The following is a 56,557-nucleotide window of genomic DNA, read 5'->3' as shown; positions in this document are numbered from 1 at the left end:
ACGATCCGATGACGGAGCACGTCGCGAGCCAGCGACTTGACGTCGTGAGGAGTGACGTACTCGCGGCGATCGAGCAGCGCGTGGGCGCGAGCGGCCCGCACCAGCGAGAGCGTCGCGCGAGGGCTCGCCCCCAGCTCGATCAGCGGGGCGAGCCCCAGGCCGTAAGCCTCGGGGTCGCGCGTGGCGCGGACGAGGTCCACGACGTACTCCTTGATCGCCGGGGCGACTTCGATCGAGGAGGTCAGCCTGCGGAGTCGGGCGACGTCGCCGGGGTTGAAGACCGGCGGTGGTCCGTCCTCTCGGGCTTCCGGATGGGAGGCCTCGACGACGCTCGGCAGGTCGAGCATCGTGAGTTCGGAGCCTCGATCAGGATAGCCGACCAGCACCTTGAGGAGGAATCGGTCGAGTTGGGCCTCGGGCAGGGGGTAGGTCCCCTCGTGCTCGATCGGGTTCTGCGTGGCGAGGACCCAGAAGGTCTCGGGGAGGAGGATCGTCTCGTCGCCGACGGTTACCTGCCCCTCCTGCATCGCTTCCAGCAGGGCGCTCTGGACCTTCGCGGGGGCCCGATTGATCTCGTCGGCGAGGAGGACGCTGGTGACGATGGGCCCCGGCCGGACGTCGAACGTGCCGGTCGACGGCCGATAAATCTGCGTCCCGGTGAGGTCGGCGGGGAGCAGGTCCGGGGTGAACTGGATCCGTCGAAACGGCAAGTCGAGGGCCTGCGCCATCGCGCGGACGACCCGCGTCTTGGCGAGACCGGGAACCCCCTCGACGAGGACGTGTCCCCCCGCCAGCAGAGCGACGATCAACTTTTCGATCAGGGGCCGCTGCCCGACGACCATCGTTTCGAGACGTCCGATCAGCAGCCCGAGGCCGTGATGGGCGTCTTCGAACGACGATCTTTCCGCGAGAATTTCGGCACTGGACATCGGGACGGGCACCGGCCGGGATCGGGACGATAAGGGCGAGTTACTTGGAGGCCCTACGCTTCTCCATCAATTTCCGAAGGATCTCGGTGGCCGCGTCGCTGGTGTCCTTGAACTGCTGGTTGGCCCCGCCGGCACCGGTGGCACCGCCGGACGTGGCCTTCGAGGCCTGTTGCTGGGCCTTCTTGGCGGCGTAGAAGGGATTCGACTCGTCGACGAATTCCTCGACCGCCTCGGACTCGGCGTCTTCCTCGCCAGCCTCTTCTTCCTCATCCTCCTCCTCGTCGAGGGTATCCATGAGGACTTCTTCTTCTTCCTCCTCGACTTCCTCCGCTTCCTCTTCTTCCTCTTCGGGAGACTCCTCGAGGGGGATCGGTGCAGGCTTGGCTGGGGCGGATGCGGCCTCCGCAGCGTCCTTGAACGCGGCGATGGTGATCGTATCCCCGCCGTAGACGGTGGTGGGGACGTCGGGGTTGCTCGCGGTGGCCTCGCCGACCAGCCAGGCGTCGATCTCTTCGTTGAGAACCTCTTCGGGAGCCGACTTCGCGGACTTGCCGGGTGTCTTGGCCGCCGGGGCGGGAGTGGGAGCAGGGGCCTGGGCTGCAGCCGGGGAGGTTTCCTGAGCCGCGGGGCTCGCCTTGGGGGCAGCCGGCTTGGCCTCGGCGACGGCGGCCGGGGCGTCCTGGATCGAAACGGCGAAGGTCAACGGGCCGACCTGGACGAGGTCGCGGTCCTTCAGGGGGCAGGGGCCCGCCGTCAAGGCCTTGCCATTGACGAGCGTGCCGTTGCGACTCCCGAGATCCGCGACGGCGACCACGCCCTGGATGATGGTGAACTCGGCGTGTTCGCGGCTGACCTGTTCGCTGTTGGGCCGGAGGTGGCAGGTCTCGCCTCGGCCGATCTTGAACTTCGAGCCGACCAGGGGTATCACCTTACCCTCAGGCTTGCCCCGGACGACGATGAGCTGAACTTTCATAGAACCGTCCCGACCTTCTCGGCCAAAAACGATTGGGGGGGCCAACGTCCACGCACGGTCGCACACCGTCAGAACCGATCATGACCAAAACCGCGTCCGAATGATACGCACGGCCGAGGCGGCCGCCGATTCGTGTCCGGGCCCGCGATATTCCCTCCGCCGATCGATCGTCACGCCGCACGACGATACCACGGACGTCCCGCTTGGAGGGCGGGCGGCCGTAAGGAGATCCTCGGATCGTCGTGGGGGAATCCACATGCCGCACGCCTGCCGGCGGATCGAGCCGCGAAGAGGTGTCGCCCGGGTCGATGGGCCGTAAGCCGGTTCGTCGACACGGTCCCGGCAACATTCTAACGGATTCTTTCGGAAGTCCAACCCCCAACGATTTCCGTCTCCCGCGGATTCCTCGCAGGACGGCCGCGATCCGGTCTTGCGGACGCAAGAGATCGAATCTCGGGTCTTCACCTCTTTTCGACCATGTGGCATGGTGGACGCCAGCGGAATCCGGATCGCGCAGCCCCCTGGCGATCGGGTAAGCTGTCCCTCCCGACTGGTCGTCCCGACCGGATTGATCCGAACGGAAGCCGACGGCGGCGCGAGAGCCTGGGACGTTTGCGGGGAGGCGATCGAGATGATCCGGCGTTGGTCGCAAGGGGACGCGGACGATCACATGGGAGAGGAGATCCTGGTGCGTACCGGCGATCGAGTCCGCCGCCATCCCTGGTGGCGCGCCCGCGCGCGATTGACCCTGGCATTGCTCGCTCGATTGGGCGTGCGCCCGCCCGCGCGCATCCTCGACGCCGGCTGCGGTTGGGGGGTTACTCTGGAGGCGCTTGAGCGGGGCGGCTACAACGCTGTCGGGCTCGACGTGTCGCCTCGCATCCTCGCGGCGCTCGACCGCCCGGACCGCACTCTGATCGAGGCCGATCTTAAGCAGCCCCTGCCGGCCGAGCCGGATCCCGGCGGATTCGACGCCGTCCTGGCGCTCGACGTCATCGAGCACCTCGACGACGATCGCGCGGCCGTCGACGCGCTCGGGAGCCTGGCTGCGCCGGGAACCGGACGGGTCGTCGTCAGCGTCCCCGCCCGTCCCGATCTCTTCTCGGAGTTCGACTCCGTCCAGGGGCATCGTCGCCGCTATCTTCCCGACCGGCTCCGGAGCGCGTTCGACGGCTCCGGGCTGGCGGTCGAGTCGATCTTCTGGTGGGGCGCCTGGATGACGCCGATCCTTCGACGACGGGTGGGTCGCAAGGAGGCAGGGGCCGAGGACTCGCCGGCCGAGGTCTATCTGCGTCACCTGCGGCTTCCCCCGTGGCCCGGGCCGCAGGCGCTCGATCTCGCGTACGCGCTGGAACACCCCTGGGCCTTGCGGGGGAAGCTCCGTACTGGGACTTCGTTGTTCGCCGTCGCGAGGCGGACCGGCTGAGACCGGTCTCGCCTCGCGACGCGCTGCGTTACTTGGCCTTCGAAGGCGAAGCGTCCAGGAGACGCTTCGCCCGATCGGCCGATCGGCTTCGCGAGGGATCGACGAGGGCCTTCCGAACGTCTTCGCTGAGGGCGTCGGCGCCGACCCGGCCGGCTTCCAGCGCATCGATGACGGCCTCGATTCGATCGCCGTCGCGGATCAGGGCCTGCATCGCGAACTCGCGGTTCCCGGGCGTCAGCCGGCCGAGGGCCTCCAGGAGCGGGGCGACGATCCGGGGAGACGGGATGTCGGCCAGGGCGCACACCGCCCCCTGGTGCAACTCGGGGTCGACCCCTTCGGCCAGATAGCGGACCAGATGGTCCCCGTGCTCGTCCCAGCCCTCGACGCCGAGCATGCGGAGCGCGTCGTATCGCGTCCCCTTGCGCACGGCGTCCTCGTCCGCCATCTGGACCGCCAGCGCGATCGAGCGGTCCCATCGCGCCTTCAGGGCCGGCTCGTCACGGAGGATCGCGTCGAACCGAGGGCCGGGGAGCGGCCCGGCCTGGCTGACGCCGTTGATGAGTCCGCCCCCCAGGACCACCGAGCGCCAGTCGGTGAGCTTGGCGGCGGCCTCGGCCGGGAGGGAGACGTCGAGGATCTTGCGAAGCTCGGCGTCGGCGTTACGACGACCCGCGGCGATCGCCACCTGCCAGATGGCGGGGATGCGGCGATACTGCTCGGCCTCGTCCGCCTGATCGAGGCCGTCAGCCATGGCGGCGATCAGTTCGGCCGACTGGTCGGCGAACCGGGCGATCAGGGCCTCACGCTCCGGGGCGGGGGTCTTGGGATCGAGGATCGCCCGGGAGGCGTCGGCGACCGACTCCGGCTTCGGGTCGGCTGTCGGTTCCGGCTTCGCATCAGCGACGGTCTCGACGTCGCCGGCCTCGCCGGGGGTCAGGATGATCGCGCGGATGTCGGCGAGCGCGCCGTGCAACGGTCCGTCGGGGCGAAGCTCGATCCGGTGGACGGCCTTGTGGAACACCTGGTTGGCGATCGACGCCTTACGGTAAGCCCCCCAACCTCCGGTGCTGGGGACCACGCCCCGGAACGTCTGCCTCCCCAACGAAAGGGTGTAGGCGTTGCCCGCGGAGGCGTCGTCGCAGGCCCATTCCAGGGCCACGTTGAACATCGCGCCATGGTCGACCTCGAACGTCCAGGCGGCGTGGTCGGTCGCGGCGTGCCAGTAGCCGAGGTTCTGATGTTCCGACTCGAAGACGAGGCTGGGGCCGTAGATCTCGGCGTTGGCGGCGGTCAGGCGGATCACGCCCTTGGGGCCCGCCTTGACGATCTCGGGCCGGTTGCCTTCCTGCGCCTTCGGATGCGTCGAGCCTCGGGCCAGGTACGCGATGAGGTCCGCGAGGTCGGCGGGCGTGAGGTCGTTCTCCAGGCCTTCGGGCATGAGCGAGCGGCCCGAGGAGGCGATCTCCTCCAGGTCGTCGCGGAGGACGACGTCCGTCAAGCCTTCCTGGCGCTTCAGCGTGATCGCGCTTGCGGTCTCGTTGGTGATCATCCCGGAGAGGCTGCGGCCGTCCTTGAGCGCGGCGTTGTAGCTGACGTAGCGGGCGTCGACCTCGCGATTCGGGTCGAGGATGGCGGTCAGCAGGGCCTCGGGAGAGACGTCCGTGAGCGCCGCCAGGTCGGGGCCGACTTCCACGCCGGCGTCGTTGAGCTTGTGGCAGATGGCGCAGGCCCGGGTGAACACGGCCTGGCCGCGAGCCTGGTCGCCGGGCTTCGTCCTCGCTGCGTCATAGGCGGCGAGGACATCTTGCCGGGCGCCGATCTTGAGCGATCCGAATGCGGCCTCCGCCCGTTTGCGGAGCGCCTCGGAGCCGAACTGCAAGAGCCGCTCGCGGTGCTGGGCGCCGATCTGCGAGGGGGGGACGCGTCCAGCCTCCATGCCGGCGAGGAGCGCCGTCACGGACTCCTCGCGGGCGATCAAGGCGTCGAGCGCGACGGACTGGGAGGCCGGGCCGAGCCGGCCCCAGCGGGCGATGACCGCGTCGGCCGAGTCGGCGTCGCCCAGCCGCGCCAGGCCGCGAAGGGCGGCGGCCTGGACGTCGCCGGACTCGGCGGGATCGAGGCGATCGGCGATCGCGGCCCGGTCGGCGTCGCGATCGTCGGCGTTCCGGCCCAGGAGCCGCAAGGCCGCGATCCGATCGGCTTCGGGAGCTTCGGCGTCCGCGACCATCGCTCGCGCGGCGACGATCAAGGGGAGGACGGCCGGATCGGCCGCCAACTTGTCGTCATGGGAGGCGTCCAGCAGTTCCGCGACTGCGCCTAGCCGCCAGCGGGCGGGCTTTTCGGCGCCGCCCGAGGCGATCAGGGCCAGGGCCGAGGCGATCGCCTCGCGGTCTTGCGCCCCGGCGATCGTCGCGATCAGGGGCTCGACGAGCGTGGGTGAGGGACCCTCCGGCCCCGCCTGGGCGATCAGGACTTCCAGAATCGCGCGAGCGTGCGGAGTTGCGGAGCTGAGCACCGCGGCGCGGAGCCAGGGGTCGCCGCCGTCGCGGACGGCGATCTCGCCCAGGGAGCGGCCGGCTTCGGGGGCGGACCATTCGCCCAGGCTGAGCGCCACCTGATAACGCACGCGGAGGTCCGGATCGTCGGCCAGCTTCAGGACGGCGGCCCCGATCTCGGCCACGGCGGCGAGACGGGTCTCCGCGATCCTGACGGCGCGTCCGCGCACGCCCGGATGCTCGTCGGCCAGGGCGGAGACGAGGACCTCGGCGTCGAGATCGCCGAGGACGTCGAGCGCCGCCAGGGCCTGGGCGCGCACCTCGGGAACCTGGCTGGAGCGAGCCAGCCCGGCCAGGACGGGCTTGGCGGCGTGGTCCTGACGATGATCGAGGAGGCGCTGGACCGTGTCGCGCACCGTGCCGTTCGGGGTGTCGAGGGCGGCGGCGAGGTCGGACGTCGACATCGCGTCCAGGTTCGCGACCGGCCGAAGAGGGCGGCCCTCGGGGACGAGGCGATAGATGCGGCCCTTGTCGGCCCCGGCCCGGACGTCGAGCGTCGCCAGCCGTTCGGGGCTGATCCAGCGCGGGTGTTCGATGACGAAGCGGTACATGTCGACGACCCAGAGCGCGCCGTCGGGCCCGGTGCGGACCTGCACGGGGCGGAACCAGGAATCGGTCGAGGCCAGGAACTCGTGGTCCTGCTCGTCCGCCGCGCGATGGCCGCCGTACGTCACCCCTTTCGGCTCCAGGACGACCCGCCGGACGAGGTTATGGACCGACTCGCACGCGAAGCCGTCGCCGAAGTACTCCTCGCCGAGCAGCGGGTCCCGATGGATCAGCGGGCTGCTGGCGCTGGTGACGCGGTTGGCGTTGTGGGGCTCGTTGTAGCGAGTCAGCGTGCGGCTGGCCGGGAAGAGCTTGCCGGGGTCGGCGTCGCCTTGCGGGATCACCAGGGGCGCGGGGGCGGGGACGCGGGGATTGCGGCGGATGTAATGCTCCGGGAGCGGATAATGCTGAAGGAGGACGCTGTTGTTGCCGCCGAACTGGTTGCCCCAATCGTCGTGGACTCGACCCTGCTGGGTCAGCCCGGCAGCCGGCTCGAAGACGCCCAGGTCGGGCTTGAAGCGGAAATCGCGACCGCCCAGGTCGATGTCGACGCCGTTGGCCCGGCCGTGGATCCGGCCGCCGATCAGCCCGTTGGCGCCGTAGACCCAGCCGTCCGCGTCGTAGGCGAGCCCGTTCACCCGCGCCTGGTAGTTCTCGGTCGCGAAGCCTTCGTAGAGCGTCTTGCGGACGTCGGCCTTGCCGTCGCCGTCGGTGTCCTCGGCGTAGATGATCTGGGGGGCGGCGCAGATCAAGACCCCTTTGCGCCAGCAGGTGACGCCGGTCGGGAAGGGGAGATCCTCGATGAAGGTGGTGGCGGTGTCGTATCGGCCGTCATGATCGCGGTCTTCGAGGACCTTGACGACGCCGCCGGGCTTGTACTTGCCGTCCATGCCGGAAGGGTAGTCGCGCATCTCGCAGACCCAGAGCTTGCCGTCGGCGCCGAAATCGACGGTGACGGGGCTCTCGATCAGCGGCTCGGCCGCGACCAACTCCATCTTCAGGCCGGGCCTGGTCCGAAAGGTCTGAAGGGCCTCCTCCGCGGTGAGCGGAGGAGGGTTCTCGTCGTCGACCTTGGCGGCCTCGGGCTCGTCGGCCGGGGCCGGGGGCTCGAAGCCCGGGCCGACGATGCGGTGGACGGCGTCGAGGATGATCTGTTCCAGGCCCGGCTTGAACTTTGTCGGGCGGGCGTAGTAGACCATCGCGCCGCCCCCTTCGTATCCGCCTTCCTTGAGGATCCGCTCGGAGGGGATGTAGCAGGGGGCGTCGTTCGCGTACGCGGTGACCCACGTCCGCGACGCGTCGAATTCCTTCTTGATCCGGAGGACGTAGTCGACGACGACCTCGCCGGGGAGGAAGATCATCAGGAGGTCGTCGCCGAACTTCCAGGCCTGCGCGGAGTAGGGGAGCGTCTCGGGGAGCTTCTCGCCCCGATCGAGCTTGGCGAGCTGGACCGACGCGTTGTAGCCCGGCGGGCCGCCGGCGGCGATCAGCTTCTGGAGATCCTCGCGGGTCGGCAGGACGTCGTAAGGTAGCTCGAACCGTTCCAGGGAGGCGGCGGGCGGGCCGTCGACGGGCTTCCATTCGCCCTTCATCAATCGCGCGACCTCGTCGGCCAGCGTGCGGCCGTGGGTCTCGGAGTCGGCCTGATTCCGCCGGGGGTTGGGATTCGAATCCGCGCCGCAGCCGACGACGGTGAGCGCGATGCAGCCGGGATTGTCGGCCTCGATGCCCCGCTGGGCCGCCCCGGCCCAGTCGCCGTCGACCAGATTGTCCGCGGGGTCGATGGTCGTGCAGTGGCAGGCGTAGTTGGTCACGACGGCCCGGACCTTCCCGTCGGCCGAGACGGCCCGCAGGACCGGCAGACTGTGGTCGACCGGCCCGCCGGGCGTCCTCCGATTGGCCGCGAAGCCGACCTCTCCCTGCGCCCACGAGAGCGTCGCGGGCTTGCGGTCGGCCAGGGCGTCGAGGCACACGCGTTCAAGCTTGTCGATGAAATCGCGCGTGTACGCGTCGACCCGAGCTTGCTGTTCGGCGGTGATCGGCTTGCCGAAGATGTTGGGGGCCACTCCGGCCAGCATGGGCGCGTAGTGCGTGTGCGACGCCCCCAGCGCCAGCCGCTCTCGGGGCAGGCCGACCCGGCGTTCGAGCCTTGCGGCGACCTCCCCCACGATCTCTTCGGAGACGCCCAGGCTGTCGACCGAGATCAGCACGACGGGCTTCTGCTCGTCGGAGCCGATCGCCAGGGCCTTGGCGAAGATGGGGTGCGAGACGCCGTTGGATTCGGCCGAGCGGGCGAGATAACCGTGGAGCCAGATAGGCCCGGTCGGGGAGACGTCGACGCGGGCGACTCCCACGTCCACTTCCTTGGCGCGGGCGTCCCCGGCCGTCGCGGCGACTGCCGCCAGGCCGAGCAGCAGGACGGCCGAGAATCGCCGTTTCATCGTCGGGTGTTCACTCATCGAGCCTTACCTTTCAATCCCTTCGGGACGTCGACCCTCGGGAAGTCCAACGTGTAGGTGTTGGGCGCCCCCGCCTTGACCTCGGCTTCGAGGGGCCCGCCGACGACCGACTTCGAGGGCTTCGTCTTGGGCTGGAGCGAGAAGTTGTTCAGCTTGTCTTCCTCGGGGCGGTCCACGGCTTCGGTGACCGTCACCTGATACTTGCCGGGCGTCGGGCCGTCGGCCCTGGGGATCTCGAAGGCGCCTCCCTCGACGCTCCCGCCGGCCTCGGCCTCGCCGCCCGAGGGGCGGAACAGGATCGACCCCTTGGCGAGCGGCTCGCCCTCGATCGTCACTTTACCCGATACGGGCTCGCGGGGCAGGTCGTCGCCCGTCGAGTCGCAGCCCGAGGTGGCCAGGAGCAGGGACGCGGCGAGCGCGCCCGCGCGGATTCGGAAGGTCGTCATGCGCATGGGGCTCCGGAAGGCCGGCCGCCGCGGCGACGGCCGGCTCGTCATGGGGGTGGGCCGGTTCAGATTCAGAGGGCGTCGGCGCTGACGATCTCTCCGCCTTGCGTGCTGCTGATCGCCGACCACGTGGGCAGGCTGATCGAGTCCTTCACGAACTTGACGCTGCCGTCGCACATGGCGACGTTCACGCCGCCGGAATGCCGGCTCCGGGCCGCCGTGTACCAGGTGACGTCGGCCGTCGTGCAGGGCGGGTTGACGCCCCCCCTGGGCGAGTTGCACAGCCCCGGCCAGATCACGTCGGGCGTGCGGCTGTTCGGGCCGGTCCACGCGGTGTACGTCCCCAGCGGCCCGCACCAGGAGAAGCCGCGGAGGTCGAGCTGGCCCCCCTGCGTCTGGCCCACGAGCAGCTCCGAAAGCATCATCGTATTGCTCAGCCCGTCGGTGATCGCGGCGAAGCTGTAGCAGGTGTTGGGGACGCCGGACTGCTCGCGCTCGCGGTAGCCGTCGATGTCGACGAACGGCGAGCCGATGCAGGTGAACGGGGCCCCCCGGAACGGCACGCCGTCGAGCGTCCGCTGCTGCATCATGGTGTTGCCGAAGTTGACCACGTAGTTGTGCGAGGTCACCAGCCTCGTGACGCCGTTGAGCGTGATGCCGATCCCGCTCAGCGAGCCGTTGGACCCGTCGCTGGGGCACATGAAGGCCGAGATCCGCGCGGAGGTCACCGTGATGTTGCAGGCCCCGTTGTAACGCAGGTCGAAATCGACGTAGCCGGGCAGGCCCGAGTTGTTTCCCTGGTAGTTCCAGGCGTTGAACGAGCTGACCTGTTCCATGTACGGCAGCAGGCACACCATCCAGCTCCCCCAGGCGTCCCCCTTCTTGCCGGGCGACAGGGTGTTGAGGGCGGATTGGTAGTTGTGCAGCGACAGGGCGATCTGCTTGAGGTTGTTCGTGCACTGGGAGCGGCGGGCCGCCTCCCGCGCCGACTGGACCGCGGGCAGCAGCAGGGCGATCAGGACCGCGATGATCGCGATCACCACCAGCAGCTCGATCAGCGTAAACCCGGAACGACGTTGCGACATGAGCTCTCCTCTGCTTCCAGGATCGACGAATGAGACGGCATGGGGGCGACGGCGGTCTGTGGAGAGGCGAACGGCCCGGCCGCGGGGCGGGTAGGTGAGGAGACCCGCCGAGGACCGCCCCCGGGGATACTTCGCGCAGGGTGTGACAGGTGTTTTCGGGGCGGGCCGCGATTCAGCCGGCCGGGCGTCGATCTTTCGCGGAGTCGGACGGTCGGGGAGGCTCGCCCAGGACGTCCTTGAGGCGCCGGAGGACTCGCGACTTGGCCTGGCGGACGGCGGCCGGGGAAACGCCCATCTCGTCGGCGATCAGGGCCGGTGGGTGGCCGTCGACCGTGGCCCGCCAGAAGGCGAGCCAGGTCCGTTCCTCGAACTCGCCGCGCACGCCCTCCAGGGCCTCGCGGTAGAGGGCGCCGACCAGGCCTCGCTCCTCTTCGTCGGGCGGGTCGCTCACGGGCGCGGGCAGGAGGAGGGTGCGGTCGTGGAAGTCGGCGCCGCCGACGCCTCGCGAGACCTCGCGCCGCCGGAGCGTGAGGACCTTATAGCGGGCGACACCGTGCAGCCAGCCCCGAAACGAGGCCCCCTCGCGATCGCGCCGGAACGAGTCGAGGCTCGACGCGACGGCCTGGAAGACCTCCTGTGTGACGTCGTCGACGTCCTCCGGGCGGATCCCCCAGCGTCGGCACCAGTGGCGGAGCAGCGGCGTATAGAGGGCGTAAAGGCGGCTCCAGGCGTCCCCGTCGCGCGTCTTCACCCGTTCCAGGAGCGTGAGGGACGTGGCGTCCGCCTGCACGGCCGACAGGTGCGCCGCGACGCGACCGGTGGCGGGTCGTTCCATCAAGAGACGTCCTCGGCGTGGCAGGCGCGTCCGCCTTTTCCGCAAAGCCGATGCGGATGGGGCAAAGACGCTTTTCCGTGATGAGTTCGTCGCGTTACGATACGGCGGCCGACCGGCCTCGCCATCGTAGAGGAGACCACGGTGGACCCGCAAGATTATTCCGATGCGTGCCCCGACGACGAGGTCCTCCGCGCCTTCCTGCTCGGAGACCTCGACGACGCCGACATCCTCGCCGTGGGTCGCCACCAGGAGTCGTGCGTCGCGTGCGAGTCGCGGGCGCGGGCGCTCGACGCCCACACCGACCCGATCGTCGACGAGCTTCTCCGGTCCGTATGCGAGGGGCCCGCGGCGTGCCGGCCGGCGATCGAGCCGAGCGACGCCGCCGGGACGGAGCTCCCCGAACTGCCCGATTACGAGATCGAGGGCGATCCCCTCGGCGTCGGCGGGACCGGGGTCGTCTACAAGGCACGCCATCTCCGGCTGGGCCGCGTCGTCGCCTTGAAGATGATCGCCCAACGACCGGACGTGGTCGCCCGCCTGCTGGAGATGGAGGCGAGGGCGGTCGCGCTCCTCCAGCATCCCAACATCGTGCAGATCTACGACATCGGCCGTCACCGCGGCCGTCCGTTCCTGGCCCTGGAGTTCATCGAGGGGGGACCTCTCGGAGCGAGCCTCCGCGCCGAGGGCCACGACCCCCGCCATGCGGCCGAGACGATCCGCGTCGTGGCCGAGGCCGTCCATCACGCCCACCGGCAGGGCGTCGTCCATTGCGACCTCAAGCCGGGCAACATCCTCATCGCACGCGACGGAGCGCCCAAAGTCGCCGACTTCGGGATGGCCAAGTGGATCGAGACCGACGGCTTTTGGGGGGCCGAGGGGGGCTGCCGAGGGACTCCTCGATACATGGCCCCGGAGCAGGCCGGGGGCGAAGGCCCGGTCGGCCCGGCGACCGACGTCTACAGCCTGGGCGTGATCCTCTATGAGATGCTCGCCGGCAGGGTCCCCCACCATGCGGACTCGGCCGTCGAGACGGCGCGTATGGTCCGCGAGGAGTCCCCGACGCCGCCGAGGACCATCCGGCCGGCGATCCCGCGCGACCTGGAATCGATCGTCCTGAAGTGCCTGCGGAAGGCCCCCTCGGAACGCTTCCTCGACGCCGCCGCCCTGGCCGGCGACCTGGAACGCTTCCTGCGCGGAGAGCCGATCCGGGCGCGTCCGGCGGGGATCCTCGAGCGGGCGTGGCGGCTGGTCGCGCGACGGCCGGTCGCCTGGCTGGGTGCGGCCGCCCTCGCGTTGGCCGTCTGGTTCACGACGAGGCCCGCCGCCGTCCGGTCCCCGACGAGGCCCGCCGCCGCGGTGCTCGCCCCGGACGTCCAGGAGGACGGCTCGCTCCGCCTGGGGGCGGCGGCGGCGTCGGTCGCGGGGGGCTCGCTGAAGTTCGAAAATTCCTTCGGCAACCTGGGCTTCTGGCACGGTCGGGAAGACCGGGCGTCCTGGACGTTCCACGTCCGGGAGGGGGCCGAATACCGACTGCTCCTCGACTACGCCAACCGGAACGGCGAGGCGGGGAACCGCTTCGAGGTCCGCGTCGACGGCCGCCGATTCCGGGGTGAGGCCCTGGGCACGGACGGCTGGTCGGACTACCAGATGTTCGCGGTCGGCGAGTTGCGGCTCGCCCCCGGTATCCATACCCTCGAAGTGGGCCCCGAGGAGCCCCTGCGCGGGGCCCTCTTCGACCTCCGCGCGGTCGTGCTCATGCCGACCGAGCCGTAGGCGGGGCTCATGTCGCGGCGGTCAACGCAGGGGCTTCCACGACCGTCGGGATCGTGTCGGAGTAGCGACCCTTCGGTGTCCGCGAAAGCCAGAACCAGTACGCGGCCGCCCCCAGCAGCAGGCCCAGGCTGATCGTCTGCGAGATCGTCAGGCCCAGGAAGAAGATCCCCTCGTCGTTGCGAAGGTACTCGATCAGCGTCCGGGTGATCGGGTAGGTGATCATGAGGATCCCCATCACCTCGCCGTCGCGGCGGCGCAGCGGGTAGTATGCGCTCAAGAGGATGAGCAGGACGAGGGCGTCCAGGGCGGAATAGATCTGGGTGGGATGGAGCGAGAGCGAATGGAGGGCGTCGGCGGGGATCAGCCCGAGCCGAACCTCCGTCTCCCACGGGGGCGAGCCCTGGGGGAACTGGACGCCGAACGGGGAGCGGCAGACGTCGCCGAAGCAGCAGCCGTTGAGGAAGCAGCCCAGGCGGCCGAACAACGTCCCCACCGCGATCGACGGCGCGAGGAGGTCGATGTAGGGACGCACCGGGAACCGGTTGATCCAGCGATACAGGAAGAACGCCGCGACCCCGCCGAAGATGCCGCCGTAATAGACGATCCCCCCCTTCCAGAACTGGAAGACGTCCAGGACGCCGTCGATCCCGCGGCCCCAGTACTGGATGCAGTAGAACAGGCGGGCCCCGATGAGGCCGCCGGCGAACAGCCAGAAGGCCATGTCCATGACCAGATCGGCGTCGAGCTTCTCGCGACGCGCGCGACGAACGGCCAGCCAGGTCGAGGAGGCGAAGGCCAGCACGAGCATCGCGCCGTAGCCGAAGACCTTGACGCCGCCGAAGATCGGGATCGTGAACAGGACCTGTCGCATGGCCTCTCGCGTCCTCCTGCGCCGGAATGGGCTCGGGTCGGTCGGTCAGATCGTGTCGGCCCAGTGGTCCGGGCCGCCCAGGGGCGAGGCGCAGGCTTCCCCCAGGGGCGGATAATCGATCCGCTCGACGATCCGGTTCTTGGAGTCGAGCGCCACGACCCTCGGCTGGTGGGCCCCGACCTCGGCGGCGTCGAGGTGGGCGAACGCCATGACGATCACCCGATCCCCCACGGCGCCGATTCGAGCCATCGCGCCGTTGAGCTCGATGACCCCGGAGCCGCGGGCGCCGGGCAGGACGTAGGTCTCGGCCCTGGCGCCGGTGGCCACGTTGCTGACGAGGATCGCCTCATACGGCAGCAGGCCCACGGCGTCCATCAGATCGGGGTCGATCGTGAGGCTGCCGTGGTAGTACAGGTCGCTCCGGGTGACCGTCGCGAGGTGGAGCTTGCTCCTCAGCACCTTGAGCTGCATGCGTGGTCGTCTCACTCCGTCAGCCGGGCGTTGTCGATGAGGCGGGTCTGGCCGAACCGGGCCGCCAGGAGGGCGACGGCGGGCCGTCCCGGTTCGATTCGGTCGAGCGTTTCAAGGGTCTCGGCGTCGACCACTTCGGCGTAATCGAGGATCGCCGCCTGCTCGGATTCTATCCGCGATCGAAGGATCTGTCGAACCCGGTTGGCGTCGGCCTCGCCCCGGGCGACCGCCTCGCAGGCCGCCTCGAGCGCCTGCGAAAGCGCGAGCGAGCCGCGTCGCTGCGCCGGATCGAGGTAGATGTTGCGGCTGCTGATCGCCAGGTTGTCGGCCTCGCGCACCGTGGGGTGGGTGACCACTTCGACCGGGAGGTGGAGGTCCGCCGCCATCCGGCGGAGCAGGGCCTGCTGCTGATAATCCTTCTGGCCGAAGATGGCGACGTCGGGTCGGATGATTTCGAAGAGGGCCAGCACGACCGTGGCGACGCCACGGAAGTGGGTGGGCCGGATCTCGCCTTCGAAGACGTGGGAGAGCCCGGGGACCTCCACGAACGTGGCGGCCTCCACGCCTCGGGGATACATCTCGGCGACCGTCGGCTTGAAGACGAGATCGACGCCGGCGGCCTCGCAGGCCCGGAGGTCGTCCTCCAGCATCCGGGGATAGCGGTCGTAATCCTCGCCGGGGCCGAACTGGGCGGGATTCACGAAGATGGAGACGGCCGTGAAATCGGCCAGGCGGCGGCATTCCTCCATCAGCGCGACGTGGCCCCGATGGAGCGCGCCCATGGTCGGCACGAGGCCGATCCGCCGGCCCTCGGCGCGGGCCTGTTCCACGGCCTGACGGGCGGACGGGATGGTGGTCGCGACCTGCATCGAATCACCCCTTGGACGGTCCCGCCCGATGTGGACACCTGGGATTGTTCAAGCAATCATCGGGAATCTGGAGGTCGGCCAGGATCTCCCCGCCGAGGATGGTGCGCGAGACGATCCGGGGCACGTCCGCGATCGTGACGTTTCCGTACCAGACCCCGAGCGGATAAATGACCACGACCGGCCCGTGCTCGCACTGGTCGAGGCAGCCCGCGTGGTTGGCCCGGGCGAGCGGGCCGAGGCCGGCGTTCTTCAGCTCGACCTTGAAGGCGTGTTTGAGAGCCTGATGGCCCTCGGGATCGCAGCATCCCCGCTTGTGGCCGGGCTCGCGGACGTTCCCGCAGATGAACACGTGATGCGTGAATACGGGCATGGCTCGCTCATGGATCTCGCCGCGACGCGGCGATCGGGGAGGGGGCGAGGCCGGCGCGGCCCTGAGGACCGGCCTCACGACGACATCATAGCAGATCGCCCCGAACCTGTCATTCCTCCGGGGCCGGATCGGCCGAATCGTCGGGCGCGGCCGGCGTTCGATCGCAGACTCACCCGCGTTTCGATATACTGTTCCTATCGAGCCGGTGGAAGATGTCCGGCCGACCTCTTCGCAACAATTCTCGCGGGGCTCCCCAGTGGCGTCGAGCTTCGATGCGCAAAATCGCGACTCCGAGCCCGGCCGCGACGGCGGAACGTCGGCCGGATCGGGCTGCGCCGCGACGGACGAGACGCTGCTGCGGCTCCACCACCGGATGCTCGACGCCGGCCCCCAGCCCTTCGCGACGCTCGACCTCGAGCGCCGGATCAACTACTCCAATGACGCCTTCTGCGAGCTGGTCGGCTACTCGCGGGAGGAGCTGATCGGGATGCCGATCATGGACCTCACCGACCCGGCGTTCCGCGAGGCGACGGCGCGGTCGCACGAGGAGATCCTGGCGCAGGGCCGCCAGGCGCGCGTCGTCAAGCGGTATCGCCACAAGGACGGCCGCCAGGTCCCCGTCGAGCTGCTCATCGACCTGACGCGGGACGACGACGGCCGCGTCATCGGCTTCTTCGCCTTCATCACCGAGATCGGCCTGCGGATCCAGGCCGAGGAGGCGCTCGTCGAGACCGAACGCCGGGTCCGGGCGATCTTCGACGGGATCCACGACGCCGTCTTCGTCCACGACCCGGCCGGCAGGATCATGGACGCCAACCCGGCGGCCTCGCGGCTCCTGGGGTACAGCCTCGACGAACTGGCGACGATGGACGTCGCCCGGATCGACGACGCCGACTTCGCGCGCGGCTTCCGGGACCGGCTCGCCCGCGTGCTCGAGGACGGCCAGCTCACCTGCGAGGGGGTCTACCGGACCAAGTCGGGACGGTCGATCCCGGTCGAGATCACGTCGTCGACGATCCGGTTCGACGAGCAGGTGGCCGTCCTGGCGGTGATCCGCGACATCACCGACCGGATCGCCCTGGACCGCACGCGGCGGCGTTTCGTCGAGGTCCAGATGAAGTCGGCCCAGGCCCTGGAGGCGAAGAATCGCGAGCTGTCCCAGTCCGAGGAGCGGTATCGACGCCTGACCGAAGGGAGCCTGGACGCGATCGTCGCCACCGACGGCGGGGGCCGGATCCTCCTGTTCAACCCGTCCGCCGAGACCGTCTTCGGCTACGAGTCGCGCGCCGTGCTGGGCCAACCCCTGGACCTCCTCATCCCGGCGCTCGGCCGCGGCGAGGAGTCGGCCGGCGGGGGGGGGTTCGACGCCGCCTCGATCGTCAACAAGACGGTGGAAGCGTCCGGCCGCCGCCGCGACGGGACCGTGTTCCCGATCGAGATCTCGTTCGGCTCGGTGGAGGCCGACGGCCGGATCGAATACGTCGCCTCGATCCGAGACCAGACCGAGCGCCAGCGGATGCGCGCCATGCTGGCGCACACCGACAAGCTCGCCTCGATCGGCCTGCTGAGCGCGGGGGTCGCGCACGAGATCAACAATCCGCTTTCCTACGTGGCCAACAACCTCGCCGTCCTCCAGCGCGACGTGAAGGGGATGATGGAGATGCTGATCGGGGCCGAGGAAGTCGTCGCCGCGCTGGCCGACCTCCGCCCCGAGGCGTCGGCCAGGCTGGCGGCGATCTCCGAGGAGATTGACTGGCCCTACATCCGCCAGAACCTGGAGCCGATGATCGACCGCACCCTCGACGGCGTCCGCCGCGTGGCCAACATCGTCCAGAAGATGCGCGGGCTGGCGCGGACCTCGCGTCCGAAGTGGGAGCGGGCCTCGGTCGAGGAACTCATCGACAGCGCCCTGGAAATGACCCGGGGGCGCCTCAAGCGCGACCGCATCGCCGTCACGGTCTCCAACGAGGGCGTCGATTGCGTCGACTGCGTCCCCTCGGACATCTCCCAGGTCCTGCTCAACCTCATGATCAACGCCCTCCAGGCCGTCGAGGCGGCGGGCCGCGGCGATGGGGGCCGGATCGAGATCTCGGCCCGGGTCCAGGAGGACTGGGTCGAGATCGCCGTCCGCGACAACGGCGAGGGGATCGCGCAGGAGGACCTGGGCCGCCTGTTCGACCCGTTCTTCACCACCAAGCCCGTGGGCGAGGGGACCGGCCTGGGGCTGGCCATCAGCCACGGCATCGTCGTCGGCCACGGCGGCCGGATCGAGGTCGACTCCGGGCCCGGAAAGGGGAGCCTGTTTCGCGTCCTGCTCCCCCGGACCGTGCCGGAAGGCCCTCCCCAGGCGCCCTGACGGGCCGGATGGGCCGAGGGGTTCGCACGCGTCCCGGAGATGGTAGAGTAGTTCGAGGCGAGCGGCGGACCCCGGGTTCGCGGCCCCTCGCGAATCGAGGCTCGACCGAGGAGGAGTAGGGCGGCCATGGCCAAGAGCAAGCACTGTCTCCTGATCGTCGACGACGAGCCCAACGTGTGCGACTCGGTGCATGACCTCCTGCGCCGCGAGTTTCGGGTCCTCAAGGCGCACAGCGCCGATGAAGGCTACCGGTTGATGCAGGAGGAAGAGGTCCACATCGTGATGTCGGACCAGCGGATGCCCCAGATCACCGGCGTGGAACTGCTCACCCGCCTGAAAGCTCGCTATCCTCAGGCGGTTCGGATGCTCTTCACCGGGTTCGCCGATCTGGAATCCGTGATCGCGGCCATCAACCAGGGCCACGTCTTCCAGTTCATCCGCAAGCCCTGGCAGCCCGAGGAGTTGCTGGAGGCCGTGCGCCAGGCCGCCGCCGAGTACGACCGGCTCGAGCAGTCGGCCAGGGAACGCGACCTGCTCCTGAACGAGATCGAGGGCCTCAAAGGCCGCGTCTCCTGCCTGGAGTCCCTCGTCGACCGACTGAAAGACCACGACGTCCCCGCGAGCGGCCCCTCGGGCGAGTGAAGCCCCTCGACTTCGCGGCTGGGCCCGGATCAGGGACTGCAATCGGCCGTCGAAGCTGTATGATGGAGAACTGGGAACCTTTGGGCGCGACCGCTCCGGGGGTCTCGTGATGATTCGGAATGGACCTGATCCCCACCCTCCGACCGCGGGCGGAGCGAAGCGGATGAAGCGGCGGCATACTCTCCTGATCGTCGACGACGAAGTGGACGTGCTGGAAAGCCTGCGTCATCAGTTCCACCGCGCCTATCGGGTGCTCACCGCCCCCAACGCCCGGGCCGCGCTCGAGTTGCTCCAGGACAACGAGGTCCATCTCCTGCTGTCCGACCAGCGGATGCCCGGCATGTCCGGCGACGCCCTCCTGGCCGAGGCCCGGCGGATCCAGCCCGACGCCGTCCGCATGCTGTTCACCGGCTACGCCGACATCCAGGCGGTGATCAACGCGGTGAACGAAGGCCACATCTTCCGCTACATCCTCAAGCCCTGGGACGCCGTCGAACTCGAAGGCGTCATCCGCCAGGCCGCCGAGAAATACGACCTCCTGGCCGAGCGCAAGGCCCTGATCTCCGAGCTTCAGGACGCCAACAGCCAGCTCGTCCGGGCCAATGAGGACCTGGCCCGGGCGGACCGCCTCAAGACGGCGTTCATCGAGGTCGCCAGCCACGAGTTCAACACCCCGATCACCCTGGTCCTGGGCCTGACCGACCTGCTCCGGCTCTCCTCCAGCGAACGCTCGGAAGAGGAGTCGGAGATCCTCCACCAGATCACCTCCAGCGGGCGTCAACTCGCCCGCCTGGTCACCAACATGCTCACCCTGCTCCGGGCCGACGACTTCCGCCGCACCCTCGAGCGCCGTCCCGTCGAGTTGGCGACCGTCGTCCAGGGGGTCGTCGACCAGGTCCGCCCGTTCATCCACGCCCGCCACCTCCACCTGAAACTGGAGGTCGCGGACGATCTCGGCCCGTTCGAGATCGACTGCGACAAGGTCGCCTCGGCGCTGGTGAACCTGATGACCAACGCGATCAAGTTCACCCCCGATCGCGGCGAGGTCGCCCTGACGGCTCGGCTCGACGGCCCCGAAATGGCCGTGATCGAGGTCGAGGACCACGGCGTCGGCATCGAGCCCGAGGCGTTCCGCCACCTCTTCGAACCCTTCTTCACCCAGCTCGACCCCAGTTGCCACTCCTCGGGCGACTTCGGATTCCAGAAGCGGGGCCTGGGGCTGGGCCTGAGCATCGCCAAACAATTCGTCGAGATGCACGGCGGCGGCGTCTCGGCCGAACGGCTGGAGGGGGGGGGCACGCGGATGACGATCCGGCTCCCCCGGAGCGAGGCGGTCGTCGACACGGCCCCGACGCCCGCCGACGACCGTCGCGAGCCCTCGCCATCGACCGAGGTCGAGCCGATCGCCGATCTCGGCCCACCCCCGGCCCGGCCCACCGTTTCGTGAGAACCCGATGCCCACAGCTCTCATCGTCGAAGACGAACCGGAAGCCAACAAGCTCTTGGGGATGCTCATCAAGCTGCGCGGCTATCGTTCGACCCCGGCCTTCACCGGCGGCGAGGCGCTCGAGCAACTGGGCCGCCAGGTGCCCGACATCCTCTTCCTCGACCTGATGCTCCCCGACGTCGACGGCTACGAGATCTGCCGGGCCGTCAAGTCCGCCAAGGCCACCTGCCTGATCCCGCTGGTCATCGTCTCCGCCCGCATCGCCCAGAGGAACCGGATCGACAGCTTCCACGCCGGCGCCGACGAGTTCATCTCCAAGCCTTACACGCCCGAACGCATCTTCGAGGCCCTGGAACAGGCCGAGGCCCTCCGCGAGCAGGCCTCCCGCGAAATCATCAAGGGCTCGATCCGCTTCGTCGACCCCGACGACGATCTCCCGCTCCACGACCTGGCCCGGCTCCGGAGCCTGATCCTCGGCCGCACCCCGCTCGAAGCGGAGGTCGCCGGCCGGATCAACGGCCTGCTCGACCAGGCCTGGCGTTGCATCGTCCGGCGACCGAGCGAGCATCCCGACGACGAGCCGGGCTCGGTCCACTACGAGTTGACCCCCGATCGCCTCGTCCTCTCCTTCCGCGACGGCATCGCGTGGTTCGAAGAGTTGCAGAAGTCCCCGGACGATCCATTCGTCGCCGGCCTCCAGGTTTTCGACGAGGTCTCCGTCGACCGCGTCGTCCCCCGACTGACCTTGATCAAGCGCTGGGCGTGAGGGCGTCGATGGCCGCCGGAGCCGAACGCAAGACCGGCCTGAGCACGGCGCACGCCGCATCCCAGGCCATCTCGACCGCCCTCGAAGGGCGAGACGGCGGGGCAGAGGCCCTCGCGCAGCTCGCGCGAAGGCACCGCGAGGAAGCCCGGGCCGATCTCGGATCGATCCACCCGTCCTGGCTCGCTCGGGCGCTCCAGGACGAGTCGCCGGCGGTCCGGTCGATCGTCGCGCACCACGGGCCTACCGGCGTCGAGCGAGCCTTGCGCGCGGGCGGCGGCCTCGCGGAGCCGGATCGTCCCCCCCATCTCGAGGTCCTGAACTGGGTCCTCTCGCTCTGGACCGAACGCCTGGTGGGCGGGTCCGACTACGACGAGCACCCGCTCGTGATCGCCGCCCTGACCCGAACGTCGACCCGTGATGCCTGCCTGCTCTGGAGCGAGGTGGGACGGCTGAAATCGGCCCTCGCGCTGGGGGTCGAGGGATGGGGGGAGCTTGGAAACTTGCCGAAATCCCCGTCCGACGCCGTCCGCACCTGGGCCCTCCATGACGTGGCAGCCGTCGAAGGGGAGCGGCTCTCGCGGCGCCGCAAGCTCGGGCTCCTCGGCCTGATCACCGCATTCCGCCTCCTCGCCGACTGCGAGCCGTTCGCCATGCGCTGGGCGCTTCAACGGCTGCCCTACGAAATGGTGAGGAGGGCGCGATCCATCTCCCCGCGGTCCTCACGCGACTCCGCGGCCCTGGCGACCTTCGCACGCCTGGAAAGCCTGATCCTCCGAACCGCCTGGAAACGCCTCCACGAGCAAGGCCGAATCGCGGCGGCCCCTCCGGCGGCGATCGAGGAGCGACGATGACCGCCGACGACGGTTCCGCCCACGTCTGGGACGGCCTCCCCCGGCTCTCCGCCTGGACGCTCGCGCTGGAGCGTCGGGCGGAAGCCTGGCGCGAAGCGGAGCGGACCCGCGCGGGGTTCGCCTGGATAGCTCCGCCCGGCGGTCTGGACGTCGCCTTCGATCGGCCCGAGGTCGAGGGCCGGGCCGCCGCGCTGGGAAGGCCGGGGCTCGTGGCCCAGTTTCGTTGGCCCCGGCTCCGAACCCGCCTGGCGTTCGGGGTCGAGGTCCCCATCGTCCACGCCGTCGTCGACGGGCTCCTCGGGTTCGACCGGCCGTTCGCCGACGTCCGGCTTCAGACCACGCCCGTCGAGTGGGGCGTCTGGACTTACCTCGTCACCCGGGCTCTCGAGCAGATCGCGGACTCCGGCGCGAGCCCCTTCCGCTTCGGCGGGCAGGTCGAATCCGACGCGCCCGACCTCTCGATCGACCGCGTCGGGCCCAGCCCGTTCGACGTCGAGGGCCTGGGCGAGGTCGTCACGATCCGCTGGGCCGTCCGCGTCGGCTCCGTCGCCGGGGCGGTCCGGCTCTGGATCCCCGCGTCCCTGGCCGTGTACTGGGTCGATTCGCCCCCCCATCCGCGTCCACGGCCGCCGTTCCCGCCGTCGGCCGTCGATCTGGCCTCGGAGTGGCGGGCCGTGGCCGGTCGGGCGTCGATGCCGCTGGGCCTGGAGAAGCTCCGCGTCGGCGCGGTGCTCCCGCTGGCCCGATCGCGGCTGGCCGGGACGCCGACCGAACTCGCCGGATCGCTCGACCTGATCTGTCGGGCGGGCGGCGACGGCCCGGAATACCGCATCGCCGTGGAGCCCGCGCCCGGCTCCTCGGGCCGCCGGGTCCGCGTCGCGGGCCCGCTGCTCCAACGATCGTTCACGCCAGGGGATGAAGTCATGAGCACGAGTTCCGAACCCGCCCGCCCCGAGAGCCCGGTCGCCGACCCGCTGGACGCCCCCGTCACGCTGACGGTCGAGATCGGCCGCCTCAGCCTCCCCGTGAGCCGACTCGCCGACCTCAAGCCGGGCGACCTGCTCGAACTCAATCGGCACACCCGCGAGCCGGTCGAGATCACTTCCGGCGGACGGCTCATCGCGCGCGGCGACCTCGTGCTGATCGACGCCGAGATGGGCGTCCGGGTGACCAGCGTCTTCCTCTGATCGGATCGGCTCAGACGGGATAAACGACCTGGATCAGCGCCTGGAGCCCGAGGGTCTGGATCCCCACCAGGAGCACCGTGGCGAACAGGGCCCTCGACCCGCCGCCGAGCCGCGTCAGGCCGACGCCGACGGCCAGGAACAGGGGCGGGAGGAAGAGCATCCAGAGCCGGGCCGTCTCGCCCATGTTCCGGCCCGTGAGGTTGACGATCGTCAGCACAGCCAGCGTGCACCAGGCCGCGCGCGGGATGTACCGGCGGTCCGCGACCGCGCCGATCACGCCCCAGACGACGATCGGCAGCCCGGCGGCGACGGCCAGTTCGATCGGGTTGACGAGCAGCCAGGCGAAGTACGACCGCGGGTATTCCAGGTAGAACCGGGCGTGGTGCCGCAGGTTCCAGGCCCAGACGGCGAACGGGTCGGCGCCGGTCGCCAGCCATCCGGCCGCGACCACGCCCGCGAAGCCGACCCCGATCCAGGCGATCGTGCCCAGGCGCCTCGGCCACGAGATCGACCGCGTCGCCAGCACGACCAGCGCGACGATGAGGCCGATCGGCAGGAAGGCCAACGTGAAGACCATGCCGAACGCCATCACGGCTCCGGAGGCCATCGCCATGCCGGGCGAGGCCCACGTCCCCAGCCCCGGCGTCCCTCGGATCCGCGAGGCCCACGCCGCCGCCGCCAGCGCCGTCGCCGAGAGCAGGGGGTAGGCGGCGTCGGCGCCCGGCTGGAACAGGTTCAGGGCCGGGGCCAGCGGCCAGAGCGAGGCCGAAGCCCAGGCGAGCTGCGGCGGCAGCGACTCCCGCGCCAGCAGGTACAACGGCGCGACGGTCCCGGCGCAGGCCAGCAAGGTGATCAGGCTCGCCAGATAGATCGCCGCTCGATCGGCCCTCGGCAGCGGCTTACGCTCGATCGCCTCGAGCTGGCGGAACGCCACGGTCACCGGGGGGGGCATGGCTGCGTTGAGGAAGTCGGCGGCCGCGCGGCGCCGCTCCATCGCCCCGATCAGGAAGCAGTGCATCGCGATCAGGCCGGGGGGGTGGGTGCCGATGTGGAGCGAATCCTGCCCCTGGATCCAGGCCGGATAATCGGCCAGGAACTTCCAGGGATCGGCCGCCGCCTGCTCCTTCGCCACGTGGTAATAGCCGGTCGATCCGTGGAAATAATGGACGTAGGCCCATTTCGTGAGGTCGTACTCGTCGGCCGCTCCCATCGGGATCAGGACCTGGAGGGTCACCGCCGAGGCGAGGAGTCCGGCCACCCAGCTCGTCTCGCGGAAGCCGCGCCGCGAGGGGACGCCCAGCGCGCGATAGCCCAGGGCCGCGTAGCCGCCATAGGCCGCGACCCCCACGAAGGCGATCAGCAGCCCCAGGATCGGCGGCGGCGCCTTCACGCGCAGCCATTCCCACTCGCCGGGCACGCCCAGCGGAACCTTCCCCGAATATACGACCGCGATCAATCCCGCGACGAGGATCGCGGAGGCCGCCAGCGTCGGTCCGATCTTCCGTTTCATGCCGACGATCTTAGCGGCCGGAAGGCCGACAGGCGAGGCGCCTTTCCCCGACCGAGGGACGACGCACGGTTGCCGCCGGGCCGCTCTCGTGGTTTGATCGTGGAGCGGGCCTTGCGACGTGGCGGGGAACCCCCGCGCCCCGGCGGCCCGGCCGTCACCTCCCCACCGCCCTCACGTCGCGAGCGGCCCTGATCCGCCCCATCCGTCCCCCGAGGAAGACTCATGAACCTGCCCGACGTCCCCGCCGCGGAAGCCCCGGACGGCACCCCCTGGTGGCGCGATCTGGACCGATATCAGTGGTTCGTCTTCCTCGTCGCCACGCTCGGCTGGCTGTTCGACACGATGGACCAGCAGCTCTTCAACCTGGCGCGCAACCCCGCCGTCACCGAGCTGATCGGGGCGACCCCCGGAGACCCCGCGACGGTCGGCCAGGTCGACTATTACTCGGGCCTCACCACCAGCATCTTCATGATCGGCTGGGCGACCGGCGGCATCTTCTTCGGCATCCTGGGCGACAAGATCGGCCGGGCCAAGACGATGATGCTGACGATCCTCGCCTACTCCGCCTTCACCGGCCTGAGCGCGATGTCGGTCGGGGTCTGGGACTTCGCCGCCTATCGATTCCTCACCGGCCTGGGGGTCGGCGGCCAGTTCGCCGTCGGCGTGGCCCTGGTGGCCGAGGTCATGTCCGACCGCACCCGACCTTACGCCCTGGGATGGCTCCAGGCCCTCTCGGCCGTAGGGAACATGATGGCGGGCCTGATCGGCATCGGGCTGGGCAAGATGCAGGAGGCCGAGATCGTCGCCAGCGCCTGGCGGACGATGTTCGTGGTCGGCCTGCTCCCGGCCCTGCTGGCGATCCCCGTCTTCCTCAAGCTCCGCGAGCCCGACCGCTGGAAGGCGGCCGTCCGCAAGGAGGAGGCCGAGGAAGCCGCGGGCGGACCCGAGCCCGCCCACAAGCGGGGCTCGGTCGCCGAACTGTTCACCGACCCGCGCTGGCGGCGGAACACCATCGTGGGCATGGTCCTGGCCTTCTCGGGCGTCGTCGGCCTCTGGGGCATCGGCGTCTTCAACGCCGACCTGAGCCGGACGGTCCTCCGCAAGCATTACGCGGCCAGCGGCCTCTCCCCCCAGGAGATCGGCGGCAAGTTGACGTTCTGGGCCGGGATGACCCTGCTCATGTTCAATGCGGGGGCGTTCTTCGGGATCCAGGGGTTCGCCAAGCTGACCCAGCGGATCGGCCGCCGACCGGCGTTCGCGATCGCGTTCGTCCTCGCCGGCCTGTCGACCGCCACCTCGTTCTGGCTGCTGAACGAGTTCTGGCAGATCTTCGTCTTCGTCCCGATCATGGGCTTCTGCCAGCTCTCGCTGTTCGGCGGCTACGCGATCTATTTCCCCGAGCTGTTCCCCACCCGCCTGCGCAGCACGGGCATCTCGTTCTGCTACAACGTGGGCCGGTTCGTGGCGGCCTCGGGCCCGTTCGCCCTGGGATTCCTGACGAACTCCGTCTTCGCCGGCTATCCCGAGCCGATGAGATACGCCGGCGTCACCATGTGCGGGGTCTTCATCCTCGGCCTGCTGGCGCTGCCGTTCGCCCCCGAGACCAAGGGCCAGCCCCTGCCGGAATGAGCCGAAATCGAGGGGGCGGCGGCCTCGCTTCGCCGCCCCCGAGTCGGACCCGCCTTGCCGTGCGTCGATCTCCCGGCCGACAATAGGTGCGTGACCTCGGGGCCGAGCCGCCCCCTCGTCGAGTATCCACATCCCTTGCCGCGAGACCGTCGCCAAGAAGCCGGCCTCGCGGACGAAGATCTTACCGGCCCTAGGGGCGCCCCGGCGTGATCGTGACGCCGGGACGACTCCGAGACCGGCCGCACCTGGAAAGCAGGCCCTCAGCATGGAAACGTACTCCTTCGAAGACGGGATGCGCGGGCGTCCCCGCCGCGGCGGCCCGCCAAGCGACGCCTGGGCGCGGTACATCCCCTTCATCCCCTGGGTGCTCGGGGCCCTGGTCGCCGTCCTCCTGATCTCGGACTTCAGCTACACCGTCGAGCCCCACGAGCAGGCGGTGGTGCTCCGGTTCGGGGCCTACAAGGCGACGACGATGCCGGGGCTGCATTTCAAGCTGCCGATCGTGGACCGGGTCATGAAGGTCAGCGTCGAGGAGCACGGGCTCTCGCTGCCGTACAGCCCGGCGATCCAGGCCGCGCAGGGGGGGAATCGCAACGCCATCCGGGTCCGCCAGCTCCAGGCCGAACCGGACGACGACGAGACCCTGATGCTCACCGGCGACCTCAACACGGCGTCCGTCGAGTGGACCGTGCAATGGCGCGTCACCGAGCCGTCGAGCTACCTCTTCCGGTTCCCCGGCGAGCCGGACGACCAGGCGGCCGCCGACCTGCTGACCTACGTCTCTCGCACTGTCATGAACCGGCTCGTCGGCGACTATTCGTTCGACGAGATGATCGGCCCCAAGCGCGGCGACATCGCCGTGCAGGCCCGCGAGGACTCCCAGCGGATCCTCGACGCCTACGACTGCGGAATCACGGTGACTGCGCTCCAGATGCAGCGGGTCATCCCGCCCGATCGCGTGAAGCCGTCGTTCGACCGGGTCAACGCCTCCATCCAGCTCAAGCAGAAGCTGGAGAACGAGGCCGAGTCCGCCCGCAACAAGCTCATCCCCGAAGCCCGCGCCAACCGCGACAAGCTGATCCGCGAGGCCGAGGGCTACGCCGCCCGCACCAAGGCCGAAGCCCAGGGCGAGATCGAGGCCCTGCTGGCCCGCTACCACGCCTATGAGCGCGCCCCCGACGTCACCCGCCAGCGGCTCTATATCGAAGCCATGCAGGCGCTCCTCGAGTCGGTCAAGGATAAGACCATCATCGACGCCGATCTCAACCGGGCCTTACCGATCCTGAACTTGAACGAGAAGGGGGAGGCGGCCAAATGACGCCCAGCAAACGTCTCGCCGTGATCCTCGGCATCGCCTTGGTCCTCAGCATCCCGGCCGCCCGCAGCGTCTGCTACGTCGTGACCGAACGCGAGTTGGCCGTGCTGCTCCAGTTCGGCGAACCGGTCGCCAGCCGGACCAGGCCGGGACTCTACTTCAAGATCCCGTTCATCCAGGAGGTCCTGCGGCTGCCGAAGACCCTCCAGATCTGGCACGGCGACCGCCAGGCCAAGCTCGTCGACGTCCCCACGGCCGACGGCAAGAAGATCGAGGTCACGGTCTGGGCCGTCTGGCGGATCACCGATCCGGTCCTGTTCGTCCGCACCCTCCGGACCCTGGAGAACGGCGAGTCCCGCGTCCAGGCCTTCGTCCGCAGCACGGCGCGCGACACGATCACCACCCACAACCTCGCCGAGATCATCCGCAGCACCGATCGCAAGATGACCTACACCCTGGGCCTCCCTCCGGAAGTCGTCGCCGCCGCGAGCAGCGTCGATCCCAAGGACCCCGCCAAACACGACGTCGAAGACATCCCCGGATTCCTCGTCGCTCCCGAAGCCAAGGAGGCCGTCGTCCTGGGGCGCCTCAAGATCATGGACCAGATCCGCGACAGCGCCCGCGCCGCCCTGGCCGCCGACGGTCGAAGCGAGGGCGAGTCCCAGGGCCGAGGCATCGAGCTGGTCGACGTCGGGATCTCCCGCGTCGAGTTCGTCCCCCAGGTCCGCGAGGCCGCCTTCGACCGCGCGATCGCCCTCATGGAAGCCATCGCTGCGAAGGCCATCGCCGAGGGCGAGCAGCGCAAGAAGGAGATCATCAACAAGACCGAGGCCGAGGTCCAGAAGATCGAGGGCGAGGGGAAGCAAGAGGCCAGCGTCACCCGCGGCAAGGTCGACGCCGAGGTCATCGACGACTACGCCAAGGCCATCCGCGAGTCCGGCGACTTCTACAACTTCAGCCGGACCCTGGAGGCCTACAAGACCGCCTTCAAAGGGGACACCCGCCTCATCCTCACCACCGACGGCGAACTCCTGAAGATGATCAAGGCCCTGGAGCCCGCCAACGCCCCCAAGCCCGACGGCTCCTCCGTGACCGCCGCCGAGGCCCCGGCCAAGCCCTGATCGAACCCGCGCCGACGCCTCCGCGCCGGTCGCGCCCGAATTCCCCCGCCGAAACGAACCCGCACGCCACCCTCGTCGTACAGGGTGGCGTCGCGCTCGCCGGCAGATTAAAATCGTTTCATGGTCCGGCCGGGTACATCGCCCGGCCGCATCGCGCCCGTCGAGCCGAGGACCGCCATGACGATGATCGGAGAATCCATCCGCGCCCGAACTCCGACGGGACCCGATCGAGAGCCTCATGGGCGTCGATCGAGGGGGTTCAAGCTGTTCGTCGGCGGGCTGGTCCTGGCGGTCGCGGGGGGGCTGGGTTATTACGTCTGGTCGGGTTGGTCCCCCGAGGCGCGGCGAGCGGTCGTCGCGCGGGTCCGGGCGATGGTCGAACCTGGCAGGTCGCCCGCGCCGGATGCGGCCGTCCCCGTCGCCGCCGCTCGGCCCCCCTGGAACGGCCTCGTCGAGCTTAACGACGAACAAATCGCGGCGATCGGCGTGCGGGTCGTCCCCGTCCAGGCCCAGGTCGAGCCGATCAAGCTGGAACTGACCGGCCGCACCGCCTACAACGAGAACTCGCTCACCAAGGTGCGGCCCCGGTTCGACACCCTGGTCGAGGGGGTGCTCGCCGAGAAGGGCCGACTCGTCAAAAAAGGGGATCCCCTCGTCGAGTTGTACAGCACCGAGCTGGCGACGGCGAAGAATCGGTTCCAGACGAACTACGTGCAGTGGCGGCACGACGTCCGCTACCTCGACGTCCGCGAGAAGCTCGTCAAGACCGGGGCCATCTCCGAGCAGACCTACATCGACACGGTGAACGACGAGAGCAAGAGCCGCCTCGACTACTACACCTCCTGGGAGAACCTCCGGGTCCTGGGCGTCCCCGAATCCGAGATCGAGCCCCTGACCGCCAACCTGGGCGAGGCGCCGAGTTCGGGCGCGCTGCTGAACGTCTCCGACAAGGCCAAGCTGACCCTCCGCTCCCCCGTCGACGGCATCGTCATCGAGAGGAACGTCGTCCCGGGCAACCTCTACGACAACAACGACGTCCTCATGGTCATCGCGCCACTCAATCAACTCTGGGTCTGGGTCAACGTCTTCGAGCGCGACCAGGCCAAGGTGGCGCTCGGCCAGCGGATGAACATCCAGTTCCCGTTCCTGGATCAGACCTTCGCCGGGACCGTCGAGTACGTCGCCTCGGAGGTCTCCAAGGAATCGCGAGCGGTCCAGGTCCGGGCCTCGATCCCGAATCCCGACCGCACCCTCAAGGCGGACATGCTCGTCCGGGCCGTCCTGGACGTGCCGTCCGTCGAGGGCCAGTCGGTGATCCCCCGCGTCGCCATGGTCATGCTCCACGGCGAGCCGTTCGTGTTCGTCCGGGCCCCCAACGCCGAGACCGACGGCAAGGCCAAACGCTTCGAACGTCGGCGGATCGTCGTGGCCCAGGAGAACGCGGACAAGGTCATCGTCCATGAAGGGCTGAAGGCTGGCGAGGAGATCGTCTCCAACGGCAGCCTGATCCTGGCCCAGCGCTATGAAGACCTCCAGATCGTTGCGTCCGGCATGCCCCCGGATTGATCCCGATCCGCTCGCCCCGCCCCGGCTGCGCGATCGAGCCTTTCGGGCTCGGCGAAGCGGCGTAGCAGCCCCCGAAGCGTCGCCTCGGCCTGCGCCTCCGCCGCGACGTCGGAGCCTGTCGAGTCGGAGACGGCCTCCAGGCCCCGCCACGTCAGCCGAAAGGGCCAATCGGCGATCACCGCCGAGCGATTGAACTGGTCGCGAATCCGAGAGCCCCAGGCCGCGCCCCAGCGGTCCCGGAACCAGACCCAGATCCGATCGACCCGGCGACCTCGTTCCGCCCCCTCGCGCCGGACGCTCCACCAACCCGACCAGCAAGCCGCGCCGAGCGCCAGGGCGAAGGCCGACCGGGCATGCCCGCGCGCCGCGGCTGACCAGCCCGTCATCGCGACCCCCGCGAACTCAAAGCCCAGGCCCACGCCCAGGATCACGGCGGACGTCCGGAATCGCGTGGGCAGATAATTCGCGACCCCGACCCCGCCGAGCATCACATAGAAGACGCTCCAGGGTGCATCCAGCCGGAACGAGCCCGAACGCCCCATGCCTCCTCGCATCGCGTCCGACGACCCGAGCCACGGGATCAGGAAGACGAGCACCAGGCTCCCCGTCAGCCACGCCCAGGCCCTCACCCCCGGCTTGCGGGCGTTGAGCGGCCAGGTCAGGCCGCACAGAACCGCGATCGACGCGATATAACAAATCCTCTCAGAAGAGGTTGCGTCGCCCAGGACCGCCTCCGTCTGCGCCGCGATGGCCAGGCCGATCGCCGCTGCTCCCCAAATCAGGCCTCCTCGTAAGGCCGTCCCCGAAGCGCCTCGCCAGGCCCGAAACCAGGGAACGAACGCGGTGAGCAGGAGGAAAACCGAGCATGCATTCGCCCAATCATCCAATCCAGGCATTACCATTACCATCGGTACGACCCCGATCATCCTTGGAATGAATCGAATCGCCCTTCCGCGGCAGATCCTATCCGATTCGAATTCAAGAAATTGGGACTTTAGTAAAAATGGGTTGATTAGAGAATTTAACCCGCTAACGTTGATTGAAGCGGCAAATTCGCCAAGGTCAACCAAGTCCCCCTGAGAGCTATACCGATGACGGCGGCGACGGCAAGTCTCTACCTGATGCTGACGGCCACGTTGGGTACGATCCATGGGGTCCATACCCGGAACCAGCCCGACTGCCACGACTGCGGCGCGGAGCAGGCCACGGTGCGGGAGGAGGTCGGCAAACTCCGGACGGCCAAGCACTGGACCGCCCGCCGAAAGGCGGCCAGGGCGTTGCGAGCGCACGACTGGAAGCAGTATCCCGAAGCGGTGGAGGCCCTCAGCGGGGCCCTCCTGAATGATCGCCAGGGGTTGGTGCGTCAGGAGGCGGCGGAGTCGCTCGGCAAGATGAAGCCCTGCCTGCCGGTGGCCCACGAGGCCCTCGCCTGCGCTTCGGAGAAGGACTCCTGCCTGCTCGCTCGCCATGCCGCCCGGAAGGCCCTCAAATCGGTCGGTAAATTCTGCGAAGAGCCCTGCGACGTCTGCGGCTTCGACTCGATCGGGGGCGAAACGATCCTCCCACCGATCGGCGTCGAGTCTGGCGAACCGGAGTTTTCGCCCCTTCCCGAAACGTCGTTCGACGTGCCGGCGACCACACTGACGCCCCTGGGGCCGGACGCGCCGGAAGTCCCCGCCGCCCCGCTCGGTTCCTCACCGTTCGTCCCGAACCAGGAGCTTCCCATCCCCCCGCGTCCTCCGGTGGGGCTCCCCAGGATCCACCCCGAGGACGACCTGCCTCTCATCGCCCCCGAAGCACCGATCGACCGATACAACCCCCGTCCGGCCGAGCCGCCGCCGACCCCGCTGAGCCGGGTGATCCCCCCTCCGAAGCCGGCCTGGCCTCGATAAGGCGACCGCGACAACCGTTTACTCCGGTCGCGCCGGTCGGCCCGCCTTCGAGATCGGCCGTTGGGTCGTATTGTGGGGATAGGGCGGCCCGAAACGTCCCGGCGCGGATGCGGTGGATCGCGTCTGGGCCTTCCCGAGACGAAGCCATCGAAACGGCAATCGAAACCGCCGAACGAAGCCAATTTTCGGCAGCCCGAATCCCAGGCAACCTCTTTCCACCACAGACCTTACAGCGAATTGGCTTCCTTCGTCGACGACGCGATCGAAGCCAATTCCGCGAGCCTCGACCCCTGGCCTCGTAATCGTCATCGAAAACGCCGAACGAAGCCAATTTTCGGCGGTCGAATTCAAACGCAAACCAAATCGGCTATGACCTTTACGACGAATCGGCTTCGTTCGTCGGCCGGGCGAACGAAGCCAATTCCGCGAGGCGTGTCAGGCCTGCCCGAGGTAGCGCCGGATGAGGTCGGGGAGCTGGGCGGTGAACTTGCTTCGGGGCATGACCTCGCGGCAGCCGGCGGCCCGGGCCGCGTCGAGGGCTTCGACGTCGACGTGGGAGCCGAAGGCCACAAACGGCGTGTCCGGCCCGGCCTCTTGCTGGAGCCGGACCAGGGATTCCGACGAGGCGAGGGGGCCGGCGGCGAGGTCGACGAAGACGGCTCGGGGCCGATGTTCCGCGATCAGGGCCGAGGCCAGCTCGACGTTCCCGGCGACCTGAACCTTGTGGCCCAGCTCCCTCGCGGTGCTGGTGATCTTGACCGTGAACATGAGGTCGCGGCTCAGGAGGACGCCCGAGACAGTCGTCGGGGGCGTCTCGGGGCCTGGCTTCGGTGCGTCGAGAATCATGGGTGCATCGGCCTTTCGGATGTCGTCAGCGTGCTGTGACGTCGGCGAAGGTGGCATCGATCCAGGGGCGGGTCAACTCGGCCAGGCCGTCGATGACGGCGTCGGCGCCGGAACGGGTCAGCTCGTCGGCCGGGTAGGTCTGGGTGATCCCGACGGCCTTCATGCCCGCCCCCTTGGCCGAGATGATCCCGGCGAGGCTGTCCTCGATCACCATGCAGTCGGCTGCGTTCAATTCCGGGCGGTTCGCCCGAAGGGCCTCGAGGGCCTGGACGTAGCCCGAGGGGTCGGGCTTGCACCGGAACGCGTCCTCGGCGGCGACGATCGCCGAGATCCGGTCGCGCAGGCCCAGGCGTTCGAGGGAGTAGACGATCTCGGCCCGGAGCGCTCCCGAATTGATCGCGACGGGGTACTGTTCGGCGAGGCGTCGGATCGTCTCGGCGGCGTCGGGGAAGAATTTCAGGCCTTGATCGGCGACCTCGAAGTAGCGGACCCCCTTGCGCGCGATCATGTCGGCGATGCGGGCGGAGTCGTAAGCCTGGCCGGCGTCCTCCAGGACGTGCTCGAAGCAACCGGCGTCGTCGTAGCCCAGGTAGCGGTCGTGGTAGTCCTGGTAGGTGATGATCACCCCTTCTTGCTCCAGGATCTCGCGAAACAGATCGAAGTGGACCGATTCGTCGTCGACGATGACGCCGTTGAAGTCGAAAATCACTGCGGAAATCATGGGGTGTCGTCACCAATAAAGATGAAGGCGTGGGAGGCGTCGGGACCGGGCCGAGCCGGCGCCGAGCAGGCGATAGCGAACCTTCGCGGGCGGGCGCCGCAGGCGATTCGGGCGAGTGCGCGTGGGGTGCTAGACGGCCTCCGGCCCGCGCTCGCCGGTGCGGATGCGGATGCAGTCGTCGAGGGGGAGGATGAAGATCTTGCCGTCGCCGATCTTGCCGTCGGGGCCGCTCCGCCCGGCTTCGAGGATGGCGCTGACGGTCGGCTCGACGAAGTCTTCGTTGACCGCGATCTGAAGCTCGATCTTGCGCAGGAGGTTGACCGTGACCTCATGGCCGCGATAAACCTCGGTATAGCCCTTCTGGCGGCCGAACCCCTGGACGTCCATGATGGTGAGCCGAAAGACCTCGACTTTCGAGAGGGCTTCCTTCACGGCCTCGAGCTTCGTGGGCTGGATGATCGCGATGATGAGCTTCATGGAAGTCCGGGCTCGCAGGTGAGTGGGGAAGCGCGGGCCGCATCGCCCGACTCCCCGTTCCCGGGCGTGGCGATGCGGCTCCCGCGCCCTCGGGTCGATTTTCGAGCAGATCCGCTCCCGGAGTCAACCGGGGCTTCGTCGAAAAGCGATCCCGAGGGGCTGTGAGCCTCAGTGCTGGTGACCGTGGCCGTGATCATGACCGGCGGCGAGCGGCGGCCGTTCGATGGACCGCGGGTAATCCCGCTTCGTCTCGGTCCAGGTGCATCCGGTCAGCCCCAGCGCGAGCATGAGGCATGAAAGCCCGAGGACGGTCTTCCTGACCATGATTCGATTCCTTCCTTGGGTGGGACGGGTCAGGGCGTGAAGGGGGTCGTCCCCGCGCCCGCCGGAGGGGGCGGGGGAGGGCTGACCGAATCGCCGCCGTCGATCGCCGAGCCGCTGCCCGCGCTGTCGTCCAGCGACGCCGGAGCCGGCGTCGTGCCGGATTCGCGGGTCGCGGTCGGTGAGAGGGGCGCGGTCCCGTAGGCCGCCGCGCGGGGCTCGCCTTCGAGCGGCGGGCCGGTGTAGGAGCCGGGGATCGCCGCGTAGCGGCCCGGGACCGGGAAGTCGTCGCACTCGTCGCAGAACGTCGCGCAGCCGGTCCCGCACGAAATCAACGCGACGGCCGCCACCGCGTCACGAAGCCTGAACATGACGAATCCCTTCTCGAAAGTCCGTCCCTGGAATTCCGTTCGACCCCCGCGAGGTTGGAAGCCCTCCTCGGGCGCTCGGGGCCGAACCTGATCGCCCCGATCCGAAACGATCATCGGCAACGCCCGCCGTCGACGATGAGCCGAAGTCGCCGGCCGGGAGCCGGACGCACCTCCCGCCCCCTCCTCGCGAAACGACCGGCCGCAACCCCTTCGTCCGGTCGTCAACTCCAGGCCATCCTCCCATGCGCTCATTTTGTTGACAGGGGTTCTGGACGTCTTACGGTATTCAGGACGAGCCAGTCCGAGCCTCGCGCGGAGCCGGCGAGGTCGCCGCCTCGGAGCCGACGTGGACTTTCCAGGAGTATCCTCAGATGGTTTCCAAGAACTCGAATCGCCGCGAGCTGGGCGGCTCCCCTCTCCAGATCTACCTCACGGAGATCAACGCCACGCCGCTCCTCTCCGCCGAGGAAGAGCGGGAGCTCTCCGAAAAGGTCGCGGCCGGCGACCCTTACGCCCGCGAGCACATGGTCAAGGCCAACCTCCGGCTCGTCGTGAATATCGCCCGGGGCTACCTGGGCAAGGGTCTGAACATCGAGGACCTCATCGAGGAAGGCAACCTCGGGCTGATGCGCGCCGTGGAAGGCTTCGACGGCCAGATGGACACCCGCTTCAGCACCTACGCCAGCTACTGGATCAAGCAGTCGATCCGCCGCGCCGTGATGAACAACGGGAAGCCGATCCGGCTCCCGGCCTACATGGTGAGCCTGCTGGCCAAATGGAAGCGGGCCTCCGCCATCCTGACCGAACGAATGGGCCGCCAGCCTACCATCGAGGAGGTCGGCAAGGCGCTCAAGCTCTCGAAGAAGAAGATCGGGATCGTGGCCAAGGCCATCCGGGTCAACAGCCTCACCCACCAGCTCGAGAACTCGGAAGACGACAAGCCGATCCTCGACGACATCCTGACCGACGATCGCGGGAAGGCCCCGGAAGATCAGATGATCGAGGCCGACGACCTGGAGCGGGTCTTCGACCGTCTCGACGCCCTCGACGACCGCGAGGCCGCCGTCGTCCGCATGCGGTTCGGCCTGGAGCCTTACGACCCGATGACCCTGCGCGAGGTCGGCGAGCAGCTCGGCCTGACCCGCGAGCGCGTCCGCCAGCTTGAGAACCAGGCTCTTCGCAAGCTGATCCACGATCTGGAAGAGGTGGTCGAGCCGGCCGGTCGCTGAGCGTCCCCGGCGCGCTCCGCGATCACGCCAGTACGAGCATGGCGTCTCCGTAGCTGTAGAACCGGTAGCGTGAGCGGACGGCCTCGGCGTACGCTTCCCGGATCAGGTCGAGCCCCCCGAGGGAGGCGACCAGGACGAGCAGGCTGCTCCTCGGCAGGTGGAAGTTGGTCACCAGGGCGTCGACCGCGTGGAAGACGTGGCCCGGCCGGATGAACAGGTTCGTCCGTCCCTGGAAGGCTTCCACCCGTCCCGAGGCCGCCGCCGTCTCCAGCGTCCGCGCCGAGGTCGTGCCGACGGCTACGATTCGACCGCCGTCGGCACGCCTCGCGTTCAGGAGCTCGGCGGTCCCCACGTCGAGTTCGGCCCATTCCGCATGCATCTCGTGGGCCTCGATGGTCGGCGTCTCGATCGGGCGAAACGTCCCGACCCCCACATGCAAGGTCACGTCGGCCCTCGCGACCCCACCGGCCGCCAGCCTCGCGAACACGTCGTCGGTGAAATGCAGCCCGGCCGTGGGTGCGGCGACGGAGCCGGGCCGGCGGGCGTAGACGGTCTGATAGCGGAGCAGGTCGGCCGTACCCGCCATCCCGCGACGAATATAGGGCGGGAGGGGGGTACGGCCGTAACGTTCGAGCAAACCGAGCGTGGTCGCTCCGCGATCTTCGGGCGACTCGGGAGCGGGTCGGACGACCCACGCCCCAGCAGGGCCGCGGCCTTCCAAAACCAGGCGGAGCCCGGGAGACTCGCCCACGATCACGACCTCGCCGGTCTCCGGACGGCCCCGAGTCCGCGCCAGGATCTCCCAGCGGCCGTCGTCGCCGTCGCGCAGGAAAAGCCCCTCCCACTTCCCTCCGGTCGCCTCGCGGCGGCCGATCAGGCGTGCGGGGACGACCCGCGAGTCGTTGCGGACGAGGACGTCTCGCCCATCGAGCAGCGAGGGAAGCTCGTCAAATCGACGATGCGCGATCGTCCCGGAGCGGCGGTCGACCACCATGAGGCGGGAGGCGTCGCGGGGCTCGACGGGATGCTGCGCGATCAGCTCTTCGGGGAGTTCGAAGTCGTATTCCGAGGTCAACACGGCGGCCAGGGCTCTCTCTCGGCGCGGATCCGGGGTAAAATCGGGCGGGGCGGACGCCGACGTCGCCGCCACGGCCCTCCAATCGACGAGTATACCGTGCAGAGCCTGAAGCGACGCCTGGAGACGGCGAGACGCCGCCCCGGTCCCCCGCCCGACGCCCCCGTCCCGATCGCCCTGACCATCACCGACCTGGACGTCGGCGGGGCCGAACGGGCCCTCGCCAGCCTCGCCATCGGGCTGGATCGCCGGCGATGGTCCCCCCTGGTGGTGAACTTGAGCGACGAGGGGGAGTTGGCAGCCACGATCCGGGCGGCCGGCGTCCCCTGTGAAAGCTTGGGCCTGAGCCGGCGTCGCCCAGACCTCGGGATCATCAGGCTGGCGAAGGCGCTGCGTCGCCATCGGCCCGCCCTGGTTCAGAGTTTCCTCTTCCACTCCAATGTCCTGTCCCGCCTGGCGGGTCCGTTGGCGGGCTCGCCCTGGATCCTGGGAGGGCTCCGCGTGGCCGAGCATCAGAAACGCTGGCATCTGACGCTCGACCGCCTGACGAATCGCCTGGGGTGCGGATCGGTCTGCGTATCGGAAGGGGTTCGGCGGTTCAGCGTGGAGCAGGGGGGCCTCGACCCGGACCGGCTGACGGTCATCCCCAACGGCGTCGATCCCTCGCGGTTCGATGAGGCCGCCCCCACGCCCCGTGAAAGCCTGGGCGTTCCCGATGAGGCCTACCTGGCCCTGACCGTGGGTCGACTCGACGTTCAGAAAGGGCTGCCCGACCTTCTGGACGCCGTCGAACGCGTCGGCGAGTCGTCGGGATCGTGGCGGCTGGCGATCGTCGGCGACGGCCCCCTGATGGGATGGCTCCACGATCAGGTCGCGTCCAGACCGGGACTTTCAAGCCGGGTCCTCATCCTCGGTCGGCGGGGCGACGTTCCGTCGTTGATGCGATCGGCCGACCTGCTGATCCACGCGGCCCACTGGGAGGGGATGCCGAATGTGGTCCTGGAGGCGATGGCCGCAAGGCTCCCGGTCGTCTCGACGGCCGTCGAAGGGTCCGTGGATCTCGTGACCCCTGGACGAACCGGCTGGCTCGTGCCCATCGGCGACGCTCCAACGCTCGCCGAGGCGATCCGAACGGCGCTGGCCGATCGGGAGGTCGGTAGGAGAATGGGCGGAGCCGGCCGGCTTCGCGTCGAATCCGATTTCGCCACTTCCCGGATGGTCGCGCGCTATGAGGAACTCTGGGCCGGGGTGCTCGGCATCGGGGACGCGATCGCGGCGACCTGACGCCCCAGGTCGACAAGGCTCGACTGGGCGCCTCGGCGGGACGGCGCGTCTCAGCTATTCCCCTTCGTCCAGGCCGAGGCTTGCTGGATCCGTTGCCCGACGCTTGCTCGCTCACGGTTGGCCTCGGCCATCGACAGCGTGCATTCCAGAGGATCGAAGGTCGAGTTCGCCTGGTCCCGGATCGCGTCGTGCAGCGCCCGGGTGAAGCCGGGGCTGAGGGTCACGCCTCGCTGCGCGTGGATGAGCCCGTCATCGGTCCCGACGAGTGAGATCCAGAGCAAGGCCCGAGTCTCCGGCGAGCCGTCGCGAGGCGGGACGGCGCGAGTCTCGGAATGCTGAAGGTGCCAGACATAGGGGACGTCGCTCCAGACGACCGACTCACCGAAGCGATAGGCCAGGAAGAAGAGAGGTCCAATCACCGTCAGCGCGAATCGGGCGTCTCCCTGACGAACGTCCTCTATGAGCCGATCCCCCGGGGCCGGCGTGAAGACCGTCAACGAGTGGCCGCAACCTCCATATCCATACTGGGCTCCTTCGGGCCAAGAAGTCCGATCCGGCAGGAATCGCTCTCCGACGCGATAAGCCGGTGCGGGAGTCGGTTCCGCCCCCGCCGTTCCCTCGCGATTCCTCAGGGACGCCGTCGCGACCCGATTGTTGGAGATCATCTCGGCCTCGATGTTAATTCAGAGGGATCCGACTCGAGAGGGCGACCTCCCCCGCCGGGATCGGAGCCCGACCTCGAGCATCGCCATCGCCGCGGACGCTCCCATCGGCCCGCGATCGGGAGCCGATGCCGCCCACGAAGAGACAACGAGGAGAGGAGCCGCATCTTACATGGCGACAGCCGATTTTTCCTTTAAATTCGGCGGAATCAGACATCTCGACGGTTTCCGACGATCTGTCGGATCCCTGCATGAACGCGACTGCAAGATTCGATCCGATGGATGACGTCGCGCCGCGGCGCGTTCGCAAAGCAACCCTTTTCATTTCCAGATATTCACTACGCTTTGATCCTGAACATTCACCGTGGAAATGGTGCCCCTTCCCATCGATCGGGGTCATCGACACGCCTGAATATACCGTCGCGTTCGATTCAAATTAATGCGGCCACGCATCGAAGCGATCCTGACGTCGCCCGTCCAAACGCCGCAAAACCGTGAGCGTAGCTCGACTTGCATCCAGGCTTGATGGATGGAGTCGGTGACCCCGGCGGGTTCCGATACGGCGCTTTCTCGATTTATCGAGCCGAAATCCGAGTCCCGTCCACCCTCGGGGGAAGCGGCGTAATCGGGTTGAAACCCCTGGAAAATCGCCAATGCCCGCTTAAACGGAGTCCGATATTCCTTTCTTGGCCATCCTGTCCATTTCGCAATTGATTTTTTTTGGTGGAGTTGTACTATTCCTAATACCTCGGGAGGTTCTCGTCGCAAATTCGGGCGAGTCTCCCCGAAACATCTCGGTCTAATGACGTCGATCCCGCCTGTGAGAAACGAGACTTGCCATGAATCTTGCCAAACGAATTCGCGACCTCCGCTACGCCAAGGGTTGGGGGCCGGACGAACTCGCGAACCGGGCCAAAATCTCCCGGACCGCGCTTTACCAGATCGAGCGGGGCAATACCAGCAAGCCCCAGGCGGGGACCCTGCGTCGGATCTCCAGGGCTTTGGGCGTGCCGTTGGAAGTGCTCCTGGACTCCACGCCGCTGCTGGGCGAGAACCCTGACGGGATGGAATCGACCCTCACCGCCCCCTCCTTCAGTGGCCTGGCCAGCGCCGAGCGCCTGCCGACGACCGAACGCGGGGAGGAGCTGATGGAGAAGTTCCGCCTCCTGCTGGCCTCCCCCCTGGCGGACGGCATCGCCCGGATCGTCGAGGAATCGTTCCGGCTCCTGCCGATCATTCCGCCGCCGGTCCAGAGCGGGATGTCGCACCATCTGGCGGCGATGGACGCCGACACCGGCCGACGCCGCTCGCGCTCCCAGGCTTCCGGTGAGTAAGTAGTCCGCGCCGCCTCAGCTCCCGTCATCGGGGGCCACCCCTCCGCCGTCCGAACCCACTCGACCAACTGCCCAATTACCATCGAGCACGACCACGCCGCCACGACCATGGGTCGCGCGACGCCCCGATCGGGGTGCGCGCCCATCCTGGGTCAAGCGACGCGAATGTCGGGGTGCGCGCGGACGTCGCCGAGGTCGTCGCCCGGGGTGTTGATCTTGCCGGAAAGTGCGCTGCGGATACAATCCCGTCGACCTGGAGCCGGCGTGCGTCGAGGCCGCCGATCCCGAACCCGTACGTTCTCCACCGGGAAGGAGCCTGCGTGGTCCGTCGTCGACCGTTCCTGACGCTTGCCAAGGCCGCCCTGCTGATCGCAGGCGTGACGGTGGGCCTGGTCGTCTTTCGCGATCAGTTGCTGGAGAAGCGGGTGCAGGTGATCCAACCGGGTCGCCTGGTACGCGGTGCCTGGCAGCAGCCCGCCCCGCTTCGGCGGCTGGTCTCCCGAGAGGGGATCAAGACGATCGTCACTCTGACGGCGATCAACACCACCGACGACAAGTTCATCAGCCAGAGCGGGGTCGTCCGCGAGCGAGGCCTGGACTGGGTGATCGTGCCCATGCGCGGCTCCCGAGCGACGGTCGAGCAGATGGCGATCGCGGCCGATTTGCTGGCCGATCCGTCGCGCCAGCCGGTCTTTTTCCACTGCGTCGCCGGCCATCACCGGACCAGCCTGGCCCACGCGGCCTATCTGATCCGCCATGAGGGCTACACGGCGGAGCAGGCGTGGGAGACCGTCTCCAGCTACTCGTGGGCTCGCCCCGAGGCGGTCGTCGATCGCAACGATCAGTTCCTGATTGAAGAATTCGCGAGGGTGCAGGCGACGCTGTCGCCGGAGCCCGGCAGCGGTTACTGGGAGGTCGGGAGTGGTAAGCACGCGAAGACGGATCGTCCGAAGGACTCTGGCGGCGGTCGCCTTGCTGATCCTGACTCCGACGGCCTGGATCGGCTGGAACCAGGCCCACGACAACTTCGGGATCGTGCAGCCGGGGCGGGTCTATCGGTCGGCGCAGATGTCGGCGGCCCGGCTGACGAAGACCCTTCGTGAGCGGGAGATCCGCACGGTCCTCAACCTTCGGGGGTCGAATCCGGATCAGTCCTGGTATCGCGAGGAGCGGGCCGCGGCGCTCGACGCCGGCGCCACCCAGATCGACGTCTCGCTCTCGTCGTGCATCTGGATGTCCCGCATCCAGCTCCGCACGCTGGTCAAGGCGCTCGACGAGATGAGCTACCCCGTCCTGATCCATTGCGCCTGGGGATCGGAACGGACGGGCCTGGTCTCGGCGATCGCCGAGCTGCTCCGCGACGGCTCGACGCTCGATGACGCTCGCGACGAGCTGGCCTTGCGATATCTCTACGCGCCGATCGGCGACGGTCGGATCATGTCGGAGGCGATCGACCAGTACGAGGCGTGGCTGAAAGCCGAGGGGGTCGAGCACCGCCCCGAGGTGTTCCGCCGCTGGGCCGAATCGGGGTATCGCCCCGGAAACCCGAGCCGAGAAGCCTGGCCCTACGACCCTTACCCCCTGATCGTGATCACCCCCCCGACGGCCGAGCGAACGGCCGCCGAGGAGGGGGCGACGAGGCGGTGACGTCCCGGCCGGACGGCGGGGCGTCCTCCTGGAATCCTTGAGAGGCGAGCGATGAGTCAGGTCGTCAGTTGCGACACCGAGATCCGCGTCCGTTACGCGGAGACCGACCGCATGGGGCTCTTGCACCACGCGAATTACGCGATCTACTTCGAGGCCGGGCGGACCGAACTCCTGAGGTCCCGAGGCGAGAGCTATCGGGAGATCGAGGACTCCGGGTTCTTCCTGGTGATCGTGAATCTCGAGTGCAAGTTCCGGCAACCGGCCCGGTACGACGACCTGCTGACCTTGCGGACCTCGGTGGCGCGGGTCACCCACGTCAAGATCGTACACGAGTACAAGCTGATGCGTGACGGAGTCTTGCTCGCCGAAGGGACCACGACGCTCGCCTGCGTCGACCGCGACGGCCGGCCGCAGGCCCTCCCGGACACCCTCCGCTGAGGAGGAAATCGAGGCGCGCGGCGGCTCAGGAATCGATGACGACGTCGGAGCCGAAGAATCGCTCCGCCTCCGCGACCACCGAGCGGACGAGGTCTCCCGCCTGCTCGAGATCGAGGCCGATCAGCTTGCGGGCCGCTTCGAGGCGGGCCTGCTCCTCCTCGCTCAATCGCCGATCGGCGATGAGGCCCCGGATCATCATGGTGAATTCCTCCCTCATCCCGGCGGCGACCCAGTCGTCGTCCAGGTTCAGGGCCCTCGCCTCCCTCATGAGGACGGGCCATTCGCCGCTGGATGCGGGGTACTTCTCGAAGATGTGATGGAGCTTGCGCCGCCACTGGACCCTGTCGAATTCGGAGGCGGAGCTGGCGTCGGGCCCCGGGGCGGATTTGCTCGCCTCCTCTTCCGGCTCCAGGCCCCAGACGCTGCGAAATCGCTCCAGCGATTCCTCCGAGTCGTTAAGGCGGGACTTGTCGGTGAGAAACCCCCTGAGCGCGCGCAGGAAACCCATGATGTCCTCCCTCGTGACGGCGTCGGCCGACCCTATCGGACCGGCCGACTCGGGATGATTGCGGTCGCTAGTCGCTATTTCGTCGCCGGCGCGGCGGCCTCCTCGGGCCTGGCGGCGGTCGGCTCGGGGTTGGCGACCTGCGACGAGAAATGGTCGTAGACTTCGCGAGCGATCCGGGCGCAGAGCAGATTGCCGGCGTTGTCGTCGGTCCAGCTCTGGTCTTCGTTGTCGGTCGTGAGCACGCAGAGGGCGACGGGCCCGCCTCGGGTCTCGATCACGCCGGCGCAGGTCCGACTCTCGTCGACGCTGCCGGTCTTGAACGCCAGCTTCGTCCCCGGCGGGAGGAAGCGGGGGAACTTGGCCTTATCGTCGCACGTCAGCAGGTGGTTCCACATCGCCTCGCTCGCTTTCTCGTCGACGAGTTTCCGGGCGTGCAGCGCCTCGAACAGTCGGATCATGTCGGCGGCGGTGGTGCTCCCCAGGCCGTAGACCTTGCTGCGGTCGGGGAATACCGAGGTGTCGCGACGGTAGACTTTCGAGTGGATCTTGGTATTGGGGAATCCCATCGCCTCCATCGTCGCGGCGGTCGAGCCGATCCCGACCGCGTCGAGGACGAGGTTGGTCGCCGTGTTGTCCGAGAAGGTGATCATCAGGTGGACGGCGTCGAGGAGCGGGAACCGCGCCCCGTCGGAGAAGTGGTCCGTCAGGATTCCCGAGCCGGGCACCTTGTCCTTCTTCGTCAGCGTAACCGGAGCGGCCAGATCGATCTTTCCTGCGGCGGCCTGGCGATAGGCTTCGATCATCACCGGGAATTTGATGAGGCTGGCGGTGGGCATGGGCGCGTCGGCGTTGAGGGCGTAGCTCTCGCCCGTCCGGAGGTTCTTCAGGGCGACCGCCGCTTTCCCCTTGTGCGCCTTCGTCAGCATCTCGATGCGGCCGGCAAGGTCGCTCGGCTGCGTGGCGGGCTCGTCCGCGGCGAGGGCGGCCGCGCCCAGCGTCAGCGTCGCGAGGGCGACCGCCGCGAGGCCGATCATGCCGCGCCCCAACTCCCGACGAGGCGTGTCGATGTGCTGAAATTTCGATCCGATCATGATGGAGGTTTCCGCTTGTGTCGTCGTTCCGGCCGGCTCAGAATCAATTGTGATTCGCCCCTCGCCGCGAGTCCAGCCCCATGCCCCTCCTGGTCCCGACCCGCCCGACCCAAAGAGAAGGAGACCGCCTTGCTCCCGTCGTCTCACCGCCCCTCCCCGCACGGCCTGACCGCCGCCTTGGGCATCCTGAGCCTTGCCTCCTCCTTGTTGCTCCCAGGCCTGACCGCGACCGCCGCCGACGGCCCGAAGCCGGGGGAGCGGCTCGACCGCAAGGGGGACGAGATCGTCGTCTGCGGCCAGCTTTTCCATACGACGAGCCCGGTCGTCCTCTGGACGGACCCGGGCGGCTATGACGCGTACCGGGTCCCCCCGCACTTCGGTCCCCCCGACAAGGCCAAGGAGGGCCTCCCCACCACCCGCTTCGGCGTCCGCAAGAACGGACTGTCGGAGCCCGAACTGGCTCGCGTCCAGTCCGGCGGCTGGGACCTGCCGCTGCTCCAGCGCGTCGTCGACCAGTTCGTCATCCATTACGACGTCTGCGGCACCAGCCAGCGCTGCTTTCGCGTCCTCCACGACGACCGGGGCCTGAGCGTCCACTTCATGCTCGACATCGACGGCACGATCTACCAGACCCTCGATCTCAAGGAGGCCGCCTGGCACGCCACCATCGCCAACGGCCGCTCGATCGGCATCGAGATCGCCAACATGGGGGCCTACCCGCCCGGCCGCACCGCTGCGCTCGACCGCTGGTACGAGAAGGACGCCGAGGGCCGCGTGAAGATCAAGCTGCCCGGGACCCCCGAGAGCAACGGTATCCACAACCCCGACGCGCTCCTGGCCCCGGCCCACAACGAGCTGGTCAAGGGGGAGATTCGCGGCCAGGTCCTCGAGCAGTACGACCTGACCCAGGCTCAGTACGATGCGCTCGTCAAGCTGACGGCCACCCTCTGCACGGTTTTCCCCAAGATCAAGCCCGACTATCCGAGGGACTCCGCGGGGGTCCTCCGGCTCGACACCTTGTCGCGGCCCGAGTTCGACGCCTACCAGGGGCTCCTCGGCCATTACCACATTCAAGCCAACAAGACCGACCCCGGCCCGGCCTTCCAATGGGACCGGCTCATCGACGGAGTCCGCTCGAAGACGTCAGGGAACTGAGCCTGGGTTTCGGCAGGGAGGGGCTCGCCGCCCTCCCTATCGTCTCGATCAGGAACATCAGTCGGCGGGCCACGACCTCGGCCCAGAGGTCGGCGCCCCTCGGCGAGAAGTGGTCGTCGTCGATATGTCGGTTGTAGAGCAAGCTCCTCGGCAGGCTCTGCCCGGCCTGCTGGGCCTCCCACCTCAGGCGAAGGTGTTCGTCGAGAAATCGCTCCAGAGGGTCGCAATAGCAGGGGGGCGGGCCGGGGAAGGCATTGTTGACCATCCCCGGGTAGAATCCGTCCTTCCGTCGGCTCTCCACCTGGGGGTACGTCGGGACAGGGACGATCAGGCAGATCACGCCGCGGGCGCGGCACCAGCCGTAGATGCGATCGATCCAGTAGGCCGCCTCATCGAGCCAATCGGCCTGGCCCTGGAGGATCTCGAAGCCCTCGCCGAAGTCGTTCGGGCAGACGCTCACGACGACGAACTGGGGCTTCAGGCGCTCGCCGTATTCCAGCAACGAGTAAAAGTATTGTTCGGGCGAGTAGCCGATGTGCCCCGTGTTGGCCACCGAAACCGGACATCCATAGAGTTCGGCCAGGCGATTCGCCAGGTAGACCGACGGGGTTTGCTCGTCGCCGTTGAACATGCCCTGCATGAACGAATCGCCGAGGACGACGCCGCGCAGGGGGGCGGAGGGATCAGGTTCCGGCCCGCGCAGGCCCCAGGAATTGGTCGTCGTGATCGACCCTTCGTCGACGATCGCGCCGGCCTCGGCCGCCGCTTTCCGATGCTCGGGGGTGTCGAGGACCTGGAACAGGCCGAAAGGCCCGTTGTGAAGAGTGACCTGGCGAAGCCAGACGGAACGAGTATCGGGCCTGAGTCGATACGAACGGCCGTCGTCGTCCCGCTCGAAGACCTGCGAGGAGAGCAGGAACGTCTGGTCGGCCCGGCCGAATCGAACCAGCCCGTGCGCAGGGTCCATGCCGGCGGTCTGGAACAGGGCCCGAATCGGCTCGTCGGCCCCCTCGTAGAATTTCGTCAGAACCTCGGTCGTCTTCTCAACCGATCGTCGCCGCCGCCGAGCCCAGTCGAGTTCGATCTCGGAGCGATCGGGCTGCAGGCCCGTAAGCCATCGCACGACGGCCGTGCGAGCCGAGTAGGCGCCCTCGACTACGTAGAACCGACCGACTCGGAACGAGGCGACCATCCCAGCGACCACCACGAGCGTGGCGAGTATGATGAAACGCTTGAACCATCGAACGCGCGCCGAGGGACGCTCGGGAGGGGGCGGGGCGGGGGCCTGATTCATGCCGGGATCTCCGTCGGCTCGCCCCTCGTCTTCCGCCTCATGAGCTTCGGGGATGCGCGGCGTGCGGGGCGCGAGGTACTGACAGGGGGGGTTGGGACCATGAGAATCGCCGTGACCGGGGCGACGGGATTCGTCGGCCGCTACATCGTCTCACAACTGGCCGGTGCGGGACATCAGCTCATCTGCTGGCGACGTCCGACCAGCGACGTCGGCGGCTTTCCCGATTCGTTCCCCGAAGGGACGCTCGACTGGATCGAGGGTGGGCTGGGAGACGAACGCGCCGCCCGTGATCTTGTGGCCGGGGCCGACGCCGTCGTCCACACGGCGCTCGACCATCCAGGGGGTGGATTTCGGAATCGTGAGGGGAACATCCTGGAGTTCGTGGAGCGCAACGTCCTGGGGACGCTCCGGCTGATCGAGGAAGCTCGACGCGAAGGAGTGGGTCGGTTCGTGTTCATTTCCTCGTGCGCCGTGCACGACGTCATCCTGCCGGACCGCCCGCTTGATGAGGCCCACCCGACCTGGAGTTGCAGCCACTACGGGGCCCACAAGGCGGCGATCGAGGCCTTCGTGTCGAGCTACGGGCTCGGCGGCAGGTTGCCGATCTGCGCGCTCCGTCCGTGCGGCGTCTACGGCCTGGCCCACCCGCCCGACCGGAGCAAATGGTTCGACCTGGTGCGAAAGGTGGTCGCGGGCCAGCGGGTCGAATGCCAGGGAGGGGGCAAGGAGGTCCATGCTTCGGACGTCGCCAGGGCCGTCGAACTCCTGCTGACGGCCGACGCCGACGCCGTCACCGGCCGTATGTTCAACTGCTACGATCGATACGTCTCCGATTACCAAGTCGCGGGAATCGCGCAGCGTCTCGCCGGGACCGACGGCGCGATCGAAGGGGCGGCGAGCCGACCCAAGAACGAAATCGCCACCGATCGGATTCGCGCGCTCGGGATGACGTTCGGCGGCGAGTCCAGGCTCGAAGAGACGGTCGCCCAACTCGTCGACGCGTCGAAAGAGGTGCCATGAAGACCGGCAGAGCGCGGGCCGGGAATCCTCCCGGCCCGGCTCACTCACCATCAGGGCGAGGTCGAGGCGATGCGCGAGGGAGTCGGCTCGACTTGCGGCGCCTCCAGGGTGAAAGGATCGAGGATGACCTGTTCTCCCTCACGGACGCCCGAGAGCACCTCGACGAAGTCCGAGTCGCTGAGGCCCAGTTCCACCTTCTGCCAGCGGTAAGGGACCTTGGCGTCAGGCGCGGGCTGGCTTTCCAGGACGGCGACGAATGAGTCATCGCCGATGTCCCGGACGGCCGCGAGCGGCAGACGGTCGACCTGCGAACGCCGATCGTAAAGGAACGTCACCTCGGCGCTGAGGCCGGGGCGAATCCCATCGAAGGCATCCTCGATCGCGATCAGGGCGAAGTAGACTCGCACGTCGGAGAACGGTCCGTTCACCGGCGAGGAGATCGCGGTCACATCTGTCACCCGGCCGCTGAGCAGGCGGTCGGGGAAGGCGTCGAGCCGGATGGAGCACGCCTGGCCGTTCCGCAGCATCGCCACCTTCGTCTCGTTGATGCGGGCCTTGATCCGCATCCGTTTGGGATCGGGAAGCTGGAAGATCGGCTGGTCCTGTCGAACGGTCGTCCCTTCCTGGATCACCGATTCCACGCGTCCCCAGGCGTTCGTCTGATTGATGTACACCACCACGCCGTCGCGAGTGGCGCGGAGAGTGCAGGCCGCGACGTTCTTCTCCAACCGCTGGAGCCGCTCGGCCTCCAGCGCGAAACTCGCGTCCTGGGCCAGTTTGTCGGTCAGGATCGAGGCGAGCTTCGCTTCCAGGGACTTGAGGATCTTGGGGCCGGTGTATTTCTCCAGCCGTTCGAGCATCCCTTTCGCCTCGCTGAGCACGAACTCCGATTGTTGCAGCGACAACTCGTCGGCGCGGAGTTGGGAACTGGTGCGAAGACCCTTGGCCGTGACCCCTCTGGACCACTCGAGGTTGCGCATCGCCCGATCCTGCTCGATCTCGCAGGTCTGAACATACTGGCGGATGAGTTGGATATCCTGAGGAAGAATCCCCTCGCGATATTCCTTGAGCGTGATCTGGTTCACGGCCAGCAACGAGGTCGCCTGCTCGACGTACGACTTGGCCTGGAGCCAACGGATCTGCTGCGCCTTCAACTCGTCGCGGAACGCCGCGGAGTCGAGTTCGCAGACGACGTCCCCTTTCTTGACCGCAGTCCCTTCGGGGAGTATCGAGATGATCCGGGTCGAGCCCGGCTTCTCGTCCCCCATACCACCGCCGCCGCCACCGCCTCGCGATCCGCTGCTGCTCGACGTCGTTGCGGACGAGGCCGAGGCCGTCCGCTTCAACGGCGAATACGGGGTCACGACGTAGCTGAAACTTCGGATCGTCGGCTTACCCGAGGTGGATACCACCGGGGTCGACGCGGACGCCGATCCGGATCCGGACTTTGAAGCCGAGCCGGTCGCCGATTTCGCAGAAGCCGAGCCGGTGCTCTTTTTCACCGCAGGCGCCGGCGTCGAAACCTGGGCCGCGCGAGACTGGGAGCCGGAAGTCGACCCGCCGCGACCGCCCGAGCCGCCCGACCCGCTCGAGTTGGTGCCGCCGACCATCCCGACCAGAGCTTCCACCTGACAGCGCACCACGCCGTCCGCGGCGCTTTCGATCGTCCCGAATTCCACGACGTACTGGACGATGTCGCCGCGATCGACCTCGGCCAGGTGGAACGAGACCTCCTGCCGACGATCGAGCCAGGTGGGCCGATATCCCTGCTCCCACGCCCACGCCGCCCCGCCGACCGCCGAGAGGGCGACGACCAGGCCCACCAGTCGCAGACCGACCAGGCCACGTCGACTCGGGCGTTCCAGTTCGATCCGCGGGAGGGCGTTGAGATTGTTCTGCATGAAACGTCCGAGGTGAAATGCTCGACCGAACGGGTTGTGACCGGGAATCCGGGCGACCTACCTCCGGCGTCGCAGCCGGCCGAGGGCCCAAGAGGCCGCTCGGTGGCACGTATCGACGCCTATCTCGGTTTCCTTGATTATCGGTGCCTCCCGCTGTGGGTCAATGCGCGAAGAGAGGCGCTTCTCTCTCCAATCAGCGTCAAAACCCAGGCGATCGGCCTTATCTGATCCCGCCTCGAATCAAATTCCACTGCGCATCTGCTCAGGGAAGTCCGACGTCAACCCGAGCACTCGCCAAAACCAGCTTTAAGTTCGCATCATAAAGCCCATAAATCGCCCGTGCGTGGGCGAATGAGGCTTCCAGGTCCTGGAGAGGCACCGTCGCGCCGTCGGTCCCGACACCGCGGACGACGACGAGTCGACGTGGCGCTATCAGGCTTACCAGCCGACCCAAATCGCCATACTTCAAAAGATTCGGCGCGATCAGTCCCATGCGGGATTGGGTCCACGCGACCGGTGGCTCGGCGACGAGTCGGACGGGAGCCCCCTCGGCGATCACGGCGTCGATGCGTGGAGCATACGCAGACGCTAGGATCGCGGCCGTCCCCGTCGCACCTCGACCGTGCAGGAGCAGAGGCACGTTGGCCGGGATCGCCAGGAACGAAGCCGGGGGGGCCGCGATCAGCCCGGCAAGGGCCTCGACCCACTGGAGAAAGTCGAAGACCCACTGACCAAGCAGAGGGCGGCCGATCCAGACTCCCCATTCGGCCTCATTGTGATCAAGCACCCCGGCGATCGCCGGGGTCTCCGGCTTGAGTCTCCCCAGCGCGCGCAACTCCACGGCGCAGGTCGCGTAACCGCTGCGAGTCCAGGAGCTTCCCCACTCCCGAGCGGCCTCGGCGTCGACTCCCTGTTCCGCCGTCTGGATGACGACTCCACGAGGCGTCCCGGCGACGGTCCCGAGGTCGGGCGGGCGAAAGTAGCCCGCCAAAGAAAGCCCCGGCTCGGGCTCCATCGCGATCGTCCAACAACCTCCGGCCGCGTCGAATCCGATTCGAGGTCGTGGGGGACTGGACCTGGGGAGACCGCCGAGGACCTCCGCGGCGAGCCCAGCCTTGATCGTGACCGCCTCGGCCTCCCACGCCTGACGATGGTCGGGAGGGTCGGGAAGCGCGGCGAGCCGAGCGAGGCTCTCTCGGTGCACGAACTCGGGGATGGTGACGACCGACGCCGGTCGGGACTCGGCGTCGGCGAAGCAGCGGAGCAGGGCGGGGTCTTCGGGCCGAGCCTCGGGTTCCGGTACCGGGCCGCCGTCGCCCCGTTCCCGGAGCCAGCGGTCCAGCCAGCCGTATAGCGCCTCGCGCATCGGCTGGTTGTAGTCGTGACCGGAATCGACGGTGACGTGGCGAACCCGGTCGCCGACGCCGAGACGCTCGAACCTCGGACGCGCGTAGTCGAGACTTTTGGCGGCCTCTTTCGCGCTGAACTGGGGGGCGTCCCGGCTGGCGCTGACGACGAGCAAGGCGCGAGGAGCGACCATCGCCAGCAGGTCTCCCGTCGTGGCGTAGCTCAGGCCCGCAGGGTTGACCTCGCAGACGCAGCAGGCCGTCTCCAGATAGGCTTCGAGCGTCCCGACCCCGCAGACCGGGACGACGGCCTTGAGACGATCGTCGAGGGCCCCGGCGTAGAGGGTCTGATTCCCCCCCCCGGAGGCTCCGGTGATCGCCAGCCGGGTCGGGTCGACTTCCGGCCGGGACACGAGGTAGTCGACGGCCCGCCGGTTGTCATGCACTTGAAGCCCGACCAGGGGGACGCCGGCCGCCCAAAGCGATGCCCCCATGAGGCCGCCGTGGTAGGTCCCCGGTCCGGGGACCACGGCCCGCTCGCCTGCGCCGAAGGCGTCCACGCAGAGGCAGACGTAACCGAGCCGCGCCAGGGCGATGCAGCGAGTCTGGACGACGGGATCGATCCGGGCCCAGGCCCAGTGCCCATGCACGCAGAGGACGGCGGGAGCCGGGGCCTCGAGGTTTCGCGGGCGGTAGAGATTCGCCGTCACCCGGACCCCGGGTCGGCTCTGGAACGTCAGCCGCTCGATGACGTAATCCGCCCGCTCGACGACGCCCAGCACCTCGGGCGCAAGGTCGCAGGAGGGGATGATCGCCAGTGAGAACGAACTCCGAAGGCCGTCCTTGACGCTTCGGAGACGCTCCTCCCAACCCTCGGGCGTCGAGGGCGAGCCCGACGGTCGACGGGCCGATGGGGCGGATCGGCGGATGAAGGCTCCATAGGCCGCGCCCGGGCTACCGGGGTCGTTCGTCGCTCGCATCCCGAGTCCTCACAGGTTCACCGTCGATTTCGCGGCCCGCGATCTCCACGAGGGTATCGGGCGCGGTGAGCGCCCACAAGGAGATAGAGGCGCGACCGACAGCCTGCGAATCCATGCATCCGTGATTCAGGCCCCTCGCGGAGCCACTCCAGCCCGCACAACCCGGAGAATCGAAGGAATCGCCACCAGCGGAGCGGGTCGTCCGACTTGTGCCGACAGGTCTTCCGCACTTCTTGAGGAAATCTCTGGAATCGCGAGCTAGCTTTCAGGTATCGAAGGATTTCTTGAATCATCCAGCACGTTCGCGGCAAGCGTCACTTTGATGCATGCCGTCAGAGCTGGCAAACTCTACGCTCGTCGAAAGCATCTCGGCGATCTCGGAATCCCCTGGGGAGAAGCGCCGCGGCGACGCGGCGGACCAATGCCGGCGACGGTGGCGGGCTTCGCCAAGGAAGAGGGGTTTGGATCAGGGAGGGATGGACGAAGGCGGCAGAGGCGAGAGCTAGCGAAGGGCCCAACGGTCGGGTGCGACAGCACGAGACGTCGAGACGCCGGAAAACAGCTCCAGGGCTCCTTCCGGCGTGGATGACGATCGTGCCCGATCGTTCCCCGCGCCGAGGCGTCCCCGCCCCGCCCAAAGATCAGCGGAGTGCACCATGCTTGGGCTTCCCAAGGGATCGCTCGGAGAGCGTTCCTGGATGGGGTGCAAGGAAGTCGGTCGGCGTCTGGGATTATTCAGGAGCAGCGCGGCGGGGCGAGCCCCTCGTCGCAAACGTCCATCGCTTTTGGAGGCGCTCGAAGACCGCACGCTGATGGCGACGTCAGGCGTGGATTACGTCGTCAAGAATGGGTTCAGTTGGTCGAACCCGTCGCGGATCACCTACAGCATCGCGCCCGACGGTGTGCAGTGGATCAGCGGAGTCAACGGGATGAACTCGGCCTTCGACGCCAAGTTCGGCCGAGGCGTCTGGGAGCGCGAGATCGCCCGGGCGCTCGCGACATGGCAGTCCGTCGCGAACATCAACATCGTGCCCATCAAAGACGGGCCCTACCGCGTCAACGCCCTTGGCGCCCCCCAGGGAGACGCGCGGTTCGGCGACATCCGGATCGGCGGCGACGCGATCCCCAGCAACCACCAGACCCTCGCCCAGACGTACTTCCCGCCTCCGCAGGGCTCGACGGCCGGCGGCGACGTCGAGATCAACCTCAACATGGCGTATGCGATCGGCGGGGACTACGACGTTTTCAGCGTCGTCCTGCACGAGACCGGCCATTCTCTGGGGCTGGACCATCCGACGAGCGATAAGGTGGTGATGCGGCCCATCTACGGCGGCGTCGTGACCACCCTGGCGGCGGGCGACATCGAAGGCATCCAGTCGATCTACGGCGCCCGTCAGCGCGACATGTACCAGAGCCAGGGCTACGGCGTCGACATCCATCGCCCCATCGACCTGACCGCGCCCCTGGCGACCTCACAGACCTTCACCGCCTCCGCCGCGTCGCTCAACCGGGTCGGCGACGTGGAGTGGTTCAGTTTCGTCGCCCCGAGCTACGCGAGCGGCTCATGGCAGGTGACGGCCTCGGCCTCGAATTCCAGCATGCTCAGCCCCAAGGTGGTCCTCTACGACGCCAACGGGAGACAACTCGGCCAGGCCTCCAAGCCGGGGAGTTGGAGCACCGACGTCAGCGCTTCGTCCTCCTCGATCGTGCCGGGCCAGCGCTATTTCGCGGCCGTGACGGGAGCCACCGGCGACGTCTTCTCCATCGGCTCGTACAACCTGACCGTCTCGCTCTCGTCGGCCCCTCGGACAACGCCGCCGGTCGTCATCCCGCCCCCCCCCGTCGTCATCCCGCCCACCACCCCTGTAACCCCCATCCCGCCGTCGACCGGGCCGATCTATTCGACGTCGGTCGTGGTCGCGCCGGATCGATTCGAGCTGAACAACTCGATCGGCACCGCCACGAGGCTGGGACGGGTCGTGCAGGCGAAGATCGGCGGATTGACGCTTCCCGCGGCCGACGTCGATTTCTTCTCGTTCCAGTCGGGGGGAATGGGCGTCTATCAGGTCTCGGCCGGTGGCGCGAACATCCAGATCCTCAATAATCGGGGACGAGTCGTCGCTCAGGGCACGAACTCGGTCAACGTTTCGGCCACCCGCAACGCCTCGTTCGTGGTCCGCGTTCAGGCCGCGGCCCCGGTGGGAGTCGCCGATTACACGCTGTCCATCGGCCAGGCCGCGCCCGTTCGGCGGGGTCCGGCGCTCCCTCGGCGTCCCATATTCGGGCGCAACCTGGCACGCCAGGGGGCCGCGGCACCTCCGGCCCTCCTCGCCACGGCCACGACTCCGAACTGGGGCTGGGCCCTGCGGACGACCGCGGGCTGATTGATCACCGTCCCCTCACCGGCCCAGGACTTGCGTGCATTCGTTTGAGTGAAAGTTCGGGCTGTGGTAGCTTGTGCGAGACGTGGGAGCGCGACCCACCCGAATCGTCATGCGGTCGTCCCGAGCTCTCCCAGACCGGGGCGATCGACGTGACCGCGCACCAAACAGACTCAGGGAATCAGGAGCTATAGGAATGGCTGAATACACCGTGCCCCCGCTGTCGTACGATTTCGGCGCCCTCGAGCCGAACATCGACGCCAAGACGATGGAGATCCATCACGACAAGCACCACGCCGCCTACGTCAACAACCTCAATGCGGCTTTGAAGGATCACCCGCAGCTTCAGGGCAAGCCGATCGAGGAGTTGATCGCCGACCTGAACGCGATCCCCGAGGGGATCCGGACGGCCGTGCGGAACAACGGCGGCGGGCACGCCAACCATTCCTTCTTCTGGCAGATCATCGGCCCGGGCGGCGGCGGAGAGCCGAAAGGCGCCCTTGCCGACGCCATCGCCTCGGAGCTGGGCGGGTTCGCCGCGTTCAAGGAGGCGTTCAACAAGGCCGCGACCACTCGTTTCGGGTCGGGCTGGGCGTGGCTGACGGTCGGCAAGGACGGCAAGCTCGCCGTCACCTCGACCGCCAACCAGGACAACCCGATCTCCGACGGCGCCACCCCGGTCCTGGGCCTCGACGTCTGGGAGCACGCCTACTACCTCAAGTACCAGAACCGCCGCCCGGAATACATCGCGGCCTTCTGGAACGTCATCAACTGGGACGAGGTGGGCCGTCGCTACGAGGCCGCCAAGGGGAAGTGATCGGGCGTCGGCCCCGACACTCTGCTTGACCGGTCACCGCGGATCGATATCATCCGGACGCACGGGCGCTCGCGTCCGTCGCGTCCGTTTGCATTTCGAGAGTGGATGGAGGTTTCGTCGATGGATCGACCCTGCGCTCCCTGGCCGCGTCTCCTCGTCGGGGGGGCCCTGGCGCTTTCCCTGGCCGCGTTCCTCGGCTGCCGGAGCACGAAGAGCGAAGTCCCGCCCAGCCGTCCCTACGCCCGTACGGGGGCTGAGCCGCCATCGGTCGGCTTCAGCTCCGAGCCCCATCCCGCGACCGCGAACGCAGCGTCGAACTCGTACAACATCGGTCCGGGGGGCTCGGCCGACGACCGACTCGCCGGAGTCAAGCCGAAGCCCCCGGTCTATGGCACCCCCACCGCCGGCGAGAAGATCTCGCGGCCGACGACGAACAGCTACGGACCGCCGGGGACCTCGGGCCTTGATCCGACCGCCGGCCCCAGCCCGGGGGATCTCGCCGACGAGATGCTCGACACGGGCGAATCCACGGCCAAGTCGCTCACCCGCGACCTGAAGGTGAGCCCTGCATCGGGACCGCAATGACCCCAGGGCTCCAGATCCTCTTTGAGGACGAACACTGCCTGGGCGTCCTGAAGCCCGCCGGCCAACTCACGCAGGGGACCTGGGCGCCTCCGGGCGAGACGACCCTCGAACAGGACGTGCGCCGTCACCTCGCCCCCGAGTCGCCCGAAACGGCTTACCTTGGCATCGTCCATCGCCTCGATCGCCCGGTCTCGGGCGTCTTGCTCTGGGCGAAGACCTCCAAGGCGGCGCGGCGGCTGGCGGGGCAGTTCGAGAAGCGGCAGGCGGTCAAGGAATACTGGGCGGTCGTGGAGGCCTCCGACGCGACGGACGTGCAGGCGGAGCCTTCCACGGCCCTCCTCCCGCCGCTGGGAGAGCTCTGGGTCGACTGGCTGACTTCAGCCGACAAGTCGGGAGTGGTCCACTCCGTGGCGGAAGGGACCCTCGGGGCGCGCCGGGCCCAGACCCGAGTCATGATCGACGCCTCTGCGGGGATGGCGGCCGGGTTGCGCCGCCTCCGACTCTGGCCGGAGACGGGACGCACCCATCAGCTTCGCGTCCAGTCGGCGACCCGCGGCTTGCCGATCCTCGGCGACTCCCTCTATGGCGCGCGAGAGACGTTCAGTCCCGGGATCGCGCTCCATGCGCGCTCATTGCAAGTGCGCCACCCGATGTCGGCGGTCCCGCTGATTCTGGTAGCGGCATTGCCCGAGTCATGGCGGGGGAGGGGGATTGATCCGGGACCGGCGTCGACGTGACAGCGCCCCGGAGGTGGGATGCGCCGGCGGGGGCCCGACGCATGGCCGGATCACTCGCAGCCGATCTCGACGATCTTGAGCTTGAGGGTCCCCTTGGGGATCGGGACTTCGACCTCGTCGCCGACCTTCTTGCCCACGAGCCCCTGACCGATGGGGCTGGTGAGGAGGATCCGATTGTTGTCGTAGTCTTCCTCGCCGGGACCGACGAGGATGAAGTCCTCTTCCTCGGCCATGTCGACGTCGAGGACGCGAACCTTGGAGCCGAAGACGACGCGATCGGTCGGGACGTTCGACCTCTCAACCAGGTAGGCGCGGCTCAACTTATCTTGAAGGTCGTTGATCCGGGCCTGGAGCATTCCCTGGGCTTCGACGGCGGCGTCGAACTCGGCGTTCTCGGAAAGGTCACCATATCCCCGGGCCTGGGCGATCTGCTCGGCGATATTGGAC

General features: G+C 68.4%; 50 protein-coding genes (2 of these 50 cut by a window edge). 25 read left to right on the top strand and 25 right to left on the bottom strand.

Annotation, left to right across the window (positions count from 1 at the left end):
* Together VT85_RS16340 and VT85_RS16335 are read right to left on the bottom strand one after the other, a co-directional pair.
* Nucleotides 1–929, bottom strand: partial view of an AAA family ATPase gene (locus tag VT85_RS16340; RefSeq protein WP_068417480.1) — the 5' portion only. 82 nt of this gene lie to the left of the window's left edge; 929 of the gene's 1,011 nt are visible here — the first part of the coding sequence; its start codon is at nt 927–929; its stop codon lies beyond the left edge, outside the window.
* Nucleotides 930–969: 40 nt separating this feature from the next.
* Nucleotides 970–1,902, bottom strand: coding sequence for an FHA domain-containing protein (locus tag VT85_RS16335; RefSeq protein ID WP_068417475.1), 933 nt, complete (start codon nt 1,900–1,902; stop codon nt 970–972).
* Between the two features lie 430 nt (nt 1,903–2,332).
* Between VT85_RS16335 and VT85_RS16330 the strand changes: the two genes are divergently transcribed.
* Nucleotides 2,333–3,328 (top strand): class I SAM-dependent methyltransferase, encoded by a 996-nt coding sequence (locus VT85_RS16330; RefSeq protein WP_156512902.1) that lies wholly within the window; start codon nt 2,333–2,335, stop codon nt 3,326–3,328.
* 28 nt (nt 3,329–3,356) lie between these two features.
* On the opposite strand, the gene VT85_RS16325 is transcribed toward VT85_RS16330, so the two are convergent.
* From VT85_RS16325 to VT85_RS16310, 4 genes are all read right to left on the bottom strand, one after another.
* Nucleotides 3,357–8,888, bottom strand: coding sequence for a neutral/alkaline non-lysosomal ceramidase N-terminal domain-containing protein (locus VT85_RS16325; RefSeq protein WP_197490800.1), 5,532 nt, complete (start codon nt 8,886–8,888; stop codon nt 3,357–3,359).
* Nucleotides 8,885–9,334: a hypothetical protein gene (locus tag VT85_RS16320; RefSeq protein ID WP_068417470.1), complete on the bottom strand. Its 450-nt coding sequence runs from the start codon at nt 9,332–9,334 to the stop codon at nt 8,885–8,887. The genes VT85_RS16325 and VT85_RS16320 overlap by 4 nt, the downstream gene beginning before the upstream one ends.
* A gap of 71 nt (nt 9,335–9,405) precedes the next feature.
* Complete coding sequence (locus VT85_RS16315) at nt 9,406–10,419, bottom strand: DUF1559 domain-containing protein (RefSeq protein ID WP_068417466.1); 1,014 nt, start codon at nt 10,417–10,419, stop codon at nt 9,406–9,408.
* A 172-nt stretch (nt 10,420–10,591) separates the two neighbouring features.
* A complete protein-coding gene (locus VT85_RS16310) occupies nt 10,592–11,254 on the bottom strand; it encodes an RNA polymerase sigma factor (protein WP_068417461.1) in 663 nt (220 codons plus the stop codon).
* 141 nt (nt 11,255–11,395) lie between these two features.
* Here VT85_RS16310 and VT85_RS16305 point away from each other — a divergent pair, with 141 nt between their 5' ends.
* The gene (locus VT85_RS16305) at nt 11,396–13,027 is read left to right on the top strand and encodes a serine/threonine-protein kinase (RefSeq protein WP_068417458.1); all 1,632 of its coding nucleotides are present in this window, start codon (nt 11,396–11,398) and stop codon (nt 13,025–13,027) included.
* Between the two features lie 7 nt (nt 13,028–13,034).
* Here VT85_RS16305 and lgt read toward each other — a convergent pair whose 3' ends face one another.
* From lgt to VT85_RS16285, 4 genes are read right to left on the bottom strand one after another with little or no spacing between them, the layout of a single operon-like run.
* Nucleotides 13,035–13,898, bottom strand: coding sequence for a prolipoprotein diacylglyceryl transferase (lgt, locus tag VT85_RS16300; RefSeq protein WP_068417455.1), 864 nt, complete (start codon nt 13,896–13,898; stop codon nt 13,035–13,037).
* A 45-nt stretch (nt 13,899–13,943) separates the two neighbouring features.
* Nucleotides 13,944–14,369, bottom strand: a complete 426-nt coding sequence (panD, locus tag VT85_RS16295) for an aspartate 1-decarboxylase (protein WP_068417449.1) — start codon at nt 14,367–14,369, stop codon at nt 13,944–13,946.
* A gap of 11 nt (nt 14,370–14,380) precedes the next feature.
* On the bottom strand, nt 14,381–15,238 hold the full coding sequence (gene panC / locus VT85_RS16290) for a pantoate--beta-alanine ligase (RefSeq protein WP_068417445.1): 858 nt from the start codon (nt 15,236–15,238) through the stop codon (nt 14,381–14,383).
* A gap of 4 nt (nt 15,239–15,242) precedes the next feature.
* Complete coding sequence (locus tag VT85_RS16285; RefSeq protein ID WP_068417443.1) at nt 15,243–15,608, bottom strand: (2Fe-2S) ferredoxin domain-containing protein; 366 nt, start codon at nt 15,606–15,608, stop codon at nt 15,243–15,245.
* Nucleotides 15,609–15,864: 256 nt separating this feature from the next.
* Between VT85_RS16285 and VT85_RS16280 the strand changes: the two genes are divergently transcribed.
* The 6 genes from VT85_RS16280 to VT85_RS16255 all read left to right on the top strand — a co-directional run bounded on the left by VT85_RS16280 (nt 15,865) and on the right by VT85_RS16255 (nt 22,857).
* The gene (locus VT85_RS16280; RefSeq protein ID WP_068417440.1) at nt 15,865–17,964 is read left to right on the top strand and encodes a PAS domain S-box protein; all 2,100 of its coding nucleotides are present in this window, start codon (nt 15,865–15,867) and stop codon (nt 17,962–17,964) included.
* A 126-nt stretch (nt 17,965–18,090) separates the two neighbouring features.
* Complete coding sequence (locus VT85_RS16275) at nt 18,091–18,606, top strand: response regulator (protein ID WP_068417436.1); 516 nt, start codon at nt 18,091–18,093, stop codon at nt 18,604–18,606.
* A 163-nt stretch (nt 18,607–18,769) separates the two neighbouring features.
* Nucleotides 18,770–20,053 (top strand): hybrid sensor histidine kinase/response regulator, encoded by a 1,284-nt coding sequence (locus VT85_RS16270; RefSeq protein ID WP_082858647.1) that lies wholly within the window; start codon nt 18,770–18,772, stop codon nt 20,051–20,053.
* 7 nt (nt 20,054–20,060) lie between these two features.
* Entirely contained in the window at nt 20,061–20,819 is a 759-nt protein-coding gene (locus VT85_RS16265; protein WP_068417433.1) for a PleD family two-component system response regulator, read from the top strand.
* 8 nt (nt 20,820–20,827) lie between these two features.
* Nucleotides 20,828–21,670, top strand: a complete 843-nt coding sequence (locus VT85_RS16260; RefSeq protein ID WP_068417430.1) for a hypothetical protein — start codon at nt 20,828–20,830, stop codon at nt 21,668–21,670.
* Nucleotides 21,667–22,857 (top strand): FliM/FliN family flagellar motor switch protein, encoded by a 1,191-nt coding sequence (locus tag VT85_RS16255; RefSeq protein ID WP_068417425.1) that lies wholly within the window; start codon nt 21,667–21,669, stop codon nt 22,855–22,857. The genes VT85_RS16260 and VT85_RS16255 overlap by 4 nt, the downstream gene beginning before the upstream one ends.
* A gap of 10 nt (nt 22,858–22,867) precedes the next feature.
* Here VT85_RS16255 and VT85_RS16250 read toward each other — a convergent pair whose 3' ends face one another.
* Nucleotides 22,868–24,367, bottom strand: a complete 1,500-nt coding sequence (locus tag VT85_RS16250; protein WP_068417423.1) for a hypothetical protein — start codon at nt 24,365–24,367, stop codon at nt 22,868–22,870.
* A gap of 222 nt (nt 24,368–24,589) precedes the next feature.
* Here VT85_RS16250 and VT85_RS16245 point away from each other — a divergent pair, with 222 nt between their 5' ends.
* From VT85_RS16245 to VT85_RS16230, 4 genes are all read left to right on the top strand, one after another.
* The gene (locus VT85_RS16245) at nt 24,590–25,996 is read left to right on the top strand and encodes an MFS transporter (RefSeq protein ID WP_068417420.1); all 1,407 of its coding nucleotides are present in this window, start codon (nt 24,590–24,592) and stop codon (nt 25,994–25,996) included.
* A 265-nt stretch (nt 25,997–26,261) separates the two neighbouring features.
* Nucleotides 26,262–27,314: an FtsH protease activity modulator HflK gene (gene hflK, locus VT85_RS16240; RefSeq protein WP_068417417.1), complete on the top strand. Its 1,053-nt coding sequence runs from the start codon at nt 26,262–26,264 to the stop codon at nt 27,312–27,314.
* Nucleotides 27,311–28,432 carry a protease modulator HflC gene (hflC, locus tag VT85_RS16235; protein ID WP_068417414.1) on the top strand — a complete coding sequence of 374 codons (1,122 nt, stop codon included), beginning with the start codon at nt 27,311–27,313 and terminating at the stop codon, nt 28,430–28,432. Before hflK ends, hflC begins: the two co-directional genes overlap by 4 nt.
* A 183-nt stretch (nt 28,433–28,615) precedes the next feature.
* On the top strand, nt 28,616–29,998 hold the full coding sequence (locus VT85_RS16230) for an efflux RND transporter periplasmic adaptor subunit (RefSeq protein WP_082858998.1): 1,383 nt from the start codon (nt 28,616–28,618) through the stop codon (nt 29,996–29,998).
* On the opposite strand, the gene VT85_RS27715 is transcribed toward VT85_RS16230, so the two are convergent.
* Nucleotides 29,953–30,894 (bottom strand): hypothetical protein, encoded by a 942-nt coding sequence (locus VT85_RS27715; RefSeq protein WP_156512900.1) that lies wholly within the window; start codon nt 30,892–30,894, stop codon nt 29,953–29,955. The two genes, VT85_RS16230 and VT85_RS27715, sit on opposite strands and share 46 nt — an antisense overlap.
* Before the next feature lie 195 nt (nt 30,895–31,089).
* Between VT85_RS27715 and VT85_RS16220 the strand changes: the two genes are divergently transcribed.
* Nucleotides 31,090–31,890, top strand: coding sequence for a HEAT repeat domain-containing protein (locus VT85_RS16220; protein WP_082858646.1), 801 nt, complete (start codon nt 31,090–31,092; stop codon nt 31,888–31,890).
* Between the two features lie 435 nt (nt 31,891–32,325).
* On the opposite strand, the gene VT85_RS16215 is transcribed toward VT85_RS16220, so the two are convergent.
* From VT85_RS16215 to VT85_RS16200, 5 genes are all read right to left on the bottom strand, one after another.
* The gene (locus tag VT85_RS16215; RefSeq protein ID WP_068417402.1) at nt 32,326–32,736 is read right to left on the bottom strand and encodes a response regulator; all 411 of its coding nucleotides are present in this window, start codon (nt 32,734–32,736) and stop codon (nt 32,326–32,328) included.
* Between the two features lie 25 nt (nt 32,737–32,761).
* On the bottom strand, nt 32,762–33,457 hold the full coding sequence (locus VT85_RS16210) for an HAD family hydrolase (RefSeq protein ID WP_068417399.1): 696 nt from the start codon (nt 33,455–33,457) through the stop codon (nt 32,762–32,764).
* 129 nt (nt 33,458–33,586) lie between these two features.
* Nucleotides 33,587–33,934, bottom strand: a complete 348-nt coding sequence (locus VT85_RS16205; protein WP_068417396.1) for a P-II family nitrogen regulator — start codon at nt 33,932–33,934, stop codon at nt 33,587–33,589.
* A gap of 168 nt (nt 33,935–34,102) precedes the next feature.
* On the bottom strand, nt 34,103–34,258 hold the full coding sequence (locus tag VT85_RS27710; RefSeq protein ID WP_156512899.1) for a hypothetical protein: 156 nt from the start codon (nt 34,256–34,258) through the stop codon (nt 34,103–34,105).
* 29 nt (nt 34,259–34,287) lie between these two features.
* Nucleotides 34,288–34,626 (bottom strand): hypothetical protein, encoded by a 339-nt coding sequence (locus VT85_RS16200; protein ID WP_156512898.1) that lies wholly within the window; start codon nt 34,624–34,626, stop codon nt 34,288–34,290.
* A 371-nt stretch (nt 34,627–34,997) separates the two neighbouring features.
* Here VT85_RS16200 and VT85_RS16195 point away from each other — a divergent pair, with 371 nt between their 5' ends.
* Nucleotides 34,998–35,855 (top strand): RNA polymerase sigma factor RpoD/SigA, encoded by an 858-nt coding sequence (locus tag VT85_RS16195; protein WP_068417390.1) that lies wholly within the window; start codon nt 34,998–35,000, stop codon nt 35,853–35,855.
* Between the two features lie 22 nt (nt 35,856–35,877).
* Here the strand turns inward: VT85_RS16195 and queA are convergent, their stop codons facing one another.
* Nucleotides 35,878–36,933: a tRNA preQ1(34) S-adenosylmethionine ribosyltransferase-isomerase QueA gene (gene queA / locus VT85_RS16190; protein ID WP_068417386.1), complete on the bottom strand. Its 1,056-nt coding sequence runs from the start codon at nt 36,931–36,933 to the stop codon at nt 35,878–35,880.
* Nucleotides 36,934–37,029: 96 nt separating this feature from the next.
* Here queA and VT85_RS16185 point away from each other — a divergent pair, with 96 nt between their 5' ends.
* Nucleotides 37,030–38,214, top strand: coding sequence for a glycosyltransferase (locus VT85_RS16185; protein WP_068417383.1), 1,185 nt, complete (start codon nt 37,030–37,032; stop codon nt 38,212–38,214).
* Nucleotides 38,215–38,264: 50 nt separating this feature from the next.
* Here VT85_RS16185 and VT85_RS16180 read toward each other — a convergent pair whose 3' ends face one another.
* Nucleotides 38,265–38,633: a hypothetical protein gene (locus tag VT85_RS16180; protein ID WP_156512897.1), complete on the bottom strand. Its 369-nt coding sequence runs from the start codon at nt 38,631–38,633 to the stop codon at nt 38,265–38,267.
* Between the two features lie 1,082 nt (nt 38,634–39,715).
* Here VT85_RS16180 and VT85_RS16175 point away from each other — a divergent pair.
* From VT85_RS16175 to VT85_RS16160, 4 genes are all read left to right on the top strand, one after another.
* Nucleotides 39,716–40,210, top strand: coding sequence for a helix-turn-helix domain-containing protein (locus tag VT85_RS16175; protein WP_068417377.1), 495 nt, complete (start codon nt 39,716–39,718; stop codon nt 40,208–40,210).
* Nucleotides 40,211–40,383: 173 nt separating this feature from the next.
* Nucleotides 40,384–41,313 carry a fused DSP-PTPase phosphatase/NAD kinase-like protein gene (locus VT85_RS16170; protein ID WP_156512896.1) on the top strand — a complete coding sequence of 310 codons (930 nt, stop codon included), beginning with the start codon at nt 40,384–40,386 and terminating at the stop codon, nt 41,311–41,313.
* Nucleotides 41,279–41,857, top strand: coding sequence for a tyrosine-protein phosphatase (locus VT85_RS16165; RefSeq protein WP_068417369.1), 579 nt, complete (start codon nt 41,279–41,281; stop codon nt 41,855–41,857). Before VT85_RS16170 ends, VT85_RS16165 begins: the two co-directional genes overlap by 35 nt.
* 51 nt (nt 41,858–41,908) lie before the next feature.
* The gene (locus VT85_RS16160) at nt 41,909–42,295 is read left to right on the top strand and encodes an acyl-CoA thioesterase (RefSeq protein ID WP_068417367.1); all 387 of its coding nucleotides are present in this window, start codon (nt 41,909–41,911) and stop codon (nt 42,293–42,295) included.
* A 25-nt stretch (nt 42,296–42,320) separates the two neighbouring features.
* On the opposite strand, the gene VT85_RS16155 is transcribed toward VT85_RS16160, so the two are convergent.
* Complete coding sequence (locus tag VT85_RS16155) at nt 42,321–42,803, bottom strand: hypothetical protein (protein WP_068417364.1); 483 nt, start codon at nt 42,801–42,803, stop codon at nt 42,321–42,323.
* Nucleotides 42,804–42,877: 74 nt separating this feature from the next.
* Complete coding sequence (locus VT85_RS16150) at nt 42,878–43,894, bottom strand: serine hydrolase (protein ID WP_197490797.1); 1,017 nt, start codon at nt 43,892–43,894, stop codon at nt 42,878–42,880.
* 129 nt (nt 43,895–44,023) lie between these two features.
* Between VT85_RS16150 and VT85_RS16145 the strand changes: the two genes are divergently transcribed.
* Nucleotides 44,024–45,049, top strand: coding sequence for an N-acetylmuramoyl-L-alanine amidase (locus VT85_RS16145; protein WP_068417362.1), 1,026 nt, complete (start codon nt 44,024–44,026; stop codon nt 45,047–45,049).
* Here VT85_RS16145 and VT85_RS16140 read toward each other — a convergent pair.
* Nucleotides 45,012–46,343: an SGNH/GDSL hydrolase family protein gene (locus VT85_RS16140; RefSeq protein ID WP_068417360.1), complete on the bottom strand. Its 1,332-nt coding sequence runs from the start codon at nt 46,341–46,343 to the stop codon at nt 45,012–45,014. The genes VT85_RS16145 and VT85_RS16140 overlap by 38 nt on opposite strands.
* Before the next feature lie 99 nt (nt 46,344–46,442).
* On the opposite strand from VT85_RS16140, the gene VT85_RS16135 reads away from it, so the two are divergent.
* Nucleotides 46,443–47,363 carry an NAD-dependent epimerase/dehydratase family protein gene (locus tag VT85_RS16135; RefSeq protein ID WP_068417357.1) on the top strand — a complete coding sequence of 307 codons (921 nt, stop codon included), beginning with the start codon at nt 46,443–46,445 and terminating at the stop codon, nt 47,361–47,363.
* Between the two features lie 50 nt (nt 47,364–47,413).
* On the opposite strand, the gene VT85_RS16130 is transcribed toward VT85_RS16135, so the two are convergent.
* Nucleotides 47,414–49,264, bottom strand: coding sequence for an efflux RND transporter periplasmic adaptor subunit (locus VT85_RS16130; RefSeq protein ID WP_068417352.1), 1,851 nt, complete (start codon nt 49,262–49,264; stop codon nt 47,414–47,416).
* A gap of 262 nt (nt 49,265–49,526) precedes the next feature.
* The gene (locus VT85_RS16125) at nt 49,527–51,590 is read right to left on the bottom strand and encodes an acetylxylan esterase (RefSeq protein WP_068417347.1); all 2,064 of its coding nucleotides are present in this window, start codon (nt 51,588–51,590) and stop codon (nt 49,527–49,529) included.
* Between the two features lie 812 nt (nt 51,591–52,402).
* Here VT85_RS16125 and VT85_RS16120 point away from each other — a divergent pair.
* The 4 genes from VT85_RS16120 (at nt 52,403) to VT85_RS16105 (ending at nt 56,110) form a co-directional block, all read left to right on the top strand.
* A complete protein-coding gene (locus tag VT85_RS16120) occupies nt 52,403–53,974 on the top strand; it encodes a matrixin family metalloprotease (RefSeq protein WP_197490795.1) in 1,572 nt (523 codons plus the stop codon).
* 193 nt (nt 53,975–54,167) lie between these two features.
* Nucleotides 54,168–54,788 (top strand): superoxide dismutase, encoded by a 621-nt coding sequence (locus tag VT85_RS16115; RefSeq protein WP_068417343.1) that lies wholly within the window; start codon nt 54,168–54,170, stop codon nt 54,786–54,788.
* A 120-nt stretch (nt 54,789–54,908) separates the two neighbouring features.
* Nucleotides 54,909–55,373: a hypothetical protein gene (locus tag VT85_RS16110; protein ID WP_156512895.1), complete on the top strand. Its 465-nt coding sequence runs from the start codon at nt 54,909–54,911 to the stop codon at nt 55,371–55,373.
* Nucleotides 55,370–56,110, top strand: coding sequence for an RluA family pseudouridine synthase (locus VT85_RS16105; protein WP_068417337.1), 741 nt, complete (start codon nt 55,370–55,372; stop codon nt 56,108–56,110). The genes VT85_RS16110 and VT85_RS16105 overlap by 4 nt, the downstream gene beginning before the upstream one ends.
* A 50-nt stretch (nt 56,111–56,160) precedes the next feature.
* On the opposite strand, the gene greA is transcribed toward VT85_RS16105, so the two are convergent.
* Nucleotides 56,161–56,557 carry the 3' portion of a transcription elongation factor GreA gene (gene greA, locus VT85_RS16100; RefSeq protein ID WP_068417334.1) on the bottom strand. 83 nt of this gene lie beyond the right edge of the window, so 397 of the gene's 480 nt are visible here — the last part of the coding sequence; its start codon lies beyond the right edge, outside the window; it ends in the stop codon at nt 56,161–56,163.

The organism is Planctomyces sp. SH-PL62 (assembly GCF_001610895.1).
Classification (GTDB): Bacteria; Planctomycetota; Planctomycetia; order Isosphaerales; family Isosphaeraceae; genus Paludisphaera.
The sequence above is the reverse complement of the archived record's forward strand: the minus strand, read 5'-3'. Positions and strand labels throughout refer to the sequence as shown.

Coding starts and splice junctions, on each gene's coding strand:
- VT85_RS16310 (WP_068417461.1), bottom strand. CDS start 11,254: ATGGAACGACCCGCCACCGGTCGCGTCGCGGCGCACCTGTCGGCCGTG.
- VT85_RS16245 (WP_068417420.1), top strand. CDS start 24,590: ATGAACCTGCCCGACGTCCCCGCCGCGGAAGCCCCGGACGGCACCCCC.
- VT85_RS16325 (WP_197490800.1), bottom strand. CDS start 8,888: ATGAGTGAACACCCGACGATGAAACGGCGATTCTCGGCCGTCCTGCTG.
- VT85_RS27710 (WP_156512899.1), bottom strand. CDS start 34,258: ATGGTCAGGAAGACCGTCCTCGGGCTTTCATGCCTCATGCTCGCGCTG.
- VT85_RS16175 (WP_068417377.1), top strand. CDS start 39,716: ATGAATCTTGCCAAACGAATTCGCGACCTCCGCTACGCCAAGGGTTGG.
- hflK (WP_068417417.1), top strand. CDS start 26,262: ATGGAAACGTACTCCTTCGAAGACGGGATGCGCGGGCGTCCCCGCCGC.
- VT85_RS16125 (WP_068417347.1), bottom strand. CDS start 51,590: ATGCGAGCGACGAACGACCCCGGTAGCCCGGGCGCGGCCTATGGAGCC.
- VT85_RS16250 (WP_068417423.1), bottom strand. CDS start 24,367: ATGAAACGGAAGATCGGACCGACGCTGGCGGCCTCCGCGATCCTCGTC.
- VT85_RS16130 (WP_068417352.1), bottom strand. CDS start 49,264: ATGCAGAACAATCTCAACGCCCTCCCGCGGATCGAACTGGAACGCCCG.
- VT85_RS16210 (WP_068417399.1), bottom strand. CDS start 33,457: ATGATTTCCGCAGTGATTTTCGACTTCAACGGCGTCATCGTCGACGAC.
- VT85_RS16120 (WP_197490795.1), top strand. CDS start 52,403: ATGGCGACGTCAGGCGTGGATTACGTCGTCAAGAATGGGTTCAGTTGG.
- VT85_RS16200 (WP_156512898.1), bottom strand. CDS start 34,626: ATGTTCAGGCTTCGTGACGCGGTGGCGGCCGTCGCGTTGATTTCGTGC.
- panC (WP_068417445.1), bottom strand. CDS start 15,238: ATGCAGGTCGCGACCACCATCCCGTCCGCCCGTCAGGCCGTGGAACAG.
- VT85_RS16105 (WP_068417337.1), top strand. CDS start 55,370: ATGACCCCAGGGCTCCAGATCCTCTTTGAGGACGAACACTGCCTGGGC.
- VT85_RS16195 (WP_068417390.1), top strand. CDS start 34,998: ATGGTTTCCAAGAACTCGAATCGCCGCGAGCTGGGCGGCTCCCCTCTC.
- VT85_RS27715 (WP_156512900.1), bottom strand. CDS start 30,894: ATGCCTGGATTGGATGATTGGGCGAATGCATGCTCGGTTTTCCTCCTG.
- panD (WP_068417449.1), bottom strand. CDS start 14,369: ATGCAGCTCAAGGTGCTGAGGAGCAAGCTCCACCTCGCGACGGTCACC.
- VT85_RS16140 (WP_068417360.1), bottom strand. CDS start 46,343: ATGAATCAGGCCCCCGCCCCGCCCCCTCCCGAGCGTCCCTCGGCGCGC.
- lgt (WP_068417455.1), bottom strand. CDS start 13,898: ATGCGACAGGTCCTGTTCACGATCCCGATCTTCGGCGGCGTCAAGGTC.
- VT85_RS16160 (WP_068417367.1), top strand. CDS start 41,909: ATGAGTCAGGTCGTCAGTTGCGACACCGAGATCCGCGTCCGTTACGCG.
- VT85_RS16110 (WP_156512895.1), top strand. CDS start 54,909: ATGGATCGACCCTGCGCTCCCTGGCCGCGTCTCCTCGTCGGGGGGGCC.
- VT85_RS16265 (WP_068417433.1), top strand. CDS start 20,061: ATGCCCACAGCTCTCATCGTCGAAGACGAACCGGAAGCCAACAAGCTC.
- VT85_RS16255 (WP_068417425.1), top strand. CDS start 21,667: ATGACCGCCGACGACGGTTCCGCCCACGTCTGGGACGGCCTCCCCCGG.
- VT85_RS16270 (WP_082858647.1), top strand. CDS start 18,770: ATGAAGCGGCGGCATACTCTCCTGATCGTCGACGACGAAGTGGACGTG.
- VT85_RS16315 (WP_068417466.1), bottom strand. CDS start 10,419: ATGTCGCAACGTCGTTCCGGGTTTACGCTGATCGAGCTGCTGGTGGTG.
- VT85_RS16135 (WP_068417357.1), top strand. CDS start 46,443: ATGAGAATCGCCGTGACCGGGGCGACGGGATTCGTCGGCCGCTACATC.
- VT85_RS16165 (WP_068417369.1), top strand. CDS start 41,279: ATGTCGGCGGCCCGGCTGACGAAGACCCTTCGTGAGCGGGAGATCCGC.
- VT85_RS16215 (WP_068417402.1), bottom strand. CDS start 32,736: ATGATTCTCGACGCACCGAAGCCAGGCCCCGAGACGCCCCCGACGACT.
- hflC (WP_068417414.1), top strand. CDS start 27,311: ATGACGCCCAGCAAACGTCTCGCCGTGATCCTCGGCATCGCCTTGGTC.
- VT85_RS16115 (WP_068417343.1), top strand. CDS start 54,168: ATGGCTGAATACACCGTGCCCCCGCTGTCGTACGATTTCGGCGCCCTC.
- VT85_RS16230 (WP_082858998.1), top strand. CDS start 28,616: ATGATCGGAGAATCCATCCGCGCCCGAACTCCGACGGGACCCGATCGA.
- VT85_RS16205 (WP_068417396.1), bottom strand. CDS start 33,934: ATGAAGCTCATCATCGCGATCATCCAGCCCACGAAGCTCGAGGCCGTG.
- VT85_RS16150 (WP_197490797.1), bottom strand. CDS start 43,894: ATGATCGGATCGAAATTTCAGCACATCGACACGCCTCGTCGGGAGTTG.
- VT85_RS16275 (WP_068417436.1), top strand. CDS start 18,091: ATGGCCAAGAGCAAGCACTGTCTCCTGATCGTCGACGACGAGCCCAAC.
- VT85_RS16220 (WP_082858646.1), top strand. CDS start 31,090: ATGACGGCGGCGACGGCAAGTCTCTACCTGATGCTGACGGCCACGTTG.
- VT85_RS16285 (WP_068417443.1), bottom strand. CDS start 15,608: ATGCCCGTATTCACGCATCACGTGTTCATCTGCGGGAACGTCCGCGAG.
- VT85_RS16320 (WP_068417470.1), bottom strand. CDS start 9,334: ATGACGACCTTCCGAATCCGCGCGGGCGCGCTCGCCGCGTCCCTGCTC.
- VT85_RS16155 (WP_068417364.1), bottom strand. CDS start 42,803: ATGGGTTTCCTGCGCGCGCTCAGGGGGTTTCTCACCGACAAGTCCCGC.
- VT85_RS16335 (WP_068417475.1), bottom strand. CDS start 1,902: ATGAAAGTTCAGCTCATCGTCGTCCGGGGCAAGCCTGAGGGTAAGGTG.
- VT85_RS16260 (WP_068417430.1), top strand. CDS start 20,828: ATGGCCGCCGGAGCCGAACGCAAGACCGGCCTGAGCACGGCGCACGCC.